Origin of the sequence: Streptomyces sp. NBC_00878, assembly GCF_026341515.1 — a bacterium.
In the GTDB taxonomy this organism is placed as follows: Bacteria; Actinomycetota; Actinomycetes; order Streptomycetales; family Streptomycetaceae; genus Streptomyces.
In genome coordinates, this window is sequence record NZ_JAPEOK010000001.1 from 802,248 (window position 1) to 859,108 (window position 56,861).

50 protein-coding genes (2 of these 50 cut by a window edge) are annotated in these 56,861 nt (G+C 69.9%); 22 read left to right on the forward strand and 28 right to left on the reverse strand.

Going from position 1 to position 56,861, the window contains the following annotated elements; genetic code table 11:
* From OHA11_RS03205 to OHA11_RS03225, 5 genes are all read right to left on the reverse strand, one after another.
* Positions 1 to 1,726 carry the 5' portion of an endo-beta-N-acetylglucosaminidase gene (locus OHA11_RS03205; RefSeq protein ID WP_266491729.1) on the reverse strand. The gene continues 290 nt to the left of window position 1, outside the view, so only the first 1,726 of its 2,016 coding nucleotides appear in the window; the start codon lies at positions 1,724 to 1,726; its stop codon lies off the left edge, out of view.
* 38 nt (positions 1,727 to 1,764) lie between these two features.
* Positions 1,765 to 2,997: a glycosyl hydrolase gene (locus tag OHA11_RS03210; protein WP_266491731.1), complete on the reverse strand. Its 1,233-nt coding sequence runs from the start codon at positions 2,995 to 2,997 to the stop codon at positions 1,765 to 1,767.
* Positions 2,998 to 3,102: 105 nt separating this feature from the next.
* Positions 3,103 to 3,972: a carbohydrate ABC transporter permease gene (locus tag OHA11_RS03215; RefSeq protein WP_266506903.1), complete on the reverse strand. Its 870-nt coding sequence runs from the start codon at positions 3,970 to 3,972 to the stop codon at positions 3,103 to 3,105.
* Positions 3,973 to 4,007: 35 nt separating this feature from the next.
* Positions 4,008 to 4,979, reverse strand: coding sequence for a carbohydrate ABC transporter permease (locus OHA11_RS03220; protein ID WP_266491733.1), 972 nt, complete (start codon positions 4,977 to 4,979; stop codon positions 4,008 to 4,010).
* A gap of 5 nt (positions 4,980 to 4,984) precedes the next feature.
* Positions 4,985 to 6,268, reverse strand: coding sequence for an ABC transporter substrate-binding protein (locus tag OHA11_RS03225; RefSeq protein ID WP_266506904.1), 1,284 nt, complete (start codon positions 6,266 to 6,268; stop codon positions 4,985 to 4,987).
* Between the two features lie 273 nt (positions 6,269 to 6,541).
* On the opposite strand from OHA11_RS03225, the gene OHA11_RS03230 reads away from it, so the two are divergent.
* Positions 6,542 to 7,600: a LacI family DNA-binding transcriptional regulator gene (locus OHA11_RS03230; protein WP_266491735.1), complete on the forward strand. Its 1,059-nt coding sequence runs from the start codon at positions 6,542 to 6,544 to the stop codon at positions 7,598 to 7,600.
* Positions 7,601 to 7,730: 130 nt separating this feature from the next.
* Here the strand turns inward: OHA11_RS03230 and OHA11_RS03235 are convergent, their stop codons facing one another.
* The 4 genes from OHA11_RS03235 to OHA11_RS03250 all read right to left on the reverse strand — a co-directional run bounded on the left by OHA11_RS03235 (position 7,731) and on the right by OHA11_RS03250 (position 12,343).
* Positions 7,731 to 9,326 carry an alpha-L-fucosidase gene (locus OHA11_RS03235; protein ID WP_266491736.1) on the reverse strand — a complete coding sequence of 532 codons (1,596 nt, stop codon included), beginning with the start codon at positions 9,324 to 9,326 and terminating at the stop codon, positions 7,731 to 7,733.
* An 88-nt stretch (positions 9,327 to 9,414) separates the two neighbouring features.
* Complete coding sequence (locus tag OHA11_RS03240; protein WP_266491737.1) at positions 9,415 to 11,343, reverse strand: family 20 glycosylhydrolase; 1,929 nt, start codon at positions 11,341 to 11,343, stop codon at positions 9,415 to 9,417.
* A 281-nt stretch (positions 11,344 to 11,624) separates the two neighbouring features.
* Positions 11,625 to 12,107, reverse strand: a complete 483-nt coding sequence (locus tag OHA11_RS03245; protein WP_266491739.1) for a GNAT family N-acetyltransferase — start codon at positions 12,105 to 12,107, stop codon at positions 11,625 to 11,627.
* A gap of 62 nt (positions 12,108 to 12,169) precedes the next feature.
* A complete protein-coding gene (locus tag OHA11_RS03250; RefSeq protein ID WP_266491741.1) occupies positions 12,170 to 12,343 on the reverse strand; it encodes a hypothetical protein in 174 nt (57 codons plus the stop codon).
* Positions 12,344 to 12,735: 392 nt separating this feature from the next.
* Here OHA11_RS03250 and OHA11_RS03255 point away from each other — a divergent pair, with 392 nt between their 5' ends.
* From OHA11_RS03255 to OHA11_RS03270, 4 genes are all read left to right on the forward strand, one after another.
* The gene (locus OHA11_RS03255) at positions 12,736 to 13,824 is read left to right on the forward strand and encodes an S-(hydroxymethyl)mycothiol dehydrogenase (RefSeq protein WP_266491743.1); all 1,089 of its coding nucleotides are present in this window, start codon (positions 12,736 to 12,738) and stop codon (positions 13,822 to 13,824) included.
* Entirely contained in the window at positions 13,824 to 14,453 is a 630-nt protein-coding gene (locus OHA11_RS03260) for an MBL fold metallo-hydrolase (protein ID WP_266491744.1), read from the forward strand. The genes OHA11_RS03255 and OHA11_RS03260 overlap by 1 nt, the downstream gene beginning before the upstream one ends.
* Before the next feature lie 201 nt (positions 14,454 to 14,654).
* Positions 14,655 to 15,110, forward strand: a complete 456-nt coding sequence (locus OHA11_RS03265) for a hypothetical protein (protein WP_266506905.1) — start codon at positions 14,655 to 14,657, stop codon at positions 15,108 to 15,110.
* A 75-nt stretch (positions 15,111 to 15,185) separates the two neighbouring features.
* On the forward strand, positions 15,186 to 15,998 hold the full coding sequence (locus OHA11_RS03270) for an SDR family oxidoreductase (RefSeq protein WP_266491745.1): 813 nt from the start codon (positions 15,186 to 15,188) through the stop codon (positions 15,996 to 15,998).
* Positions 15,999 to 16,107: 109 nt separating this feature from the next.
* Here the strand turns inward: OHA11_RS03270 and OHA11_RS03275 are convergent, their stop codons facing one another.
* From OHA11_RS03275 to OHA11_RS03300, 6 genes are all read right to left on the reverse strand, one after another.
* On the reverse strand, positions 16,108 to 17,604 hold the full coding sequence (locus OHA11_RS03275; RefSeq protein WP_266491747.1) for an SDR family NAD(P)-dependent oxidoreductase: 1,497 nt from the start codon (positions 17,602 to 17,604) through the stop codon (positions 16,108 to 16,110).
* A 180-nt stretch (positions 17,605 to 17,784) separates the two neighbouring features.
* Entirely contained in the window at positions 17,785 to 19,128 is a 1,344-nt protein-coding gene (locus OHA11_RS03280) for a wax ester/triacylglycerol synthase family O-acyltransferase (RefSeq protein ID WP_266491749.1), read from the reverse strand.
* A gap of 164 nt (positions 19,129 to 19,292) precedes the next feature.
* Positions 19,293 to 21,656 (reverse strand): GH92 family glycosyl hydrolase, encoded by a 2,364-nt coding sequence (locus OHA11_RS03285; RefSeq protein ID WP_266506906.1) that lies wholly within the window; start codon positions 21,654 to 21,656, stop codon positions 19,293 to 19,295.
* A 132-nt stretch (positions 21,657 to 21,788) separates the two neighbouring features.
* Positions 21,789 to 23,009, reverse strand: coding sequence for a glucose-1-phosphate adenylyltransferase (gene glgC, locus OHA11_RS03290; RefSeq protein WP_266491751.1), 1,221 nt, complete (start codon positions 23,007 to 23,009; stop codon positions 21,789 to 21,791).
* 92 nt (positions 23,010 to 23,101) lie between these two features.
* Positions 23,102 to 24,262, reverse strand: coding sequence for a glycogen synthase (glgA, locus tag OHA11_RS03295; RefSeq protein WP_266491753.1), 1,161 nt, complete (start codon positions 24,260 to 24,262; stop codon positions 23,102 to 23,104).
* Positions 24,263 to 24,368: 106 nt separating this feature from the next.
* On the reverse strand, positions 24,369 to 25,082 hold the full coding sequence (locus OHA11_RS03300) for a (2Fe-2S)-binding protein (RefSeq protein WP_266491755.1): 714 nt from the start codon (positions 25,080 to 25,082) through the stop codon (positions 24,369 to 24,371).
* A gap of 242 nt (positions 25,083 to 25,324) precedes the next feature.
* On the opposite strand from OHA11_RS03300, the gene OHA11_RS03305 reads away from it, so the two are divergent.
* On the forward strand, positions 25,325 to 26,623 hold the full coding sequence (locus tag OHA11_RS03305; protein WP_266491757.1) for a DMT family transporter: 1,299 nt from the start codon (positions 25,325 to 25,327) through the stop codon (positions 26,621 to 26,623).
* Here the strand turns inward: OHA11_RS03305 and OHA11_RS03310 are convergent.
* Positions 26,613 to 27,818: a transglycosylase family protein gene (locus OHA11_RS03310; RefSeq protein WP_266491760.1), complete on the reverse strand. Its 1,206-nt coding sequence runs from the start codon at positions 27,816 to 27,818 to the stop codon at positions 26,613 to 26,615. The two genes, OHA11_RS03305 and OHA11_RS03310, sit on opposite strands and share 11 nt — an antisense overlap.
* A gap of 317 nt (positions 27,819 to 28,135) precedes the next feature.
* On the opposite strand from OHA11_RS03310, the gene gndA reads away from it, so the two are divergent.
* On the forward strand, positions 28,136 to 29,575 hold the full coding sequence (gene gndA / locus OHA11_RS03315; RefSeq protein WP_266491762.1) for an NADP-dependent phosphogluconate dehydrogenase: 1,440 nt from the start codon (positions 28,136 to 28,138) through the stop codon (positions 29,573 to 29,575).
* Between the two features lie 492 nt (positions 29,576 to 30,067).
* On the opposite strand, the gene OHA11_RS03325 is transcribed toward gndA, so the two are convergent.
* Positions 30,068 to 30,772, reverse strand: coding sequence for an aspartate/glutamate racemase family protein (locus tag OHA11_RS03325; protein ID WP_266491767.1), 705 nt, complete (start codon positions 30,770 to 30,772; stop codon positions 30,068 to 30,070).
* Entirely contained in the window at positions 30,742 to 31,086 is a 345-nt protein-coding gene (locus OHA11_RS03330) for a GNAT family N-acetyltransferase (RefSeq protein WP_266491770.1), read from the reverse strand. The genes OHA11_RS03325 and OHA11_RS03330 overlap by 31 nt, the downstream gene beginning before the upstream one ends.
* 218 nt (positions 31,087 to 31,304) lie before the next feature.
* Here OHA11_RS03330 and OHA11_RS03335 point away from each other — a divergent pair, with 218 nt between their 5' ends.
* Entirely contained in the window at positions 31,305 to 32,000 is a 696-nt protein-coding gene (locus OHA11_RS03335; RefSeq protein ID WP_266491773.1) for an alpha/beta fold hydrolase, read from the forward strand.
* A 15-nt stretch (positions 32,001 to 32,015) separates the two neighbouring features.
* Here the strand turns inward: OHA11_RS03335 and OHA11_RS03340 are convergent, their stop codons facing one another.
* Complete coding sequence (locus OHA11_RS03340) at positions 32,016 to 32,606, reverse strand: helix-turn-helix domain-containing protein (RefSeq protein WP_266491781.1); 591 nt, start codon at positions 32,604 to 32,606, stop codon at positions 32,016 to 32,018.
* Between the two features lie 103 nt (positions 32,607 to 32,709).
* Positions 32,710 to 33,321: a TetR/AcrR family transcriptional regulator C-terminal domain-containing protein gene (locus OHA11_RS03345; protein WP_266491783.1), complete on the reverse strand. Its 612-nt coding sequence runs from the start codon at positions 33,319 to 33,321 to the stop codon at positions 32,710 to 32,712.
* A gap of 96 nt (positions 33,322 to 33,417) precedes the next feature.
* On the opposite strand from OHA11_RS03345, the gene OHA11_RS03350 reads away from it, so the two are divergent.
* Positions 33,418 to 34,896, forward strand: coding sequence for an FAD-dependent monooxygenase (locus OHA11_RS03350; protein ID WP_266491786.1), 1,479 nt, complete (start codon positions 33,418 to 33,420; stop codon positions 34,894 to 34,896).
* Positions 34,897 to 34,910: 14 nt separating this feature from the next.
* Positions 34,911 to 35,666: an SDR family oxidoreductase gene (locus OHA11_RS03355; protein WP_266491789.1), complete on the forward strand. Its 756-nt coding sequence runs from the start codon at positions 34,911 to 34,913 to the stop codon at positions 35,664 to 35,666.
* Positions 35,667 to 35,794: 128 nt separating this feature from the next.
* Here the strand turns inward: OHA11_RS03355 and OHA11_RS03360 are convergent, their stop codons facing one another.
* The 5 genes from OHA11_RS03360 to OHA11_RS03380 all read right to left on the reverse strand — a co-directional run bounded on the left by OHA11_RS03360 (position 35,795) and on the right by OHA11_RS03380 (position 39,437).
* Positions 35,795 to 36,277: a hypothetical protein gene (locus OHA11_RS03360; protein WP_266491792.1), complete on the reverse strand. Its 483-nt coding sequence runs from the start codon at positions 36,275 to 36,277 to the stop codon at positions 35,795 to 35,797.
* Between the two features lie 244 nt (positions 36,278 to 36,521).
* On the reverse strand, positions 36,522 to 37,466 hold the full coding sequence (locus tag OHA11_RS03365; protein ID WP_266491794.1) for an alpha/beta hydrolase: 945 nt from the start codon (positions 37,464 to 37,466) through the stop codon (positions 36,522 to 36,524).
* A gap of 75 nt (positions 37,467 to 37,541) precedes the next feature.
* On the reverse strand, positions 37,542 to 37,949 hold the full coding sequence (locus tag OHA11_RS03370; RefSeq protein ID WP_266491797.1) for a RidA family protein: 408 nt from the start codon (positions 37,947 to 37,949) through the stop codon (positions 37,542 to 37,544).
* 50 nt (positions 37,950 to 37,999) lie between these two features.
* Complete coding sequence (locus OHA11_RS03375) at positions 38,000 to 38,809, reverse strand: class II aldolase/adducin family protein (protein WP_266491799.1); 810 nt, start codon at positions 38,807 to 38,809, stop codon at positions 38,000 to 38,002.
* A gap of 172 nt (positions 38,810 to 38,981) precedes the next feature.
* The gene (locus tag OHA11_RS03380; protein WP_266491800.1) at positions 38,982 to 39,437 is read right to left on the reverse strand and encodes an Lrp/AsnC family transcriptional regulator; all 456 of its coding nucleotides are present in this window, start codon (positions 39,435 to 39,437) and stop codon (positions 38,982 to 38,984) included.
* A 169-nt stretch (positions 39,438 to 39,606) separates the two neighbouring features.
* Between OHA11_RS03380 and OHA11_RS03385 the strand changes: the two genes are divergently transcribed.
* From OHA11_RS03385 to OHA11_RS03405, 5 genes are all read left to right on the forward strand, one after another.
* Positions 39,607 to 40,758: an acyl-CoA dehydrogenase family protein gene (locus tag OHA11_RS03385; RefSeq protein WP_266491801.1), complete on the forward strand. Its 1,152-nt coding sequence runs from the start codon at positions 39,607 to 39,609 to the stop codon at positions 40,756 to 40,758.
* A 130-nt stretch (positions 40,759 to 40,888) separates the two neighbouring features.
* Positions 40,889 to 41,650 carry an SDR family NAD(P)-dependent oxidoreductase gene (locus tag OHA11_RS03390; protein WP_266491806.1) on the forward strand — a complete coding sequence of 254 codons (762 nt, stop codon included), beginning with the start codon at positions 40,889 to 40,891 and terminating at the stop codon, positions 41,648 to 41,650.
* A 103-nt stretch (positions 41,651 to 41,753) separates the two neighbouring features.
* Entirely contained in the window at positions 41,754 to 42,911 is a 1,158-nt protein-coding gene (locus OHA11_RS03395; protein WP_266491808.1) for a thiamine pyrophosphate-dependent dehydrogenase E1 component subunit alpha, read from the forward strand.
* Positions 42,908 to 43,876 carry an alpha-ketoacid dehydrogenase subunit beta gene (locus OHA11_RS03400; protein ID WP_266491810.1) on the forward strand — a complete coding sequence of 323 codons (969 nt, stop codon included), beginning with the start codon at positions 42,908 to 42,910 and terminating at the stop codon, positions 43,874 to 43,876. The genes OHA11_RS03395 and OHA11_RS03400 overlap by 4 nt, the downstream gene beginning before the upstream one ends.
* 19 nt (positions 43,877 to 43,895) lie before the next feature.
* Positions 43,896 to 45,242, forward strand: a complete 1,347-nt coding sequence (locus OHA11_RS03405; protein WP_266491811.1) for a dihydrolipoamide acetyltransferase family protein — start codon at positions 43,896 to 43,898, stop codon at positions 45,240 to 45,242.
* Positions 45,243 to 45,305: 63 nt separating this feature from the next.
* Here the strand turns inward: OHA11_RS03405 and OHA11_RS03410 are convergent, their stop codons facing one another.
* Positions 45,306 to 47,192 (reverse strand): ABC transporter ATP-binding protein, encoded by a 1,887-nt coding sequence (locus tag OHA11_RS03410; RefSeq protein WP_266506907.1) that lies wholly within the window; start codon positions 47,190 to 47,192, stop codon positions 45,306 to 45,308.
* Positions 47,193 to 47,366: 174 nt separating this feature from the next.
* Between OHA11_RS03410 and OHA11_RS03415 the strand changes: the two genes are divergently transcribed.
* Entirely contained in the window at positions 47,367 to 48,329 is a 963-nt protein-coding gene (locus OHA11_RS03415) for a lysylphosphatidylglycerol synthase transmembrane domain-containing protein (RefSeq protein ID WP_266491813.1), read from the forward strand.
* Between the two features lie 708 nt (positions 48,330 to 49,037).
* Here the strand turns inward: OHA11_RS03415 and OHA11_RS03420 are convergent.
* Positions 49,038 to 49,661 (reverse strand): hypothetical protein, encoded by a 624-nt coding sequence (locus OHA11_RS03420; RefSeq protein ID WP_266491814.1) that lies wholly within the window; start codon positions 49,659 to 49,661, stop codon positions 49,038 to 49,040.
* A 342-nt stretch (positions 49,662 to 50,003) separates the two neighbouring features.
* Here OHA11_RS03420 and OHA11_RS03425 point away from each other — a divergent pair, with 342 nt between their 5' ends.
* The 4 genes from OHA11_RS03425 (at position 50,004) to fahA (ending at position 54,537) form a co-directional block, all read left to right on the forward strand.
* A complete protein-coding gene (locus OHA11_RS03425; protein ID WP_266491815.1) occupies positions 50,004 to 50,756 on the forward strand; it encodes an IclR family transcriptional regulator in 753 nt (250 codons plus the stop codon).
* Between the two features lie 495 nt (positions 50,757 to 51,251).
* Positions 51,252 to 52,469, forward strand: a complete 1,218-nt coding sequence (locus tag OHA11_RS03430; protein WP_266491817.1) for a homogentisate 1,2-dioxygenase — start codon at positions 51,252 to 51,254, stop codon at positions 52,467 to 52,469.
* Positions 52,466 to 53,341 carry a hypothetical protein gene (locus tag OHA11_RS03435; RefSeq protein WP_266491818.1) on the forward strand — a complete coding sequence of 292 codons (876 nt, stop codon included), beginning with the start codon at positions 52,466 to 52,468 and terminating at the stop codon, positions 53,339 to 53,341. Before OHA11_RS03430 ends, OHA11_RS03435 begins: the two co-directional genes overlap by 4 nt.
* Positions 53,338 to 54,537, forward strand: coding sequence for a fumarylacetoacetase (gene fahA / locus OHA11_RS03440; RefSeq protein WP_266491820.1), 1,200 nt, complete (start codon positions 53,338 to 53,340; stop codon positions 54,535 to 54,537). Before OHA11_RS03435 ends, fahA begins: the two co-directional genes overlap by 4 nt.
* Positions 54,538 to 54,557: 20 nt before the next feature.
* Here fahA and OHA11_RS03445 read toward each other — a convergent pair whose 3' ends face one another.
* The gene (locus OHA11_RS03445; protein WP_266491822.1) at positions 54,558 to 55,052 is read right to left on the reverse strand and encodes a hypothetical protein; all 495 of its coding nucleotides are present in this window, start codon (positions 55,050 to 55,052) and stop codon (positions 54,558 to 54,560) included.
* Between the two features lie 228 nt (positions 55,053 to 55,280).
* On the opposite strand from OHA11_RS03445, the gene OHA11_RS03450 reads away from it, so the two are divergent.
* Complete coding sequence (locus OHA11_RS03450) at positions 55,281 to 56,045, forward strand: crotonase/enoyl-CoA hydratase family protein (protein WP_266491824.1); 765 nt, start codon at positions 55,281 to 55,283, stop codon at positions 56,043 to 56,045.
* Positions 56,046 to 56,398: 353 nt separating this feature from the next.
* On the forward strand, positions 56,399 to 56,861 hold the start of the coding sequence (locus OHA11_RS03455; RefSeq protein WP_266491826.1) for a mechanosensitive ion channel family protein. It continues 611 nt past the right edge of the window; only the first 463 of its 1,074 coding nucleotides appear in the window; it begins with the start codon at positions 56,399 to 56,401; its stop codon lies off the right edge, out of view.

Genomic DNA, 56,861 nt, shown 5'->3' on the forward strand with positions numbered 1-56,861 from the left:
CCCGTACGGCGATTCCGCCGAGCCGCCATTCGACGGCACCGCCGGCCCCGGTGAGCCGGACACCGAGGGCGTGCACCGTGCCGCCCGCGGGCAGACCGGTCAGCCGTACGGTCGAGGTCCCCCAGCCGGTGCCGGCGGTGACCGGGAAGTACGTGTACGCGTACGGCTGGCCGGGGCCCGACGGTTCGGCGGTGGCGACGGCCAGCTCGACCGTCACGTTTCCGGAGTCGACGCGGTGGGTCAGCTCGACGACGGTGTCCGCGCCGAGCGGAAGCCTGGTCGCGTACAGGTCCAGTGTGGCGGGCGCGTCGAGAGCGCCGGAGACCAGGACGCTGCTGCCGCCGCGCCACGCGTCCGCGAAGTCGAAGGTGACGGCCGGGCGCGCGCCCGTCGTGCGTACGACCCAGCGCCGGGACGGCAGCCGGTCCTGGAGGCCGAGGTGGTTCCAGGGGGCCGTCGACGTGATCTTGCCGTCCTCGTACCAGCGCAGTCCGTGCCCGGTGTTGAAGCCGCTCGCGAAGGGGACCGAGGCCACCGTCGAGCGGTCGGCGACGGCGACGGCGGGCGCCCGCCAGGTGTCGGTGGCGTCGGGCTTCGCCGGATCGAGCGAGCGTCCGGTCCAGAAGCGGTCGTCGGCGGCGTGGAAGTCGCCGGGGGTGCGCCCGGCGGGCAGGTGGTTGCGGGTCCACTCGGGCCGGTAGAAGCCCACCGAGACGACGTGCGCGGAGCCGCTGGGCACCATCGCGTCCCAGTTCACGGAGCGGTTCCAGCCGCTGGCCTCCACGTCGACGCCCGCCCACAACTCGTAGCGGCTGCGGCCGAGTTGCTGGGCCGTCGTGCCCGAGGAGGCCAGCGTGCTCGACGACCAGCGGAAGTCGACGAACATGGAGTCGGCGGTCTGGAAGAACACCCTGTTCTGGTTGTTGAGCGCGCCCTGCCAGCTCACTGAGCCGCCGACGGTCATGGAGTCGTACCAGGTGACGCGCTGTCCCTTCGCCGCGCTGAGCGACTTGAGCTCGGTGAGGAAGCCGAGCATGTCGGTGGGGAGGGCGGCGTTCCCGCCGCTGGTCTCGGCGTTGACGAACCAGCCGTCGAACCCGTACGCCTCGGCGACCGCGACGAGTTGGGCGGCCAGCGGGTAGCGCCCGGCCGCGTCCTTCTGCACCAGGTCGCGGGTCCACTGGAGCTGTCCGCCGTACGCGACGGGCGGCAGGAAGATGTTGCCGAGGACGGGCACGCCGTGCCGGTGGGCGGCGTCCACGATCGGCGCGTTCGGGGCGAGGATCAGGCCCTCGCCGGAGGAGCCGCCCCAGAAGACCAGCTCGTCGACGTACGACCAGTGGGTGAGGGCGTAGTAGTCGGCGTTGGCCGAGCCCTGCGAGGGGTTGCTCGCGGTCGGCCCGAAGGAGACGAGGGACTGGATACGGGCCTGGCCCGAGCGGGCCGTCGTGTTGGCCGGGGTCGGGGTGAAGCGGGCGGCGAGGGGCACGGACGCCGCGTTGAACGCCAGGTCGGTGTCGTCGGCGGCGCGCCAGGCCTTCAGGCTGCGCCAGGTGATGCCCGCGCCCGGGGAGCCCGAGGGGAACGAGTCCGGGTACCAGTAGGAGGCGTACGGCTGGAGTGTGGCGGCGGCCTTCGGTTCGGCGGTGGCGGGTGAGGCCGGGAGAAGGGCGGCCGCGGCTCCGGTGCCGGCGACGAGCAGAACCGTGCGTCTGGTGGGGTTCACGAGCAAGTGCCTCCTTGTGGGGAGCCCTTGATGGGGGGTTACGGAACCTGGTCGGGAGTGACGACTTCGGTGATGCCGCGGGCTGCGAGGTGTTCCTCGTCGTCCGCGCGAGTGGCGAGCACGGTGGTCGGGCGGGCGCCGTCGGCGGTGAGCCGGAAGAACGCCTCGTAGACGGGTCCGCCGGGCGCGCAGAGCGAGCGGCCGGCGGGGACGACGAGCGCGGTGGTGCGGGTCTTCGGCGGGTGCGGGTGCTCGCGGGTCGAGCGGGCCATGCGGGCGAGCACGCGCGCACTGTCCTTGGGGTGACGGTCGTTGGTCAACAGGCCTAGACCATATTCGAGTTCGGGAAAGTCGGCGAGATCACGGGACACGTCGTGGGAGCACCACCAGGTGATGCCCCACAGGTCGGCGCAGTCGAGCGCGTTCGCCACGGTCGCCTCGGTGAAGGCGGCGGCGTGTTCGGCGGGGACCAGCGGTGCCGGGGCGCCGACCTCCTGGAGCCAGACCGGACGGGACGGGTCGTCGGCCCAGGCCTTGGACAGCTCGATCAGATAGGCGGCGTGGTGCTCGGTCGCGACTCCGGTACGTCCGTGCCGCTGGGCCGTGCCGTTGAAGACCCACGAGTGCACGGCGGTCACCGCGCCGCGCCGGGCGGCCTGGGCCGGGGTGAACGGCATGTCGTCCTGGTACCAGGCCGCGTCGTACTCCGCGTGCAGATGCAGTTTGCCCGGCGCGCCCTTCTCACAGGCCGCGAGCATCCGCTCCAGCCAGGCGTCGATCTGGCCGGGCTCCGCGCGGTCGGGGTCCGGATGGGGGCCCGCCGAGAACTGGTTGACCTCGTTACCGACAGTCATGCCGATGAAGTTGGGCCGGTCGGCGAGGGCCGCCGCGAGGGTCCGCAGGTACTCCGCCTGCCCCTGGACCACCTCGGGATCGGTGAACAGACTCCGCCGGTGCCAGGTCTGCGTCCACGCCGGCAGGAAGTCGAAGCTGGACAAGTGCCCTTGCAGACCGTCGACGTTGACGTCGAGGCCGCGCTCGGCGGCCGCGTCCGCCAGGTCGACGAGCTGCGCCACGGCCCGCGGGCGGATCAGCCAGCGGTTCGGCTGGAAGTAGGGCCAGATCGGGAAGACCCGGATGTGGTCCATGCCGAGTGCGGCGATGGAGTCGAGATCGGCCCGTACGGAGTCGAGGTCGAAGTCCAGCCAGTGGTGGAACCACCCTTCGCTCGGGGTGTAGTTGACGCCGAAGCGCACGGCAGAAGGCGGCATGCGGGAGTCCTGGTTCTGGGGTGCGTACGTGGGGGCGTGGGGCCTTGTGAGCAGGTGAGCCCGTGTCGTGGTGTGGGCGGGTGAGCCGCCCGTGGTTGCCGGGGCTCACCCCTTGACCGCGCCCTCGCCGACTCCGCGGAAGAAGTACCGCTGGAGGCAGGCGAAGAGGGCGATCAGCGGTGCTACGGCGATGATCGTGCCCGCGGCGACGAGCCGTTCGTCGTTGGCGAAGGTGCCGTGCAGGTAGTTGAGGCCGATGGTCAGGGTGAACTTGTCCGGATCACTGAGCACGATGAGCGGCCACAGGAAGTCGTCCCAGGCGCCCATGAAGGCGAAGATCGCGACGACGGCGAGGGTGCCCTTCACCGAGGGCAGGGCGATCCGCAGGAACCGCTGCCAGACGTTCGCGCCGTCCACGTAGGCCGCCTCCTCCATCTCGTACGGGAGGTTGAGGAACGCGTTGCGCATCAGCAGGACGTTCATCGCGCCGATGCAGCCGGGCAGGACGACCCCGACGAGGGTGTTGTTCAGACCGAGCTCACGCATCGTCGTGAACTGGGCGATGATGATGCCCTCCAGAGGCACGAGCATCGCGAAGATGAACACGAGCGTGGCCACTTTGCGTCCGCGGTAGCGCAGCCGGGCCAGCGCATAGCCCGCGAGCGCCGAACCGACGCAGTTCGTCACGACGTTGGCGGTGGCGACCTTCAGCGAGTTGAGGGCGTAGTCCCATACGGGGATGGTCTCGGCGACGCGCTCGTAGTTGTGGAGGGTCGGGTCTCTCGGCAGGAACTTGGGCGGCGAGCTGAAGATGTCCTCGGTCGGGCCCTTCAGCGAGGTGGACAGCTGCCACACGAACGGCCCGACGGTGAGGGCGAGGACGGCGATCAACAGCAGGTAGCGCAGGGCGAGTTCCCACACCCGGATGCTTCGGCCGTGCTCGTCGGTGACACTCTTGCGGCGGGGTGCCTCCATGGGGGCCGGCGCCTCGCGCACCTTCTCGGCGACGCTCACGCGTCCTCCTTCCGGTCGGCGCGCAGCACGAGCAGCATCAGCGCGACGGTGACGACGAAGACGACGACCGAGATGGCGGAGGCGTAGCCGACCCGGCCGGTGAGGCCGGTGCCGGTGCGCTGCACGAGCATCACGAGAGTGGTGTCCTCGCCCGCCGGGCCGCCGTCCGGGCCCGCCATCAGATACACCTCGGAGAACACCTTGAAGGCGAAGACCGAGGAGAGCGCGCCGACCAGCACCATCGTGGAACGGACGGCGGGCACGGTGACCGTGAGGAAGCGGCGGATCGCGCCCGCGCCGTCCACCGACGCTGCCTCGTGCAATTCGCGCGGCACGTTGGCGAGCGCGGCCAGATAAATGATCATGTAGTAGCCGAGGCCCTTCCAGACCGTGACGGCCATGGCGCTCAGCAGAATCAGCCACTGGTCGCTGAGGAAGCCGACCCTGCCGATGCCGATCGTCTCCAACAGCGAGTTCACCAGGCCGCGTTCGTCGAGCAGCCACACCCAGATGAGTCCCACCACGACGATGGACGCGACGACCGGGGTGTAGAAGGCCGACCGGAAGAAGGCGATGCCGGGGATGTTCTTCTGGACCAGGAGCGCGAGCAGCAGGGGCAGCAGGACGAGCGCGGGGACCACCCCGAGGACGTACAGCGTGCTGTTGCGCAGGCCGATCCAGAACATCTCGTCGTGCAGCAGCTCCCGGAAGTTGGCCAGGCCCACGAACTCGCCGGGGATCAGGGTCCGGCGGTCGGTGAAGGCGTTGACCAGCGTCGACACGAACGGGTAGAGGATGAAGATGCCCACGACCAGCAGCCCCGGGGCGGCGAACAGCCAGGGACTGGTGGGGAGTTGGCGCCGCACCCGCGCGGTCCTCGGGGAAGCCGTACCGGAGGAAGTGGTACCAGAGGAACCAGTGCCGGGGGCGGCGGCGCCGGAGGACGCGGTGCTGGAGGAACTCGCCATGTCGGTCAGCCCTGCTGCTTGAGCAGCCGGTCGCACGCCTTGACAGCGTTGTCGAGAGCCACCTTGGGGCTCTCCTTGCCCTGCAGCGCCTTGGCGACGGAGTTCCGCAGCTCGGTCTTCATCTGCTCGCTGAACAGGACCGGCGTGTAATTGACCGCGTTCTTCAGGGACTTGGCGGCGGCGATCCGGACGCGGGTCTCGTCCGTGCCGTCCTCCGTGGTGAAGTACGGGTCGTCCAGCGAACCGGCGGTGCTCGGGAAGATCGCGACCTTCTTGGCGAACGACATCTGGTTCTGCGCGTCGGTGACGTAGTGCGCGAAGGCGACCGCCGCGGGCGTCCGCTTGGTCCGGGCGTTGACCATCACACCCATCACGTACATGTTGACCTTGCCGGTGCTGGTGATCTGGTCGGTGATACCGATGTTCTTGTAGAGGTTCGGCGCCTGCTTCTTGAAGTTGCCGAGGTCCAGGGCGCTGCCGGGGTTCATGGCGACGGCCTCGGTCAGGAACTTCTTGCCGGACGACTCGGGGGTCGCGGTCAGCGCCTGCGAGTCGAGCGCCTTGGCGTCGTACAACTCCTTGTACTTGGTGAGGAGTTCGACTCCCTTGGCATCATTGAAGGCAAAGCCGGTGCCTTCCTTGTTCATCAGCTCGACGCCGTACCGCCCGAAGTCCTCGATGGTGGGCACATTGGCGAGGGTGGCGACCTTGCCGTCACTCTTCTCCGCCAACTCCAGGGCGTCGGCGAACAGTTCGTCGTACGTCTTCGGGGGCTTCGAGGCGTCCAGACCCGCCTCCTTGAACAGCGACTTGTTGTAGAAGAGCGGGCCGGTGTTCAGATACCAGGGGAAGGCGTACGTACCCTCCATGCCCGGTATCTCGTGGCTCGCCCAGGCGCCCGGCAGGTACTCCTTCCTGTACTTCGCGGCGGCCTTGTCGAGGTCGAGCGCGAGGCCCGCCTTGGCGAGCGGGGCGACGAGGTCGGGCGAGACGTTCACGACGTCGGGCAGGGTGCCGCCGGCCGCGTCCGCGCTGATCTTGTCGGCGTAGCCCTCGGCGGGCTGGTCGACCCACTTCACCTTCGTGCCGGGGTACTTCTTCTCGAAGTCGGCGATCAGGCCCTCGAAGTACGGCTTGAAGTTGGCCCTCAGGTTCCAGGTCTGGAAGGTGATGTCGCCCTCGACCTTGCCGGAGGCGTCCGTGGAACCGCTGTCGTCACCTCCGGAGCCGCAGGCGCTGAGCGGCAGGACCAGGGCGACGACAGCGGCGGCGAGTGCTCTGCGAGGCATGCGCACGGTGACCGGGCTCCTTTGCGACGGTTGCGAGAGGTTGCGAGGGGTTGCGACGGCGTGGGTCGGGGTGACGGGCAGACCTTGCATCCATCCCGGCGGGGAAGTCAATGGATTCCACCCCGCTAAATTCATTAGCTGAGCATTAGCCCTGCTCAAAGGATTGCGAGTCGACTCTTGCAGCCGATCACTAATGCGCTTTAGAGTGATCTGGCTCAAGCGCATTAGTGCAGAGCTCCATTGAGCAGGCCTTCAGGGAAATGGGGAGCAAGGTTGCCAGCCAAGCGGTCTCCCGCGCGCCGGCCGACGATGAAGGACATCGCGCAGCGCGCCGGGGTCTCCGAGAGCGCGGTCTCCTTCGCGCTCAACGACCGGCCCGGGGTCTCCGAGATCACCCGGGACCGGGTGCGCCGGGTCGCCGAGCAACTGGGCTGGCGGCCCAGCACGGCCGCGCGCCAGCTGTCCGGCGAGGGCGCGGCGACGGTCGGTCTCGTCGTGGCCAGGCCCGCCGACACCCTGGGCGTGGACTCGTTCTTCCTTCAGCTCATCTCCGGCATCCAGGAAGTCCTGGCGGAGCGTCATCTCGGCCTGCTCTTCCAGGTGGTCGAGGACGTCGACGACGAGTGCGTGGTGTACCGGCGCTGGTGGGCGGAGCACCGGGTGGACGGGGTGATGGTCGTCGACCCCCGGACCGACGACGTACGCCCGGACCTGCTGGACGAGCTGGGCCTGCCCGCTGTGGTCATCGGCGGGGCGCCGGACGCGCGGCACCCGGGTCTGTCGACCGTCTGGGCGGACGACGCGGGCGCGATGGCCTCGGTCGTGGACCGGCTGTCCGCGCTGGGGCACCGCCGGATCGTGCATATCGCGGGGCTGCCCGGCCTCGCGCACACCGAGCGCCGGATCCGTACGCTGCGCGCCGAGGCCGAGCGGCGCGGGCTCGCCGAGGTGCGCTCGGTGACCACGGACTACTCGGACGCGGAGGGGGCCGCCGTGACGCGCCGGGTCCTCGAAGGCGGGGTTCTGGAGGGCGGGTCACCGCCTACCGCGCTGGTCTACGACAACGACGTGATGGCCGTCGCCGGAGTCGCCGCGGCGACCGAGCTGGGCTTCTCGGTGCCGGGTGACGTCTCGGTCGTGGCCTGGGAGGACTCGGCGCTGTGCCGCATGGTCAAGCCGTGGCTGTCGGCGCTGTCCCGCGACACGGTGGAGTTCGGCCGGACGGCCGCGAAGGAATTGACCTCGCTGGTGGACGGGGGGCCCGCGCGGACTGTGCGGGTGCCGGTGCCGCGGTTGATCGAGCGGGAGAGTACGGGGCCCTGCGGGGCTTGAGCGGGAAGGGGCGGGGGGGAGTGGGGGGCTGTGTTGCGTCTGCGGGTCCGTTGTGGCTGGTCGCGCCCACGCGGCGGAGCCGCAGATGTCACAGCCCCGCACCCCTGAGGGTGCAACGGTGGCCGCTCCCTCAGAGGCGCGAGCGGTACAGGGCGAACTGGGTCAGGTGTGGCGGTTGGCGTGACTGTGTTACTCGTACGCGCCAGTGCCTTGCCCGTACGGGAGTTGGCAGGAGCAGGATGCGGCTGGCGCCGAGTGTGCCCGCCTCAGCCACCCGCGCCCAGGCACCGCCGGCGCCGGGCTGGGCCTCGACCACGAAGCTCTCCACCTGTTGCCCGTGTCGGATGTCCTCGGCGAGGCGGATACGGTTCACCTCGCGGGCGCGGCCGAGGTCGACCGTGATCGTGCCCGGGGAAGTGGTGCCCCGGGCTCCGCCCGCCAGGTCCTCCGGCAACTCCCGGTCGATTCGTTCGCGGAACTCCCGTAGGCGGGTGACGTCGGCGGCCGGGAGGAGGCCCTGCTCGTCCGGCGGGATGTTGAGCAGGAGTACCGCGTTGCGGCCCACCGAGCCGAAGTAGATGTCCGTCAACTGCTGTACGGACTTGGGCTGTTGGTCGGCGTGGTAGAACCATCCGTCCCGGATGGACACGTCGGCCTCGGCCGGCCACCACTGCAGGTAGTCGGCCACGGGCCGCGCGGCGACCAGGGCGTCCCGGCCGCCCATGTCGGGCGCGTCGTACGAGAGGGCGAAGTCCATGCGCCCGTTGTCCTTCTCCTGGACGGGTACGACGCTCCACTCGTTCTCGCGGGCGAACCCGCCCTCGTTGCCGACCCAGCGCACGTCGGGTCCGGACACGGCGACCGTGGCGTCCGGCACGAGTGTCCGGATCAGCATGTACCAGCTGTCCCAGTCGTACGTCTCGACCTGGTCCGGCGGGATCCGGCCCTGGGCACCGTCGAACCAGACCTCGTCGACAGGCCCGTACTCGGTGAGAACCTCGTAGAGCTGGTCGAGCATATGGGCGCCGTAGTCGGTGGCCGGGAGCCTGAAGGTGGGCCCGTCCGGGCGGTCGTCGCCGGGGACCGGGGTGGGGATGGTGCGCTCGGAGCGGGCACTGCCGTTGGCGTACACGCCGTGCAGGTACTGGTTCTCGTCGGCCGGTGAGATGTAGACGCCGACCTTGATGCCATGGCGGCGCATCGAGTCGGCGAAGGAACGCAGGACGTCACCCTGTCCGCCCTGCCAACTGCTCGACGCCACCGAGTGGTTGGTGTACCGCGACCGGTAGAGCACGAAGCCGTCGTGGTGCTTGACGGTGAGGATGGCGAGCTTGAAGCCGCCGTCGCGCAGGGCGCGGGCCCACTGGTCGGTGTCGAGGCCGACCGGCTGGAAGACGTCGGGGTCCTCGTCCCCGGTACCCCATTCGAGGCCGGTGAAGGTATTCACGCCGAAGTGCAGGAAGGCGGTGCGTTCGAGGGCCTGCCAGGCGATCTGCCGTTCCGTGGGCCGTACTTGGGAAGCCTTGCTGACCAGCTCCTCCGCGGTGTCGTCCGGGCTGACGGGAATCCGGTACCACGGCTCCTCGGCAGAGGCGGCGGAAGCGGAGGCAGCGGAGGCGGACGCGGACGCGGAGGTGGTGGCGGAGGACGCGCGGGCCAGTGACGTACCGCTGGACGCGGCGAGAGCGGCGGCTGCCGTGACGAAGAGACGTCTGGAGACTTCCATGCGGGTCGGACTCCTCAGGTCAGGGATGATCAACCAACGGGTCGACGGAGCTAGGGACCTACGGGGCTACGGGTCTACGGGTCTACGGTCATCCGGCAGCCAACTGCCATACGGCAGGGCTCTGTTGGTCAGGCGGGTACTGCACGAGCCGACCGTCATCGGTCACATGCACGGCCATCTGTGTGATCGCGTTGACGAGCCGGTAGCCGTCCTGCGCGGGCACCAACTGCCAGCGCTGCAAGGTGTTCGCGGCGTCGCAGGTCTGCCGGGACACCTCGATGCCGGGCTGGAGCGGCACGTTGAGGGTGAGCCTGCCGCCGCGTATGTCGAGACAGCCGTTCGCGGTCTTCAAGGTCACGTAGCCGTCCGGGGTGCGCTTCACCTCGGCCGTGACGGACACGGTCCCCGCCCGGAAGGTGTACGTCCCGTCCGCGACCGGTACGCGGGTGAGGTCCCGCCATCCGGGCGCGTGGCCCACGGCAGCCGCGCGAGCGGTGAACTGCGCGTACGTGGCGTCCGGGTGGGGGCTGCCCCAGGTGGCCTGGGCGACGTGGCGCAGGGCCGGGTCGGTGTCTTGCGCGACCTCGTTCTCGGTCTCGCCGCGCCCGTTGTCGGGCCAGAGGCTGATCTTGGCTCCGGTGATGCCCTCGCGCGAGGTGAGCTTCTCGCCCTCGAAGCTGCGCGGGTCCCAACTCTGCTCGTACAGGCCCTTGGTGTCCGAGTGGAAGCCGCCGCGTACGAGATAGAGGGCGTAGGCCGCGTTCATCAACGGGTAGCCCTGGGCTCGGAGTTGGCTGGGCTTCGTCGCCACGTTCAGCCAGTGCTCGACCGTCGTCGCGGCCGTGACGGGCACGGTGTTGGCGCCGGTGAGACCGTCGTTCCAGATGCGCAGCTTCTTGCCCTTGTCCGCCGCGTGGGCGTGGACGCGGTTGACGAAGTCGATGAACGCGTCCTGCGGGGTGGCGTTCGCGCCGTACTTCGCCCGGGCGTACTCCAGGACCTGTGGGTACTTGGCGAAGTCGGAGCCGAGCATGTACTCGTCGGCGCCCATGTGCCAGGAGTCGGACGTGAACACCTCGGCGTACTCGTCCATCAGGCTCGTGTAGTAGGCGAAGGCCTCGGGGCGCGTGATGTCGAGCCGGGACGGCTGCTTGTTGCCGTCGGAGTCGGCGAGCTGGAGGTCCGGGCGGTTCTCGATCCACGGGTCCATGTGTCCCGGGGAGTTGATCTCCGGGACGATCGTGACGTGGTACTTCTCGCCGAGGGCGACGAGGCTTCGTATCTCGTCCTTGGTGTAGTAGCCCCAGGTGTTGGCTTCGGGGTGCGCGTCGCTCTTCACCTTGAGTTCGAGCAGCAGCTGGTTGAGCCTGTGGTACGCCATGTCGCGTACGAGGTTCTCCAGCCAGGCCGTCGTGATGTGGATGTAGCAGGCGCAGACGCCGACACCGCGCTCCTCGTACTGCGGCACGTCGACCGTGCGTCCGGCGGGCAACCGGTCGCTCTGGGCGAGGAGTTGGAGGAGGGTCCGGGTGCCGTAGAAGGCGCCGGTCTCGGTGGCGCCCGTCACCGACAGGCGTTCGCCCGCGCGGAGTTCGTACCCCTCCTTCCCGAGCGCGGTTCTGGCGGGCGCGACGTCGATGACGATGTCTCCCGTACGTGCTCCCCCGCCGACGACGGGGACGGTGCCGTGGCCCGCCGCGCGCAGGTCCTCGGCGAGGGTGTCGGCGACGCGGCGCTCGGCCGTTCCGTCCGCGACGAGGCGCGCGCCGCGGCCGTAGACGTATTGTCCGGAATCCGGCGCCCAGTCGGACAGCGCGGGAACGGTGACAGGGGTCGCGGGGCCTGCCTTCTCGGCCCCTCCGGCCGTTCCGGATGCCCCTCCGGCCGCCTGAGCCGCCGGGGCCGGGACCGCGAGCAGCAGCAGCGCCGCCACGACGCCGACCAGCCGGGATCGTCTTGGACCCCTGCTCTTGCCTTCAGCGCTCCTGGCTTCCGCACGCACGGGCACCCCTCCCATTCATCGGAGGTGTGATGATTGAGCTGGCTCCAGGGCCTGTCAATGGGGTCTGAAGTCAGACGGGTTGAGCCAGTGGTCGGATGACCTGCCACTCCTTGGGAACATCCGTACGCTCGCGGCGCGAAAAGTCCAAGAGGACCGCAGCGAATGTCCAAGCGCGGCGGCTCAGCTCCGCGGGGGGCTTCGCGGGGAGGGTCGTAGGTCGACTGCGGGCTGTGTGTGGCTGGTCGCGCAGTTCCCCGCGCCCCTGAAAGAAGGCAGTTACCCCTGGCCCCTATCGGTCAGAGAGCGCGGTGCATGACGTGCAGGCCCACTCTGCCGTGGGTCGGGTGGTCGTAGGCGTCCGGGATCGTGCCCAGGATCGTGAAGCCCAGGGACGTCCACAGTTTCACCGCGGGGTTGGTTTCGACCACCGCGTTGAAGACCATCGCTCGGTAGCCGTCGGCCTTGGCCGTTTCCAGGATGTGGTTGGCGAGGGCTCGGCCGATGCCCTGGCCCGAGCGGTCCGGGTCGACCATGAAGGCGGCGTTGGCGATGCGGGCGGCGGGGCCGCCGTAGTTGGGGGTGACGTAGGCGGAGCCGACCACGGCTCCCGTGGCGTCCTCGGCCACGTACACCCGCTTGCCCCGGGCCATCCACAGGGCGCGGGCGTCCTCTTCGGAGGTGTCCGGGTCCCAGGTGTAGGTCTCGGCGGCGGCGACGATGCGGTGCCAGAAAGGCCAGATCCGCGGCCAGTCGTCGGCCGCGGCTTCTCTGATCAGCATGGGCGTGAGTCTGGCACGCCCATGCTGATCAGCGATCGCGAGGGTGCTGGTGGACCTGGCGGTCAGTCCACGCTGGGCAGGATGTGGGGCTCGGCGAGGTCGTCCTCGTAGCCCGCCAGACGGATGGGGGCGGACCTGGCCCACACCTCGAGGCTGCCGAGCTCGTCGGGCCGGCGGCTCCCGCCCTCCGTAGGTTCCTTGGGGCGCTTCTCGCGATTCGTCGTCTCTGGTGTCACCGCGCACTCCTTATGTGTCGGTCACCCGCGGGGCGTGCAGGACCACTCTGCTGTCGGTCGCCTGACTCCCGCTCGGGTCTGAATAGAGGCACTTCGGACGCGGTGGCGCCAGTCAACTCATATGAGAGCAGGCCGTGGTGAACCGGCTTGTCCCGGGACGGACCGTGGGTGTGGGTGGGACCCAAATAGGCTGTCCGTCGCGTACAGGGTAACCAAATGAGCGGGCGCCCGCTCGATGGGGCCGAAAACAAGGTGTAACCATCTGAAGTCTTTGGGGTCCGTTCGGCCGCCGGTCGGGCGAGTTTCACCCGGTTGTCCACAGGCGCGGATACACCCGACTGGCCCTGTGCCAACATGATCGACGTCCCATTGTCCACGCGAAGGAGCCCGACATGGCCGCCCAGCAGGTACGCGGTGTCATCGCCCCCGGCAAGAACGAGCCGGTGCAGATCCGGACCATTCTCATCCCGGACCCGGGTCCCGGCGAGGCCGTGGTGCAAGTGCAGGCCTGCGGGGTCTGCCACACCGACCTGCACTACAAGCAGGGCGGCATCAGCGACGACTACCCCTTCCTCCTCGGCCACGAGGCGGCCGGTGTGGTGGAAGCGGTCGGCGAGGGCGTCACCGACGTGGCACCCGGCGACTTCGTCGTCCTCAACTGGCGTGCGGTGTGCGGCCAGTGCCGCGCCTGTCTGCGCGGCCGCCCCTGGTACTGCTTCAACACGCACAACGCCAAGCAGAAGATGACCCTGGAGGACGGCACGGAGCTCTCCCCCGCCCTGGGCATCGGCGCCTTCGCCGAGAAGACCCTGGTCGCCGCCGGCCAGTGCACCAAGGTCGACCCGTCCGTGTCCCCCGCGGTCGCGGGCCTGCTCGGCTGCGGCGTGATGGCCGGCATCGGCGCGGCCATCAACACCGGCAACGTGGGCCGTGGCGACTCGGTGGCCGTCATCGGCTGCGGGGGCGTCGGAGACGCGGCCATCGCCGGCGCGAACCTCGCCGGCGCCGCGCGGATCATCGCGGTCGACATCGACGACCGGAAGCTGGAGAAGGCCCGCACGATGGGCGCCACCCACACGGTCAACTCCAAGGAGACGGACCCCGTCGAGGCGATCCGCGAGCTGACCGGCGGCCATGGCGCCGATGTCGTCATCGAGGCCGTCGGCCGCCCCGAGACGTACAAGCAGGCGTTCTACGCCCGGGATCTCGCGGGCACGGTGGTCCTGGTCGGTGTGCCGACACCGGAGATGAAGCTGGAGCTGCCGCTGCTGGACGTCTTCGGCCGCGGCGGCGCGCTCAAGTCGTCCTGGTACGGCGACTGTCTTCCCTCGCGCGACTTCCCGATGCTGATCGACCTCCACCAGCAGGGACGCCTGGACCTGGCGGCCTTCGTGACCGAGACGATCGAGCTGGACGCGGTGGAGCAGGCCTTCGACCGCATGCACCAGGGCGACGTACTGCGCTCGGTGGTGATGCTGTGATGGCCGCCCGTATCGAGCATCTGGTCACGTCGGGCACGTTCAGCCTCGACGGCGGCACCTGGGACGTCGACAACAACGTCTGGATCGTGGGTGACGACTCCGAGGCGGTGGTCATCGACGCGGCGCACGACGCCGACGCCATCGCCGAGGCCCTCGGCGACCGCACACTGCGGGCCGTCGTCTGCACCCACGCCCACAACGACCACATCGACGCGGCCCCCGCCCTCGCGGCCCGCACCGGCGCTCCGATCCTGCTCCACCCGGACGACCTCCCCCTGTGGAAGCAGACCCACCCGGACCGCCTGCCGGACGGAGAACTCTCCGACGGACAGCAGCTGTCCGTGGCGGGCGTGGAGCTGACCGTCCTGCACACGCCGGGGCACGCACCGGGCGCCGTGTGCCTGTACGCCCCGGAGCTGGGCACGGTCTTCACCGGGGACACCCTGTTCCAGGGCGGCCCGGGCGCGACGGGCCGGTCGTTCTCCCACTTCCCGACGATCGTCGAGTCGATCCGGACCCGGCTGCTCGCCCTGCCCGCGGAGACCGTGGTCCGTACGGGCCACGGCGACTCGACGACGATCGGCGCCGAGGCACCACACCTTCAGGAGTGGATCGACCGGGGCCACTGAGCCGAGAGCACTGAGTCGAGGGCACTCCACCGAGGCTGCTGAGACAGGCCTGCCCTGCCCCGGGAATCCTGCCCGGGGCAGGGCAGCGCTCCCACGGCACTCCACGGCTCGTAGTTCAGTTCCCGTTGGTTCGGTTGAAAGCTGGCCATGATCTGCTGACGCGTGGCAACGGCCTTTCTCGCCCGCAGGGAGGACTGGCGCATGGAGCTGCGCAGTGTCGAAGAGCTGATGGATCTGCTGCACGCCTGTCGAGGTTCCCGGAACACCGCGGACCACGGCGGCGCTCCGGTCGATCTCCACGACCACGCGCTGCAGACCGCGGCGCTGCTGCGTCGAAGTCGCCCCGCCGACAAGGAACTCCAGGTGGCGGGCCTGGTGCACGTCATCGGGCAGCTGTTGCGGCCGGGCGACGTCGCGCGTCACCCGGACCACGCGGCCGACACGGTACGGCCACTGCTCGGCGCGCGGGTCTCCGTTCTCGTACGCCTCCACAGGGACGGCTGGGAGGACGACCCGGTCATGGACGATGTCCTGCTTCTGCGGCAGGCGGACGAGGCCTCCTGGGCGTCCGGGCTGGACGCCGGGGTCCTTGAGGACTGGCGCACGGTGCTGGAGCTGGTCGCGGCACGTCACGCCCGGCCGAGGACCGTCGGCTGACACCCACCCGCCCCCGCACAAGTACGGCCCGGCAAGGACCTGTTGACTGACGGTCCGTCATGAGACGGTACGCGGATGACGTCGCCGTACGGACTTCAGGGCAGGGCCGCCGTCGTCACCGGGGCCTCGCGTGGCATCGGGCTGGCGGTCGCCGAGGCCCTCGTGGCGGCGGGCGCGCGCGTCTGCGTCACGGGTCGCGACGCCGACGGGGTGCGGCGGGCCGCCGCGGATCTGGGTGCCGTGGGGATCGCGGGTACCGTCGCCGATCCGGCCCATCTGCGGGAGCTGACCGAGCTGGCGATGGACGCGTTCGGCCGTATCGACATCGTGGTGAACAACGCCGCGACCAACCAGCCCTACGGCCCGCTCATGGACGCCGACCCGGACCTCTGGCGCGAGGCGTTCACGGTCAACGTCGAGGCACCACTGCGGCTGGTGCGGTACGCGTGGCGGGCGTGGATGGCCGAGCACGGCGGCTCGGTGGTCAACATCTGCACCGAGGGCGCGACACACGTGGGCCCGAACGTGGGCGCGTACGGCACGAGCAAGGCGGCCCTCCTCCACCTCACCCAACAACTCGCGGGCGAACTGGCCCCGAGGGTCCGCGTCAACTCCGTCTCCCCCGGCCTCGTACGCACCGAGATGGCCCGCTTCGTCTGGGAGTCGGCGGAGGAGGAACTCGCGGCCGGACTCCCACTGGGCGGCATCGGTGAGCCCGAGGACGTGGCCCGGGCCGTGGCGTGGCTGGCCTCCGACGAGGCGGGCTGGGTCACAGGGACGGACCTACTGGTGGACGGCGGAACGAGGGTGCGCGCAGCGCACACGGCGACCCCGTACGCCGTGCACGACCGCCTACGCTCACAAGCCCCGGGTCGGACCGCCTCCTGAGGGGCGCGGGGCTGTGACATGGTGCGGCTCCGCCGCGTGGGCGCGACCAGCCCCCACCAACCCGCAGCTTCCGAACGGCGCCCAAGCACCCTTCCGAAGCCCCCTTCATCTACCACTTACCAGGCGCGTAATCCTTCAAGAAGACCCCGTACAGGTCCTCGCCCTGTTCCCCCCGCACGATCGGGTCGTACACCCGGGCCGCCCCGTCGATCAGATCGAGCGGCGCGTGGAACCCGGCATCCGCGAGCCGCATCTTGTCCGGATGCGGCCGCTCGTCGGTGATCCACCCCGTGTCGACCGCGGTCATCAGGATGCCGTCCTTCTCGAACATCTCCTGGGCGCTGGTGCGCGTGAGCATGTTGAGCGCGGCCTTGGCCATGTTGGTGTGCGGGTGGCCCGCGCCCTTGTAGCCGCGGTTGAAGACACCCTCCATGGCGGAGACGTTCACGATGTACGTGCGCTTCGCCCCGGCGGCCGCCATCGCCGCGCGCAACCGGCTGATCAGGATGAACGGCGCGGTGGAGTTGCAGAGCTGGACCTCCAGGAGCTCGACCGGCGTGACCTCCTCGACGGCCTGGATCCAGCTGTTGGTGTCGTGCAGATCGGGCACGAGGCCGCCCGCGTCGATCGCCGTACCGGCCGCGATCCGTTCGAGGGACGCCGAGCCGGACACGAGAGCCAGGCCGGTGACGTCCTGCGCGGTGAGCGCGCCGCCCCCGGCAACCGGAAGCGCGGACACCGCTCCGGAGCCGAACGTGCCGATCACCTCGGCGGGTGGCAGTTCACCGGCGGGCAGCGGCCCCGACTCCGCGGCGAGCAGCTCGCTGTAGGCGCCCGGGGAGCGGCGTACGGTCTGGGCGGCGTTGTTGATCAGGATGTCGAGCGGGCCCTCGGCGGCTACCGAGTCGGCGAGCGCGACGACCTGGGCGGGGTCGCGCAGGTCGATGCCGACGATCTTCAGGCGGCCGATCCACTCGTCGCTGTCGGGCATGGCCTTGAAGCGGCGGATCGCGTCGTTCGGGAAACGCGTGGTGATCGTGGTGTGCGCGCCGTCCCGCAGCAGCCTCAGCGCGATGTACATGCCGATCTTGGCTCGGCCGCCCGTGAGCAGCGCCCGCTTGCCGGTGAGGTCGGTGCGCGCGTCGCGGCGGGCGCGGTTCTCGGCGGCGCAGTTCTGGCAGAGCTGGTGGTAGAAGTAGTCGACCTCGACGTACCGGGTCTTGCAGGTGTAGCAGGAGCGGGGGCGCTCCAGTATCCCGGCGATCTGGCCCTCGTCCGTCACCGACGACGGCAGGATGCCCTCGGTCTCGTCGTCGATGCGCTGGGCGGAGCCGGTGGCCGTGGCCTCGGTGACCGCCTTGTCGTGGGCGGTCTTGGCGGCCCGGCGCTCCTGGCGGCGGCGCTGCTTGACCGTGCGGTAGACGCCCGCGGTGGCGCGGCGCACGGCGATGGCGTCGGGGTGGTCGACCTCGATCTTCTCGAGTTCGTCGAGCACGCTGAGGCAGACGGCCAGCCTCTCCGGGTCGATTCCGCGACCGTACGAGCCTTCCGGGGCCTGAGCCGTGTCCACGGCGGGTGCCGCCTGGCTGTCCTCTGTCACCGTCATCGCCGTTGCCGTTCCTAGGGTTCCGCGCCGCGCTCGAACCGCGCTCGCTTTCGAAGGCGGAATTTTACGGAGCGCAGGGCAAAGGCACCAAACCCGCGGTGATCACCGGTCTTTTCCGGGCCCCTGACAGGCGGTCCACGGGCCCCGGAGAGAGCCGTTCAGGGGACCGGAGGGGGCGGTTCAGGGCACGCAGGCGGTGATCAGCTCCTCCACCTCGGCGGTCAGCGCCTTGGCGAACCGGTCGAGGTCGGGCACGGCCTCCGCGTCGGCGACGAGCCCGTAGTGGACGCGTCCGCGGAACGTGGAGACCGCGACCGCGAGGGACTGGCCGCGGGCCAGCGGGGCGAGCGGATAGACCTCGGTGAGCGGGCAGCCGCCGAGCTTCATGCCGAGGCTGGGCAGCGGCACGCTGGTGACCAGGATGTCGAAGAGCAGCCGGGCGGCCTGTCCGACGACGGGCCCGCCGAGCCGGTGGCCGAGCGCGGGAACGTGGTCGGCGAGCAGCGCGACGGCGCCCGCGCCCCGGTGGGGGCCCAAGTCCTTGTTGCGGTTCATGGCCGTACGGACCGTGTCGAGCCGGCCGAGCGGGTCCGGGTCGTCGACGGGAAGCCGCATCAGGTAGCCGGAGAGCCGGTTGCCCTGCGGGTGGGCGGTGCGCGGGCGGCGCCGCGAAACGGGGATCAGGGCCCGGGGCGACACGCCCTCGCTGCCGTCACCGCGCTCGTCCAGCCAGCGCCGCAGGGCGCCGGCGACGACGGCGATCAGTACGTCGTTGACGGTGCCGCCGGCGCTCTTGCGGATCGTGTGGATGTCGTCGAGGTCCACGTTCACGCCCGCGACGCGACGAGTGCCGGTCGGCTCCGAGACCAGGGCGGCGGAGGACCGTACGCCCCAGGTGGCGCGGGCCACGGAGGCACCGATGTCGAGGGCCTGGCCCACGCCGGAGAGCGTGCCGCGGAGGAGGCCGGGCAGCTTGCGCACGTCGGGGAGGAAGCCGCGCGTGGGCGCCTCGGGGCGCGGGCGGGGCGTCGGCATGTCGATGGGGTCCATGAGCGCCGCCGCGAGCGTCAGTGCCCGCAGTCCGTCGGCCAGGGCGTGATGGAACTTGAACAGCACGGCGAACGAGGTGCCGTCCACGCCGGGCAGCACATGGGCCTCCCACGGGGGCCTTTCGCGCTCCAGGGGGCGTTGCATGATCGCGCCCGCGGCGCTGTGGAAGTCCACGACGGGTGCGTGCAGCCGGATGTGGTCGAAGGGTTCGAAGTCGGCGACGGGTTCGCGGGCGGCTCCGCCGAAGGCGAAGGCCAGCGGCTGCCGCAGGTCGAGCGGCTGCCAGATGTCGCGGATCCGCATCCGCAGTCCGGGGACACCGGCCGCGCGGGCCGCGAGCAGGTCGGCCGCGTGCGGGGCCGCGGCGGGCGAGTTGGCCGCGAAGATCCCGAGTGCCCCGAGGTGCATCGGGTGCTCGGCGGACTCGATGTTCCAGAACGCCAGGTCGAGTGGTGCGAGAAGGTCAGAGGTCAAGGGCTTGGCTCTCGCGTCGACGACGGGTGAGCAAGAAGTCAACCCGGCTGGGCGATTACGGTCAAGCGCGATCAAGCTACGCACAGTTAACAGCGTATTAAGTCCCGCCACTTGTGACAGTGGCGGGACTCGTGTGGCCTAAGAGGTCAGGCCAGTGGGCGATGTCACTTCAGCGCGGGCGGCGCCGCGTCCGCGGCCGTGCCCCAGTCGGACGGCGCTCCGCCCACCGTGAAGGCCAGCTCGCGGATGCCGCGCAGCTCACCGGTCGTCAGGTACGTACGGTCGTGTGCGGCCCCGTCGCCCCGTACCGACTGGATGTACCGGCGCCCGTCCGAGGCGTCCGGCGTGGCCGTCACGGTCAGTGCGCCGAGTGGGTGGTAGCGGCGGTCGAGGGTCACGTCGACCCGCTCGAAGACCGGTGTGGACAGGCCCCAGGTGTCGAATCCGGGCTGCACCGGGAAGATCCCGATCGACGACAGGACGTGCCAGGCGGACATGGTCCCCAGGTCGTCGTTTCCGGTCATGCCCGTCGGCGTGTCCGTGAAGAGGGTCAGCGCTGCATGCACCACGTCGGTGGTCTGCCAGGGCCGGCCGGTCGAGAGATAGGTGTAGGGGGCGATCAGGTCGGGCTCGTTCTGGGGGTTGTACTTGTCGGCGTTGTAGTAGGCGTACGGTCCGTTGACCCACACCTCGCGGGCCGTCTTCGCGGGGTCCTTCATCAGCTGGTCGTACGCGAAGAACGCGTCGAGCCGGTCGTTCGTGGCCTGCCTGCCGCCGATCAGGTCGATCATCCCCGGCAGGTCCTGCGGGACCAGCCACTGGTACTGCCAGGACGTGCCCTCGTGGAATCCCTCGCTCCTGGCCGGATCGGCCGATCCGATGAAGGCGCCCGAGGCGTCCCGTGCCCGGAAGAATCCGGTCGAGGGGTCGAGGATCCGGCGGTAGTTCTGCGAACGGGCGGCGTACCGCGCGGCGTCCGCCTCGTGCCCCAGATCGCGGGCCATCTGGGCGAGCATCGCGTCGGACAGGGCGTACTCGAGCGTCGCGGACGCGCCGAAGTCGTAGTCGGAGTTGCCGAGCTTGGCATGCGGGCGGCCCTTGATGAGGGGCACGAATCCGTCGGCGATGTACTCCTTGTTGCCCTCGCGCCCCGCCGCGGGCGAGTCGGCGGGCGGCACGCCGTCGGCGTTTCTCTTCAGCGCGCGGTAGGTCCGCTCCTCGTGCCCGTCCAGCAGCCCCTGCTGGTAGGCGTTGGTGAGGAACGGGGTGACCGGATCGCCGGTCATGATGTTCGTCTCGACCGTCCCGTAGCCCCACTTGGGCAGCCAGCCGCCCTCTTCGCCGACCCTGAGGACGGACAGCGCCATGTCACGCGACTCACGCGGCGCGAGCAGGGCGAGGAGCTGTGCCTGGGTGCGGTACGTGTCCCACAGTGACCAGTTCTGGTAGTAGGTGAAGCCCATCTCTCGGTGAGCCTTCCCGTCCCAGCCGGTGTAGCGGCCGTCCGCGTCGCTGCCGATGTTGGGGGCGAGGAAGGACCGGTAGAGGGAGGAGTAGAAGGTGCGCCGGAGTGTGCCGTCGCCGCCTCGCACCCGTACGTCGTCGAGCCGCTCCTCCCAGGCCCGCCGTGCCGCGTCCCGGACGCTGTCGAAGGAACGGCCTCCTTCGGAGCGGAGGTTCACGGCCGCGCCGCGCGCGTCCACGTACGACAGCGCGGTGGTCGCCTCGACCGTGCGGTCCTTCGTCGTGTCGAAGCGGACGTACGCGCCGTTGCGGCCGGTGCCGGTCGAGCGCGCGGAGCCCTTGGTGACCGTGTCGCCGTGCCACGTGCCCGACGTGGTGAACGGCCGGTCGAAGCGGGTGAGGGTGTGGACGGTGTACGGCCGGGTGGCGCGGCAGAAGCCGCTGCCGGTGATCGTGGTGCGTACGGTGCGGTCGTCGAGGATCTCGACCGTGGTGGAGACCGTCTTGTGCAGCGACTGGCCGGCGTTCAGGAGGACGTTCGCCTTGTCCGTGGCCGGGAAGGTGTAGCGCTGCACACCGGTGCGTGCGGTGGCCGTCAGCTCGGCGTCGATGACGGTGTCGCCGCTGCCGCTCTTCAGGCCGACCCGGTAGTGGCCGGGGCTCGCCTTCTCCGTGTCGTGGCCGAACTCCGCGGCGTACTTCGCGTAGTCGGTCTCGGTGACGTCACCCGTGGTGGGCAGGACCGGCAGGTCTCCGCCGATGCGGCAGCCGACACCGGACAGGTGGACGAGCGAGAAGCCGCGGACGCGGTTCTGCGAGTAGTCGTAGCCGGTGTTGTGACCAGTGTCCGGGGACAGCTGGACCATGCCGAAGGGCACAGCGGCGCCCGGGAAGGTGTTGCCCTCGGCCTCGGTGCCGATGAACGGGTTGACCAGGTCGGTGAGCCGGCCCGCCCCCGGTTCGGCGGCCGACACGGCGGGAGCGGCGAGCCCGCCGCCCAGCCCGAGCAGGGCGGCAGCGATCACCACGGCCGTACGCGGGCGCGGGCGTCCGGTCCATCTCATACGCGGGTCCTCCGTGTCGGGCTCGATCACCGTGCGGTCGTACGTCATGAGACCGCTCGGCCCGCCCGTCACCCCGGACCTGCCGTGGTGGGCCGCGCCATTGCCACCCCGGCAGCCCAACGCGCCCGGCGGCTACGACACGTGCTGGCCCTTTCCGAGCGCGATCACGCCCCCCTTGGAGACCGTGTAGAGCTCCTCGTCCCGCTCCGGGTTGACGCCGATCGTCGCTCCCGGGGGCACCTGTACGTTCTTGTCGAGGACCGCGCCGCGCACGACCGCGCCCCGCCCGATGTGCACGTTGTCGTGCAGCACCGAGCCCTGGACGACGGCGCCCGGGTCGACGACGACCCCCGGCGACAGGACGGAACGGGTGACCTGGCCCCGGATCAGACAGCCCGCGCTGATGATGGACTCGCTCGCCATGCCGCCGGCGTTGAAGCGGGCCGGCGACAGCTGGCCGGAGTGGGTGTAGATGGGCCAGCTGCGGTTGTAGAGGTTGAAGGCGGGCCGCTCGGCGATCAGGTCCATATGGGCGTCGTAGTACGCGTCGAGGGTCCCGACGTCACGCCAGTAGCCCTGGTCGCGGACCGTCTCGCCGGGCACGTGGTTCTGGCTGAAGTCGTACAGCTGGGCCTCGCCGCGATCGGTGAGCGCCGGCAGGATCGAGCCGCCCATGTCGTGCACGGAGTTCTCGTCCTCGGCGTCCCGCTGCAACACCTCCACCAGGGCCTTCGTGGTGAAGATGTAGTTGCCCATGGAGGCGAAGACGCTCTCCGGGTCGTCCGGGAGGCCCGGCGGATCGGCGGGCTTCTCCAGGAAGCCGCGGACGCTCTGGCCGTCCGTCCCGGGCGAGATGACGCCGAAGGCCGACGACTCGTTCCGGGGCACGCGGATGCCCGCGACGGTCACGCCCGCACCGCTCTCGATGTGCTGGTTCAGCATCTGCCGCGGGTCCATGCGGTAGACGTGGTCGGCGCCGAAGACCGCGATGTAGTCGGGCTGCTCGTCGTGTACGAGGTTCAGCGACTGCAGGATCGCGTCGGCGCTGCCCAGGTACCAGCGCGGGCCGAGCCGCTGCTGCGCAGGGACCGGCGTCACGTAGTTGCCGAGCAGGCTGGACATCCGCCAGGTCGTGGTGATGTGCCGGTCGAGCGAGTGCGACTTGTACTGCGTCAGGACGCAGATGCGCAGGATGTCGGCGTTGACGAGATTGGAGAGTACGAAATCCACCAGGCGATACGTTCCGCCGAAAGTCACAGCGGGTTTCGCACGGTCGGCTGTCAAAGGCATCAACCGCTTGCCCTCGCCACCCGCCAGTACGATTCCCAGCACCGAAGGTCCACCGCGTCGCATGCCGCACCCCTCTACCGCCCGGTTTGAGCCATGTTCTCGAACTACACCTGCCAGAGGACTATCCCCGTCGAAGGGTTGTTCTAGCCCGCGAGCTAGACCTGTTTGAGGATTTCCTCGTACAGCTGGACCGTCTGCCGGGCCACCGCGTCCCAGCCGAACGCCCGCACCGCCCGTTCGCGGCCCGCCTCGCCCATGCGCCGGGCGGCCTCCGGGTCGGCCAGCAGCGAGTCCAGGGCGCGCGCCAGCCGCGCCGCGTCCTCCTCGGCGGACCCCTCGACGGAGACGAGCAGCCCGGTCTCGCCGTCCGCGACGACCTCGGGAATCCCGCCCACCCGCGAGGCCACCACGGCCGTGCCGCAGGCCATCGCCTCCAGGTTGACGATGCCCAGGGGCTCGTACACCGAGGGGCAGACGAACACGGTTGCATGCGTGAGGAGTTGGATCACGTCCGGTCGCGGCAGCATCTGCGGGATCCAGTGCACGCCCTCGCGGACGCGGCTGAGCTCCTGGAACAGGTCGCGGAACTCCTGGTCGATCTCCGGTGTGTCGGGCGCTCCCGCGCACAGCACGACCTGCGCGGCCGGATCGATGTCCCGCACCGCGCGCAGCAGATGGGGCACGCCCTTCTGGCGGGTGATACGGCCGACGAACAGGACGTACGGGCGGGCGAGGTCGAGGCCGATGCGGTCGATCACGTCCGTGCCGTGGTCCGGCTCGTAGAGAGAGGTGTCGATGCCGTTGTGCACGACGCGTACCTTCGCCGGGTCCAGGGAGGGGTAGCAGCCGAGGATGTCCTCGCGCATGGCTCCGGAGACGGCGATCACGGCGTCGGCAGCCTCGATGGCGGTCCGCTCGGCCCAGCTGGAGAGGGCGTAGCCGCCGCCGAGCTGCTCGGCCTTCCAGGGGCGCAGCGGCTCCAGGGAGTGGGCGGTCATGACGTGCGGGATGCCGTACAGCAGCTTCGCCATGTGGCCCGCGAGGTTCGCGTACCAGGTGTGCGAGTGGACGAGTTCGCGGCCTTCGAGGGCGGCGGCGATGGAAAGGTCCACGGAGAAGGTGCGCAGCGCGTCGTTCGCGCCGTCGAGCGCGGGCCAGGGCCGGTGGCGGACGACGCCGCCCGCGGCGCCCTCGCCCCAGCAGTGCACGTCCAGGTCGGTGAGTGGCCTCAACTCCCGGGCGAGGAACTCGACGTGGACCCCCGCACCGCCGTACACATCCGGCGGGTACTCCCGGGAAAGTAGTCCCACTCGCACCCGGAACCCCCTGTCTCAGCGGTTGGTTCCCACATGGTCACCCAGAAGTGTGTCTTGGGGAAGACCGCGAAGGAAGGCAGGCCCCCATCGTGCCGCACGACCGTGCTCAGAGTCGGCGCGGGGGGCGTACGAAGCAGCAGTCGCCGCATACGCCTCCGCCGGGGACCCGGTAGTAGAGACAGCAGCTGCGCCGCCGGAACGCCGTGCCGGTCAGAGTGCCGGTGTCCCGCAGGTCGGGGTGGTCGAGGAGCTCGGCGGCCAGGGAGCGGGCCAGGTCACCCGTCTCCGGTCGGCCGTTGGCGCGGGCCCAGCGGTCGAGTTCGCGTGCGGCGCCCGCGAGCGCGGAGGCCGCGTTGCCCCACAACAGCCCCGCGGAGACGGGCTGCCGGGCCCGTAGTGCCGTCGCGAGAGGTTCGAGATGGCCGTACTGGACGACCTGCCGGACGGTCGCCGCGTCGCCTGGCAGGGCACGCGTCTCGGACAGCCACAGGTCGTCGGGCGCGCTGCCGTCCGCGTCCCAGCGCAGCAGCCGGGGGTCGAGGTCGGGAACCTGTCCGTAGAGAACGGCCGCGCCCAGCGCCACCGACCACAGCCGGGCGGCGAGTCCCTGCTGCGCCACCGAGACCCCGATCCGCGACTCGGGCGCGCCCAGCAGCCGCACGACCTTGCGGACACGGAAAGTGAGCGGATCCGACTCGACGGTGACATTCCGTGTCTCGTACACCTCCGCGAGCGTCGGCAGCGACGGCCCTCGTCCAGTGCGCAGGGCGAAGAAACCTTCGAGAGAGGCGAGCCGATCGAGGTCCGGATCGAGGTTCACGAACACCAAGTACACCAAGGGGCATAACGGAGCCACTAGGGGGGTTGTACTCGGTGTCACCCGACCTGGGGAGGACTGGGCCCAAGACGTACTCCATCGGCAGTAGGACCCAATGACTGCTCAGGTACGACGACACGGGCCCTTTCACGAGGGATCGTATTAACCATGGAAGCCGACCGATCGCCGTACCGGACTCTCCGCTCCACGAAGAGCGTCCGTCACCCGCAGAGGAGGAGCGACACGTGAACGCACTCGTGCTGTCTGTGCTGCTCTCTCTCATCTCCGCCGTCGCGTACGCCGGCGGGGCGATCGTGCAGGAACGGGTCGCGGCGAACACACCGGACACGACGTACGCACCGATGCGCCAGTACGCCTGGTGGATCGCGGTCGGCCTCAACGGCCTCGGCGGGCTGCTGCACGTCGTGGCACTCGCCTACGGCCCGCTCAGCCTGGTCCAGCCACTCGGCGCGCTGACCATCGTCTTCGCGCTTCCCATGGCCGCGATCTTCGTGCGCCGCAAGGCCGGGGCGACCGCCTGGCGCGGCGCGATCATGGCGACGGTCGGCCTGGCCGGTCTGCTCGCCCTGGTCGGCACGGCCGACTCGCAGTCCCTGAACAGCACCCAGCGCGTCATGGTGGCCCTGGTCACCGGCGGCGCCGTGGTGGCCCTGATGACGGCGGCCCGCGCGGCGCACCGGAACCCGGCCGTGCGCAGTGTGCTGCTCGCGACGGCGGCTGGTGTCGCCTTCGGCATGTCGTCGGTGTTCACGAAGACGGTCGCGGTCGACTGGGCGGGCGGCGTCTCGCTCGCCGACGTGCCGAGCCTCGCCGTGATCGGCGTCCTGGCGACCGCCGGAATGCTCCTGTCGCAGGCCTCCTACCGGGGCGCCGGACTCGCGGCGCCCCTGGCCACGCTGACCGTCGTGAACCCCATAGTGGCCGCCGCGGTCGGTATCACGATGTTCGGCGAGACGTTCCGGTACGGCGAGACGGGCACCGTCCTCGCGCTGAGCTGCGGGGTCGTCGCCGCGGGCGGCCTGATCCTGCTCACCACGGAGCGGATCAGCGGCACGGAGCGCACGGCGCCAGTACCGGTGCCGGTGCCCGCTCCGGCCATGGCCGGAGCGGTGGCCGACGCGACCACGGGGACCGAGTCGTCGAGCGTCCCGGGTGCCGAGCCGAGGCGCATCGGCATCGGGATCGGCATCGAGGAGACCGCCGTTCCGTACGAGCGCGTGCTGCCCGAGCAGCCCGTCCCGGCGGAGCGGGTGGTGGTCTCCGCCGGAGTCCGGGACCAGCCGCGCATACGGGAGGAGATACTCGCCCCCGCCGGGGTGCTCGCCTCCGCCTCGGCGCGGGAGGACGCCCTCCTGCCGCCGCCCGGGTCCAACGGGCCCCCGCGACTCGACGAGGCCCCGGACACGATCGACGGCATTGAGGGCATCGACGAGGCAGCGTGGCCCCGCGGGAGCTACTACGGAATACCGTTCATGCCGTTGCTCCCGGCCCCGATGGTGATCCGCTCCAGCGTCAAATCGTGACGCCACCTGCGCGCAGATAGGCGACCGGATCGATGTCGCTGCCGAAACCGGGCCCCGTCCGCACCTCGAAGTGCAGATGCGGGCCCGTGCTGTTGCCCGTGGAGCCCGAGCGGCCGATGCGCTGGCCGCTTCCCACGCTCTGTCCCGCCTTCACGGAGATCGCCGACAGGTGGGCGTACTGGGTGTAGTGGCCGTCACCGTGCCGGATCACCACCTGGTAGCCGAAGGAACCGCCCCAGCCCGCGGTCACGACGCTGCCCGCGCCGACCGACTTGACCGACGTGCCGGTGGGCACCGGGAAGTCGACGCCCGTGTGGTAACCCTTCGACCAGGAGGAGCCCGAGGCGCGGTAGGGCGTTCCGGTACCGGCGCCGACCGGCGCGGTGAAGCTGCGCGTCGCGGAGGCGGCCTGCTGCCCGGTCTTCTCGCGCTTCTCGGTCTTCTCGGCCTTCTCCTTCTTCCCGCTCTTCTCAGCCGAGGACTTGTCCGTGGCGGACTTGCCGGGCGACGTGGACGTGCCGCCGTTGCCCGGGGTCGCCTTCGGCTTCAGGTTCAGCCGCTGACCGGGAATTATCACGTCGGGGTCGGCGCCGACCGTCCCGCGGTTGGCGTCGTACAACCGCTGCCAGCCGCCAGGGACCTCGCGTGCGCCCGCGATGCCGGAGAGCGTGTCGCCGCGCACGACGGTGTACATCTCGGCGGTGCCGGCCCGGGACTGGGGCGTGGTCTGCGGCTGTACGTCACGGACGGTGCGCTTGGCGGTCTTGGCGGACGCCTGGGCGGAGGTGCCCGACGGATTGATGTCGGGGGTGTCGCCGCCGCGGGTGAGGCCCGCCCGTACCGAGCAGGTCGGCCAGGCGCCGGGGCCCTGGCCCTTGAGGACCTTCTCGGCCACGGCGATCTGCTGGTCCTGGGTGGCGAGGTCGGCGCGTGCCGCGTAGGCCCTGCCGCCGTACGCCTCCCAGGTGGACTGGCTGAACTGCAGCCCGCCGTAGTAGCCGTTGCCGGTGTTGATCTTCCAGTTGCTGGTGGACTCGCAGGCGGCGACCTTGTTCCAGGTGTCCACATCAGCCGCGTGCGCGACGCCCGTACCGATGAGCGGTATCGCCATTCCGGCGCCGCCCACCGTGACGGTGAGTGAGGCGCGGTTGATCCTGTTCGGCTGATACCGGCGGTGCCGGCCGCGTACGGCCATGAAGGAGCCCCCTCGACATGCGTCAGGAGCGACAAAAGTAAAGGCTGCTAACAGGCCACGACAAGAGGGCAATCGGTCGCCCCATCCCGCCAAGTGACCAGGAATCGCCCCTCGTTCGCGGGTGTCGGCACGTATGCCCGGGGCAGGTGTGACGGCGAAGTTCGGCGAGGCGCTGAGGCGAGGGCGGCTCCGCTGCGTAAACACCAGAGGAAAGTCAGGATGTGCGGTCGGCGAACCTGCAAGTCAGGATGGTCGGCGGGGCGATACTGGCAGGCATGACCGGCACTACCGATTCAGGAAATCTAGGAGCCAACCGTATGAGCACTTCAGCCCAGATCGGCGTCACGGGACTCGCGGTCATGGGGCGCAATCTCGCCCGTAACTTCGCGCGGAACGGGTATGCGGTCGCCCTGCACAACCGGACGGCCGCGCGTACGCACGCGCTGGTGGAGGAGTTCGGCAGCGAAGGCACCTTCGTCGCGACGGACACCGCCAAGGAGTTCGTCGCCGCGCTGGAACGCCCCCGCCGCCTGGTCATCATGGTGAAGGCCGGCGAGCCGACCGACGCGGTGATCCAGGAGTTCGCCCCGCTCCTGGAGCCCGGCGACATGATCATCGACGGCGGCAACGCCCACTTCGCCGACACCCGGCGCCGGGAGCGCGAACTGCGCGAGCAGGGCATCCACTTCGTCGGCGCGGGCATCTCCGGCGGCGAGGAGGGCGCGCTGCACGGGCCGAGCATCATGCCGGGCGGTCCGGCCGAGTCCTACGAGTCGCTCGGCCCGATGCTGGAGAAGATCTCCGCGAAGGCCGAAGACGGCGCGCCCTGCGTCACGCACGTCGGCCCCGACGGCGCCGGACACTTCGTGAAGATGGTGCACAACGGCATCGAGTACGCCGACATGCAGCTGATCGGCGAGGCGTACCAGCTGCTGCGTGACGTGGCGGGCTACTCCCCCGCGCAGATCGCGGACATCTTCCGCACCTGGAACACCGGACGGCTCGACTCCTACCTGATCGAGATCACCGCCGAGGTCCTCTCCCACGTGGACGCGGCGACCGGCAAGCCCTTCGTCGACGTGGTGCAGGACCAGGCGGAGCAGAAGGGCACGGGTCGGTGGACCGTGCAGATCGCTCTCGACCTGGGCGTTCCCGTGTCGGGTATCGCCGAGGCCGTCTTCGCGCGGTCCCTGTCCGGTCACACCGAGCTGCGTGAGGCCTCGCGCGGGCTCGCCGGCCCGAAGGCCACGGCGCTGGGCGAGGCCGAGGCCTCGGCATTCGCCGACCGGGTGGAGCAGGCGCTGTACGCGTCGAAGATCGTGTCCTACACGCAGGGCTTCCACAAGATCGCGGCCGGCAGCGCCGAGTACGACTGGAACATCGACCTGGGTGCGGTCGCCTCGATCTGGCGCGGGGGCTGCATCATCCGGGCGGCGTTCCTGGACCGGATCCGGGCCGCGTACGACACGCGGGCCGATCTGCCGAGCCTGCTGTCCGACGAGACGTTCGCGCAGGAGATCGCGGCGGCTCAGGGCGACTGGCGGGCCGTGCTCGTCTCCGCCGTGCAGCAGGGGGTGCCCACGCCCGGGTTCGCGGCGGCGCTCTCGTACTACGACGCGTTGCGTGCGGAGCGGTTGCCTGCGGCTCTCACCCAGGGGCAGCGGGACTTCTTCGGTGCGCACACGTATCGGCGGACCGACCGGGAGGGGTCGTTCCACACGCTGTGGGGCGGGGACCGGTCCGAGGTGGCCGGCTAGGCGCTCCGCGCAGGGGTCGGTTCTCGGAGTGCGGGTCCGTGGGGGCTTGTCGCGCCCACGATGGGGGTCCCCCCGCTCGAGCGAAGCCGAGAGTGGGGGAGGAGCCGCATATCGATACAGCCCCGCGTCCCTAAAAGATGCGGTGGCCCGGCGCGGATTCTCCGCGCCGGGCCACCGCATCTTTTGTGGCGTCCTTAACCCATCGGGTCCGGCTGTGGTTCCGGGGGCGGGGTCGGGGCCGGGCCCGGGGGTTGCGGGACCGGGGACGGGGACGGCTCCGGGACCGGGTGGGGTTTCGGGGAAGGTTCCGGGAAGGGTTGGGGGTGGTCGGGGCCCGGGCCGGGCGTGGGCCCCGGCTTCACGGGGTCGGGGTACGGGTGCGTCATGGCGTCCTCCAACCAGTCGGTGTCTCGGCCCTGGACTTGTCCCACGCGTACCCGTGCCCCGCGCGCCCACTCACCCCGTCGCGGGACGAACGGGGACCAGGTGGGCCTACGCCGCCCCCGCCGCGCCGACCACGCCAGCCACATCCCCACCGACCGCCGCGGCCGCTCCCGCCGCGAGGCCGGGGCGCGGGCTGGACAGCACCGGTACGGCGGTCGTGGTGAGGTGCTGGGCAGGGGTCATCGAGGCCTGGGCGAGGACGATCACGTCGGCGTCCATGACGCGGTCGGCGGCGGACGCGACGGCGCGGGCGTAGGCGTCGGTGTCGCCCGCCACGAAGTGGTCCCAGGCGTCGGTCGCCAGCAGGGTGCGTACGACGGCCGGGGATCCCGCGCGGGCGGCCTCCTCCTGGACGAGGGCCACAGTCGGCTCCAGAGTGCTCTCCACCGTGGCGAGTACGACGATGCGCGGGCCCGCAGCCACCGCGGCAACGGCCATCGGACGGTCCACCCGGAGTACCGGTACGCCGGGGTCGGCCGCCTCGGCGACCGCGCCGATGGTGGAGCAGGTGCAGAGCACCGCCGCCGCCCCGTCGGCGACGGCCCGGTCCAGCATCGCGCGCACCTCGTCGGCCACCGCCTCCGGCCCTTCCTCCCGTGCCCGCTTCAGGAGTTCCTCGGACACGAAGTGCCGCAGTTCCAGGGCCGGGTGGTCCTCGTCGCGGAGCGCGTCGAAGACGGGGACGTGGGCGGGCGAGGTGTGCAGGAGGGCGAGCGGTCCCATCAGAACCGGCCGGGGTGGGCCGCCAGCCATGCCTCCGCCGCGCTCAGCAGTTCGGGGTCGGCCACCGGGGCCTCGTCGGGGTGGCGTGCGGCCCACTTGACGACGTACGGGCAGAGCGGGGCGACCGGGACGCCCTCGCGGGCCGACATGGCGTACAGCTCGCGGGCGAGGGAGCCCGCGATGCCCTTGCCCTCATGGGCGGGCTCCACGATCGTGTGGACCGGGACCAGCGCGCGCCCCGGGCTTTCGAGGACGAAGTACGCGATGTGGCCGACGACTTCGTCACCGGCGTACGCCTCCAGGCGGCCGGCCGCCCGGTCGTCACGGATCGCGATCTCGCTCATGGTCTCTCCTCGTGGTGAGGGTCAGGCCGGGACGGCCTGGGCGACCGGGCCTCGACACAGGGGACCTGAGCGTAACCGATGGTGATCACCGTGACTGCAGGTCGGGCAGAGTTTGCCTACTAGGCAAATGAAATCGCCCTGCGGGTTGACCTCGGGTGCCGCTCGGTCGATCCTGGGTGCATCCGTAGGGACCCGCGACTCGCAGGAGGAAGAGCGCAATGGCGACGTTCGTACTGATTCATGGTTCCTGGGGTGGAGGCTGGGTCTGGGACCGTATGCGGCCCGTCCTGGAAGAGGCCGGCCACCGTGTTCTGACTCCCACGCTCACCGGGTTCGCCGAGAAACACGATCTGTCCCGGCCGGAGGTGGGGCTCTCCGTGAATGTCCGGGAGGTCGCCGATCTGCTCGTCGGAGAGCAGGTCGAGGACGTGATTCTCGTGGGCCACAGCTACGGCGGCATGGTCATCACCGGGGTGGCCGCCCTCGTCCCGGATCGCATCGGACAGATCGTGTACGTGGACGGCTTCGTCCCCACCACCGGCGAGTCGGCCTTCACCATGCTTCCCTGGCTGGAAGACGCGTTCGTGGCCCCCGAGGGCGGCCCGGACTGGGAGGCCGCCCCGCTGGACCCACGCGCGCTCGGCGCCGACGAGGACGGCGCCACCTGGCTGGAGAGCCGCCTGACCCCCATGCCTCGCCTCACCCATGCCGAACCGCTGGGACCGGGCAGCGAGGAAGTCCTGGACGGCAAGCAGGTGACCTACATTCACTGCGCGGCCCAGGAGTTCTTCAACGACACCGCCGCCGCCGTGGTCAAGCGCGGGTTCCGTCTTGTCACCCTCACCGAGGTCACTCACGTCGAGGTGCTGGTGCAACCGCGGGTCCTGGCCCGCGAACTGCTCGGACTTCTCTGACCGGTCGGCGAACGGTCAGCGCCGGGGTTTCGGTGAGGGAACCGGGTGATGCATCGGCATGGTCGCGGCCGTCGACGCGACCAGCACGGTGGCGGGCTGCTCGCTCCTGTTGGTCAAGCGGTGGACCTTCGACGAGTCGAAGTGAAGGGAATCACCGGCGCCCAGCGAGATGTCCTTGCCGTCCAGGCGGAAAAGCACGTCGCCCGACAGGACGTGCAGCCACTCTTCGCCCGCGTGCTTGGCGTCCTTGGTCGACTTTCCGGGCTCCACCTCCACGCGAATGACAGCGATCGTGGACCCCGGGCCGCTCAGGACGGTGTAGTGCCCGTCCTGCCCGGGATGCTCGACCACCTCGCCGCCTCGTACGAGGTGGTAGTCCTCCGGCTCCTGCTCCTGGATCAGCTCACTCACCGAGATCCCGTACACCCGGGCGATCTGGAGGAGGCTGCCGATGGACGGCTGCCGATGCCCCTTCTCCAGACGGGAGAGGTGTGTGACGGAGATACCGGTCTGCTCGGACAAGGTCACCAGCGTGATGCCGCGTTCGCTGCGCAGGTCCTTCAGCCGATGACCTACCCAAGCGTCCAGCTCGTTCTCGTGCGCCATGTTCGTAACCTACACACCTCATAGACAAAGCATGTTGCCGAGTTGGCAAATATCGCGGGGCGAGTGTGCCGGGAAGGTCGATGCCCGCGGCTCAACCTCCCCCTCACCGCCCGGCGAGGATCGCGGCCACCCCGGATTCGAACCGCTCGTCGAAGGACGTCGGCGCGAGATGTCCGGCCACGCGATGGAGCGAGGGGTAGGCCGTCTCGGAGATCGCGCCCGCCAGGATGTCGCCCAGTGGGCGCTCGTTGACCGCCTGCTCCTCCTGCGTGAGGCCCAGGGTGAAGTAGGTGACCGCCCACGCCGTCCACGCGGCCTCGCGGTCACCCGGGCCGCACTTCAGCAGCGCCTCCACCAGGGCCTCCGCGAAGCGCAGGGTGTGCGGCTCGGCGGCATAGGTGCCTACCACCAGCGCGGCACCGTCGCGATGGGACAGCAGGGCGCGGCGGTAGCGGCGGGCCAGCTCGCGGGCGCGTTCGTCGGGGGCGGCCGACAGGTCGGTCAGCGGGATTTCGCCGAGTACGGCGTCCGCCATGAGCTCCAGCATTCGGGCCTTGGTCTTCACGTGCCACTGCACGGTGTTCATCCGTACACCGAGGCGGTCGGCGACCGCTCTCGTGGACACCGCGTCCAGGCCCTTGTCGTCCAGGAGGCTCAGCGCCGCACGGATCACCGTGGCCGGATCCAGCCGGTCGCTCTGTTGCTTATTGGTCACCGACCTAGTTTACTGCATGACCAACCCCTAGGTCACCGACCTAGAGCTGTCACGGCATCAGGCGTCTGGTCGCCGACCAAGAGAAGGGTGATTTTCATGGAGACACAGCAGGTCGTCATCGCCGGAGGCGGCCCCGTCGGGCTCTGGCTCGCCGCCGAACTGCGGCTGAACGGCATCTCCGTCACCGTCCTTGAAGCACGCACCGAGATCGACCAGCGCTCCAAGGCGCTCACCGTGCACCCGCGCGGAATCGAGGTACTGGCCTCACGCGGGATCCACCAGCGGTTCCTCGACGAGAGCCTGAAGATCTCCACCGGCCACTTCGCCAACCTCGCCAACCGGCTCGACTTCTCCGTCCTGGACACGCCGTTCCCCTACACCCTCTTCATCCCCCAGGCCCGCACCGAGGCGCTCTTCGAGGAGTACGCCCTCGGGCTCGGCGCCACCATCCGGCGCGGGCATCGCGTCACCGGCTTGACCGAGCACGCGGACTCGGTGACCGTGCGGGTGGAGGGGCCGGAAGGACCGTACGAGATCCAGGCCGAGTACATCGCCGGCTGTGACGGCACCAAGAGCACCGTGCGCGAGGCCGCCCGCATCGACTTCCCCGGTACGCCCTCCACCTACCTCGGCTGGCTCGGCGATGTCCTCTTCGACAACCCGCCCCCGCCCGGTTTCAACCGCTTCGACGAGCGTGGCGGGCTGATGATCATTCCGCTGCCCGACAACCAGTGGCGCATCGCAGGCACCAGCCCCGACAGCGCGACCACCGAGTGGCCCGGCGACCTCACGCTGGACGAACTGCGGCAGAAGGTCATCGACATCGCCGGTGACGACTTCGGCATGCGCGCCCCGTCCTGGCTCTCCCGCTTCGGCAACGCCACCCGGCTGGCCACCCACTACCGGCGCGGACGCGTCGTGCTCGCGGGCGACGCCGCCCACCAGCACTACCCCACCGGCGGCGTCGGCATGAACGTCGGCTTCCAGGACGCCTTCAACCTGGGCTGGAAGCTGGCCGCGACGATCGACGGCTGGGCCTCGGACGGGCTACTGGACAGCTACCACAGCGACCGGTACCCGGTCGGCGAGCAGCTGATGGAGCACAGCCGCGCGCAGACGTACCTGTTCCACGCCTTCTCGCCCGAGGGGCTCGCCCTGCGCGACCTGCTCAGCCGGATGGTCCCCGAGTCACGGGAGTTCAGCGACTTTCTGGCCGGTCGGCTCACCGCGCTCGACGTCGCCTACTCGAGCACCGACCCGACGGCCCACCCGGTGACCGGCACCCGCGCCCCCGACCTCCCGCTCACCGGCACGGACAGCACCTTGTTCGGCACGCTGCGGGCGGACTCGTACGTGCTGCTCGACCTCACGGCAGACGGCGCGCTCACCGACCGCGCCCAGGAGCGGATCACCGTGCACGGCGGGGTGCCCGACCGGACGCGGGACGCCTGGCAGGACGTACGCGCCGCCCTGATCCGGCCCGACGGGCATGTGACGTGGGCCTGGACGGAGCAGGACGACACCAAGCTGGGGGCGCACGTGGACGCGGTCATCGCCACCGCCCTCGGCCGCTAGAAGGGACCGGAATCATGGATCTCGGACTCAAGGACAGGGTGTACGTCCTCACCGGTGCCACGCGCGGGCTGGGTTACGCCGTCGCGCGCGAACTGGTCGCCGACGGGGCCAAGGTGGTCGTCACCGGCCGCGACGAGAAGCGCGCCGCCGAGGCGGCGGCCGAACTGGGCCCGAACGCGGCCGGAGTCGCCGTGGACAACTCCGCCCCCCAGGCACCACAGCAACTGATCGCCACCGCACGGGAGTTGTTCGGCGGCTTCGACGGCATCCTCGTCAGCGTCGGCGGACCGCCCGCGGGCAACGTGGCGGACAACACCGACGAGCAGTGGCAGGCGGCCTTCGAGTCGGTGTTCCTGGGCGCGGTACGGCTCGCCCGAGCGGCCGCCGCCGAACTGAAGGACGGGGGCTCCATCGGGTTCGTCCTGTCCATCACGGCGCACGAACCGGCCCCCGGAATGGTCATCTCCAACGGGCTGCGGCCCGGACTCGCCGGGTTCGCCAAGTCACTCGCGGACGAGCTGGGCCCGCGCGGCATCCGCGTATTCGGCCTGCTGCCGGGGCGGATCGGTACGGATCGCATGCGCGAGCTGGACGGGCTGTCCCCCGATCCCGAGACCAGGCGGGCCGCCAACGAGTCCGGGATTCCGCTGCGGCGGTACGGAGCGCCGGAGGAGTTCGGACGCGCGGGCGCGTTCATGCTCTCGCCGGCGGCCTCCTACGTGACCGGGGTGATGCTGTCGGTGGACGGCGGGGCCCGGCGCGGCTTCTGACGTCGTTCGGCCAAGGCACACAGCCAAGGCACACAGCAGCGGCCATCGCGGGAGCTCGCGATGGCCGCTCTGTACTGAGCACTGTGCACGGATCGGGCCGTTTGAACAGGTCGCGGGGTTGAGCGAGGTCACTTCGGACGATCATCCTCATCGAGCGGCCACAGCTGCAGCAACCACTCTTCGACACCCTCGTAGTACAGCTCGTCGCCGATGAGGGCTTCCGCCTCGGCACGGCCCCGGCAGTGGGCCTTCAGCCGGTAGGAGCCGAGACGCTCGATCGGCAGAGGATCGCCAACAGGGCCGCCGTCCCATTCGCGCAGAAGCAGGCTTCCACTGTCGGACCGAAGATCGGCCTCTTCCACGACCTCCCACAGCGAGGGGTCTTGAGGGTCCGGTTGCGCCGACCAGACTTCAACCTTCACCAGCGGGTAGAAGTCGTTCCCGCCTGTTCGAAGGATGGCCCCGTGCCCCGCAGCCACCACCATGTGGGGCGATCGCGCCCATCCGTCCGGGGCTTCCACACTGGCCCCGTCGTCGACCAGCTGGAAATGCCGGTACTCAATGCGTGGCATCGCATCATCGACAACAGCAAGCAGTTGGCGATCAGCCATGAGCGATCCTTTCTGGGCGGCCCCTCAAGTTGGCTTGGCCGGCCTGGCCGAGGGGGCGTTGCAGCTGAGGCGCGGCCACGCTACCGGGGGATTGTGAAACTGGATGCGCTGCCCGAGTCTCGTAGCGGGCGATCTTGTGTGTTTCAGGCGGCGTTCGAAGTGGCCAAGCCCTGGCTGCGCGGCCTTGGGGTACTTCCGTTGCACAGGCATCGGCCCCGTGTTCTCACAGTGCTCACTGGGGAAATCAGGCGGTGTTCACGCCAGGCACGCCTGCGAGCAGCGCGCGCCAGCGATCGACGATGCCGTCGACCGCCGCGTCGCCCTCGGGAATGAGATCGCCCAGCACCGGGAAGTCGTGGACCTGCCCGGCGACGCGGAGCAGGGATACGTCGACTCCGGCCGCCCGCAGAGCGCGGGCGTACTCCTCCCCGGCGTCACGGAGCGGGTCGTACTCGGCCGTGACGACCAAGGCCGCGGGTGTGCCCGCCAGTTCGGTGGCGGCGCCCGGGGACAGCCGGGGGTCCGACAGGTCCTGTCCAGGCGCGTAGAGGCTGATCCAGTGCTCGAACTCGCTCGTCGACACGAAGTAGCCCTTGGCGAACTCGACGTAGGAGCCATGGCGATGGACAAGGTTCACCGCCGCGCAGATGAGCAGTTGAGCGCGGACGGTGAAGTCGTCCGTGGACCGCGAGGCCTGTGCGACGACCGCGGCGAGATTGCCCCCGGCGCTGTCACCACCGACGAGGATGCCCGGTCCGCCGGCCTTGAGGTCGGCGGCGTTCCGGCTGAGCCAGGCCGCCGCGGCGAGCGCGTCCTCGACGGCGGCGGGGTACGGGTTCTCGGGTGCCAGCCGGTAGTCGACGTTCACCACCACTCCCCCGCTGCGTGCGGTGAGCTTGCGGCACAAGGCGTCGGAGGTCTTGAGCCCACCTACCGACCATCCGCCGCCGTGGAAGTACAGCAAGGGCGGCAGGCCGGAATCGCGCTCCGGGTGATACACCCTCGCGGGGACGGCTCCTGACGGCGTCGGTATGTCGACATCGGAGGTGGAGCCGACCTGGTCTCCCGGGCCGAAGCTCGCCGCCAACGTGTCGAGCTGAAGCCGGGCCTGCTGGATGGGAAGGTCCGCCAGCGACGGACCGTCCGAGGCCATCTCGATGAGGCGCTGCACGCCCGGGACAAGCGGCATCAGGGCTCCTTTGTCATGGATGCGTGGACACGTTGAAAGCGGGCGTACATGAATGGTGAGGTCGCTCGGCGAGGCTCACCGCAGAACCGCGAACCCATCGACCTCGATGAGCCACTCGGGCAGGCCGAGCGTCTGCACACCGAGGAAAGTGCTCGCCGATACCGGCCACGTGCCGTCGAAGGCACGCTGGCCCGCGGCGAAGATGGGACCGATCAACTCGGGTTTGTGACCGACGACGTGAATCGTGTTCTTGATCAGATCGTCCGGGGTGGCGCCTGCGGCTTCCAGGGCGGCCCTGAAGTTACGAAAGGCCTGTTCGGCCTGGGCTTCATGGTCTCCGGGTCCGACGAGGTTGCCCTCGGAGTCGAGCGCGATCTGCCCCGCGATCGCGATGAAGCGGGTGCCCGTGCCGATCGCCGCGTGGGTGTAGAGGCCCTGGATCGGGGGCGCGACAGTGTCCGGGTCCACTCGTTGAATTGACATTGCGTCTCCAGTCTCATTTCAGGGTCGGCGCACGCACCTCGGCGCCTCCGTCAGTCCAGGACGTCGGGTTCCTCGTCCACGACGAGTCCGGCGAGGAGGTTGAAGTTGTGCCGGGCCATGTTGGCGTTGCTGAACTGCCGGTGAGCCAGCGTTACTTCCTCGTCGGTCATGATCCGCGGCTTGCCCGCCGCGTCGGCCAGCAGTTGCATCTGGCAGGCCCGGTCCATCGTGATGAACCACCAGGCCGCCTCTTCGACGGACCGACCCACGGTGAGCAGTCCGTGATGGCGCAGGATCGCCGCCCTGCTGTCTCCCAGCCGCTCGGCGATGCGCTCGCCCTCCGCCTTCTCCAGCACGAGGCCCTTGTACTCGTCGAAGAGCACATGGTCCCCGGCGAAGGCGCACGATTCCTGGACGATCGGGTCGAGAAGCTTGTTCAGCGACGCGAACGCACGGCCGTGGATCGTGTGAGCGTGTGCGACGGCGACCGCGTCGGGGCGCGCGTGGTGAATCGAGGAGTGGATCCAGAAGGCGGCCTTGTTGGTGCGGCGATCGCCCTCGATCACCTGCCCCCGCTCGTCGATGAGCAGCAGATCACTGACCCGGATCTTCGAGAAGTGCACGGCGTACGGGTTGACCCAGAACCGGTCGGGGAACTCCGGGTCGCGTGCCGTGATGTGTCCTGCGATGCCTTCGTCGAACCCGTACCTCGCGAAGATCCGGAAGGCGGTCGCCAGCTGTTCCTTGCGGTGCCGGCGCTCGGCCTCGACCGAACCCTTCGCGTCCGACAGTTGGGGTATGTCGAGCTCGCCGATGCTGTCCAGTTCTTCTGCGCCGGCGCTCTCAGTCGACACGGACATGAGCTCATGCCTCCCTGTTCGCTGCTGGTGGGACTCCTTCAGCGTGCGCCCGGCCAAGCAGGGAAGTCAACCCTGGTGGCAAATTCATGTGCCCCCAGGGCAAATGTCATCTCGCGCTTCCACCTGAGCTGTCAGAGCTGTCGGAGCTGTCGGAGCTGTCAGAGCTCTCGGATCAGGCTCGGCCGTCTCGCCGCCACGCGCCCAGCACCATCAACGTCTTCGTCCCGATCACCGGCCCCGCTCGCCGCAGCCGGTCGATGACATCCCGCAGATGCTGGACGCCCGACACGCGGACCCGGACCAGCGCGTCGGGATCCCCGGCCACCGTGAAGACCTCCAGGACCTCCGTGACACTGGTGGCCGCCATGGTGATCATCTCGACCTTCACGTCCCCTGCGAACCTCAGCTCGACGAACGCCTCGAAGCTGGACCCGAGCTTGCCGTGATCCAGAACGACCGTGTAGCCCGCGATCACCCCGACGCGTTCGAGGCGGTCGATGCGCCTCTTCACGGCGGAGGGAGACAGGCTGACCTGCTCCGCGATCTCCGTGACCGACCGTCGGCCGTCCTGCACCAACAGGTCGATGATCGTGCTGTCGACACTGTCGACGTGCTCGGTGTCCGGCATGGTCACTCCTCGCTCGCGAGCAGGTTCTTTGCGTAGAACCTTGATCGGACTTCATGAAGTTTGCGCGCACGACAAGATCTCAGCAGGTTAATTGCCTCATGGGCGGCGCGCTGTCGACTGTAGTCATCCACGAGTCCACCGGGACGAGACCGCAGGAGAGGGCCCAGCAGTGAAAGTAGAACGCGAACTGCCATCCCGCGAGGCCTATGACCTGCTGGAACTGGTCATAGGCCTCGCGGACAAGGAGCTGGCACCACGGGCCGCCGACTTCGAGGACCAGGGCCGGTTCCCCCGCGAGATCTTCGGGCTGCTGGGCGAGGTCGGGCTGCTGACACTGCCGTTCAGCGAGGATCTCGGCGGCGGGGGCCAGCCCTACACGGTCTACCTCCAGGTGCTGGAAGAGATCGCCGCACGGTGGGCCGCGGTGGCCGTCGGCATGAGTGTGCACACGCTGTCCTGTCACCCGGTGACCACGTTCGGCACCGAGGCGCAGCGGGCCGAACTCCTGCCGTGGATGCTGAGCGGCGAGGCCCTGGGCGCGTACTCCCTGTCCGAAGCCCACGCCGGTTCCGATCCCGGGGCGCTGCGCGCGTCCGCCGCACAGGCGCCGCACGGCTGGACCGCGCGGGGCACGAAGGCCTGGGTCACACACGGTGGCCAGGCCGACTTCTACACCGTGTTCCTGCGGACCTCCCCCGACGCGAGCCGGGGCATCTCCTGCTTCCACGTCGACGCCGACACGGCGGGGCTTGTCGCGGGAACACCGGAACGCAAGATGGGTCTGCGCAGCTCGACCACCGCCGAGATGCACTTCGAGGACGCGGCAATTCCCGAGGACAGACTCGTGGGCGCTCCTGGCCAGGGACTCCAGATCGCCCTGTCGGCGCTCGACGCGGGCCGGCTCGGTATCGCCGCGGTCGCCGTCGGCATCGCGCAGGCCGCGCTGAACTACGCGGTCGACTATGCCCGGGAGCGGCAGACGTTCGGGCGGCCGGTCATCGAGCACCAGGGCGTCGGATTCCTGCTGGCCGACATGGCCGCCAGGACCGAGGCCGCCCGGGCGACCTACCTGGTCGCCGCACGCCGCAAGGACAGCGGCCAGTCGTACACCCGGCAGGCCAGTGTGGCCAAGCTGATCGCGACCGATACGGCGATGGCGGTCACGACCGATGCGGTGCAGGTGCTCGGCGGCGCGGGATACGTGCTCGACCACCCGGTCGAACGGTTCATGCGGGAAGCGAAGATCACGCAGATCTTCGAAGGCACCAACCAGATCCAGCGCCTGGTGATCAGCCGTCAACTCGCGGGTCCCGCACGCTGACCGGCGCCACGACGCCAACCCTTCGCGTCTGGACACCAACCCTCGTGTCCGGACGCCGACCTCCACGTCTGGACACCAACTCCCGTGTCCGGACGCCAACCCTTCATGCCTACACGTGAGGAGAGCTGTCGTGCAGTATCGCGATGCCGTAGCCGTCGTCTCCGGCGGCGCTTCCGGCCTCGGGCGTGCCGTGGCCGAGAGGTTGCACTGGCAGGGAGCCACCGTGGTGGTTCTGGACCTGCCCACCGGCGCGGGCCGCGAGTTCGCCGACCATCTCGGCAAGCCCGCGCACTTCATAGCGGCCGATGTCACGGACGAGTCCGCGGTGCGGGCGGCGTTCGCCGAGGCCGCTGAACTCGGCCCGCTGCGTGTGGCCGTCAACTGCGCCGGGGTGGCCACACCCGGACGGATCATCGGCAGCCGGGGGGTGCTCCCGCTCGACCAGTTCCGCCGCGTGGTGGACATCAACCTCGTGGGGACCTTCAACGTCCTCAGCAACGCCGCGGCGGTGATGGCCGGCAACGACCCCGTCGACGGTGACCGCGGGATCATCGTCTGCACCGCCTCCATCGCCGCGTACGACGGACAGATCGGGCAGGCCGCGTACGCCGCCAGCAAGGGCGGAGTCGTCTCGCTGACGTTGTCCGCCGCCCGGGACCTGGCGGACAAGGGCATCCGAGTGGTCACCGTCGCGCCCGGACTGTTCGACACCCCACTGATGGCGGGACTTCCGGAGAAGGCGCGTGCGGCGCTGGAGGTCTCCGTGCCCCACCCCTCCAGGCTGGGTGTGCCGGACGAGTACGGCGCACTGGTCGAGCACATCATCGACAACCCCATGGTCAACGGCTGCGTGATCCGCCTCGACGGAGCACTCCGTATGGCACCGCGCTGACGCGCCGAGGCACGTGCTGTCCAGTCATCCGCCGGCGCCCCCGATCGGCGGCGCAGCCGAAACGCGAACATCCGAAACGCGAGCATTCGAATCGAGATCCGCCATGCCACGTAAGCAAGCCAAGTCGACCGCGGACGCCGAACCCGCCGACGGTCCGATCCAGTTCCTCTCGCCCGAGGGCGTGCTTGAGCCCGACAGCAGGCTCGAACTCCCTTCCAGGATCGACGGGATCGATCTGCTCGCGCTCTACCGGGACATGGCGCTGGTACGCCGCCTGGATTCCGAGGCGATCGCGCTCCAGCGTCAGGGGGAACTGGGGCTGTGGCCTTCACTGCGTGGTCAGGAGGCGGCCCAGGTCGGTGCGGCCTACGCGCTGGCCGAGCAGGACATGGTGTTCCCCACCTACCGTGAACACGGCGTGGCCTGGTGCCGCGGACTCGATCCGGTGTCGCTCCTCGGTCTCTTCCGCGGTTCGACCCTGGGCGGCTGGAACCCGTACGAGCGTCGCTTCGGCCTCTACAACCTGGTCATCGGCGCACAGACCCTGCACGCAGTCGGCTACGGCATGGGCCTGGTCCGGGACGACGCGATCGGCTCCGGGGACGACACACGTGACACCGCGGTGCTGGTCTTCCTCGGTGACGGAGCCCTGAGCGAGGGCGAGACCAACGAGGCGTTCCTCTGGGCCGCCGCCCAGAACCTCCCCGTGGTCTTCTTCTGCCAGAACAACCAGTGGGCCATCTCCGCTCCTTACAGCGTGCAGAGCCGAGTTCCCGTCGCTCAGCGCGCGACCGGCTTCGGCTTTCCCGGCGTGTCCGTGGACGGCAATGACGTACTGGCTTGTCTCGGGGCGACCAGTGAGGCGCTGACCCGCGCCCGGTCCGGCGGCGGGCCGACCCTGATCGAGGCGGTGACCTACCGGATCAATGCGCACACCACCGCCGACGACGCGACGCGTTACCGCCCGTCCGCCGAGACCGAGGAGTGGACGGCGAAGGATCCGCTGGAGCGGCTGCGCCTGCACCTCACAGCGAGCGGCGGAGCCGACGAGGCGTTCTTCGCCGACATCGAGCGACGGGAACAGGAACTGGCCGAACACCTGAGGGCGGGGTGCCGGGCGCTGCCCGCGCCTGACGATGCCTCGTCGTTCGAGAACACCTACACCGAAATGCCGGCGGAGCTCAGGCGCCAACTGGCCGAGCACACGGAGTTCCTCGCCGCCGGGTTCCTCGCCGACCAGGAGATCGGAGCCACTCGATGAGCATCTCCATGGTCAAGGCCCTCAACAACGGGCTGCGCAAAGCCCTTCAGGACGATCCCAAAGTCCTGCTGATGGGTGAGGACATCGGGCGCCTCGGCGGGGTGTTCCGCGTCACCGATGGTCTACAGAAGGAATTCGGCAGCCTGAGAGTCATCGACACCCCCCTCGGTGAGGCGGGCATCGTCGGCTCCGCCGTCGGACTCGCCCTGCGCGGTTACCGCCCGGTCTGCGAGATCCAGTTCGACGGCTTCGTCTACCCGGCCGTCAACCAGATCATCAGCCAGCTCGCGAAGCTCCGGCACCGCTCGGGCGGTGTGATCACCCTGCCCGTGGTCATCCGCATCCCGTTCGGCGGCGGCATCGGCTCCATCGAGCACCACTCGGAATCGCCCGAGGTCTACTTCGCCCACACCGCCGGGCTCAAGGTCGTCACCTGCTCCAACCCGCAGGACGCATACGACATGATCCGCCAGGCCGTGGACGACGACGATCCGGTGATCTTCCTCGAACCCAAGCGGCACTACTGGACCAAGGGAGAGGTCACCGACGGGACGCCGGCACCGTTCGCCCGGGCCCGCGTGCTGCGTTCGGGCACCGACGCGACCCTCATCGCGTACGGCCCCATGGTCCCGGCGGCTCTCGAAGCGGCCGAGTCCGCCGCCGATGAAGGCCGCAGCGTCGAGGTCATCGACCTGCGCAGCCTGTCACCGCTGGACCTGGACACCGTACGGGAGTCCGTCCACCGCACCGGACGGGCCCTGGTCACCCACGAGGCCTCCCTGTCCCACGGGTTCGGGGCGGAGCTGGCCGCGAGGATCCAGCAGGAGGAGTTCCACTTCCTCGAAGCGCCGGTTCTCCGGATCACCGGATATGACACCCCGTACCCGCCGAGCCGCCTTGAGTCGGACTGGCTTCCGGGGGTCGACCGGATCCTCGATGCCCTCGACCGCAGCATGAGCTACTAGAGAGGAGGTGCGGGTCACCGTGTCGAAAGAGCAAGTTTTCCTGCTGCCCGATGTCGGCGAGGGCCTCACCGAGGCCGAGATTCTGCAGTGGGCCGTGCGGGTGGGCGACTCCGTGGAGATCAACCAGGTCATCGTCGAGGTGGAAACGGCCAAGGCCGCCGTCGAACTGCCCTCTCCGTATGCGGGTGTTGTCGGGACGCTGCACGCGCAGGACGGGGAGACCCTGCCCGTGGGCAAACCCCTCATCACCATCCTCAGTGACGTCAGCGGCGCTCCCGACGCGACGGAACCTCCGGCCGCGGACGCGGCAGCGGCTTCCGACAGGGAGGCGCTGCTGGTGGGGTACGGCCCGCAGGAGGGCAGCGGTCGCCGCAGACGCCGTCGGTCCGGGGCCCCGCCATCGCCGCCCGCGACCCGGCCAACAGCGCCGGCCCCCGTCCAGGCAGCGGACACGGCACCGGCCACCGAGCGGACGGCGGCCAAGCCCCCCGTCCGCAAACTCGCCAAGGACCTGGGCGTCGACATCACCACCGTCACCCCCACAGGCCCTGTGGGCACCGTCACCCGCGACGACGTACGGCGGGCGGCGGAGGCCGGTGCAGCGGCGGCCGAACCCGTGGCGGCGGAAGCTCCGAAGGTCGGGGCCCCGGAGGGCGCGGCCGAGACCCGCGTCCCGATTCGCGGCGTACGCAAGCACACCGCGGCCGCCATGGTCGCGTCCGCGTTCACGGCACCGCACGTCACCGAGTTCATGACGGTCGACATCACGGCGACCATGCGGCTGCGCGACACGGTGGCCGCCCGCCGCGAGTTCCGCGATCTGCGCGTCACGCCGCTGCTGTTCGTGGCCCGGGCACTCCTGCTGGCCCTGCGCAACACCCCTGAGGCGAACGCCAGTTGGGACGAGCCGGCGCAGGAGATCGTGCTCAAGCACTACGTCAACCTGGGCATCGCCGCCGCGACCGGGCGAGGGCTCATCGTCCCCAACATCAAGCACGCCGACCGGATGTCGCTGCGGGAACTCGCCGAAGCACTCGCCGCGCTCACCAGCACCGCCCGCGACGGCAGGACAACGCCCCAGTCGATGATGGACGGAACCATCACCATCACGAACGTCGGCGTGTTCGGCGTGGACACGGGAACGCCGATCCTCAACCCGGGCGAGGCGGCCATCCTCGCCATGGGTGCCATCCGCCGTACCCCCTGGGTCGTGACCGACGCGTCGGGGACCGAGACCATCGAGCCACGGTGGGTCACCCAGCTGGCACTGTCCTTCGACCATCGCCTCGTCGACGGCCAGCAGGGCTCCCAGCTGCTGGCCGACCTGGCCGCCTTCCTGCACGACCCCGGGCTGGCGATGCTCTGAGGCGGAGGTGCGGCGACGGATCGTGTAGGGATACGGGCCCGTGCACGGTGCCTACACCACCACCTACACCACCACCTGCTCCGCCACAGCGATGGCCGGCTTCTTGAACTGTGTCCGGTACAGCTCCGCGTACCGCCCGTCCGCCGCGAGCAGTTGCTCGTGGGTGCCGCGTTCCACGATGCGGCCCGCCTCGACGACGAGGATCAGGTCCGCGGTCCGTACCGTCGAGAGCCGGTGGGCGATGACGAGGGCCGTGCGGCCTTCCAGGGCCTCGGCGAGTGCCTCCTGCACGGCGGCCTCGGAGGTGTTGTCCAGGTGGGCCGTCGCCTCGTCGAGGACCACCACCCGCTGGCGGGCCAGGAGCAGCCGGGCGATGGTCATGCGCTGGCGTTCGCCGCCGGAGAGGCGGTAGCCGCGCTCGCCCACGACCGTGTCGAGGCCGTCGGGCAGGGCGCGCACGAGGTCATCGAGGCGCGCCCGGCGCAGGACGTCCCACAGGTCGTCCTCGTGGGCGTCGGGCCGGGCGAGCAGCAGGTTGGCGCGGACCGAGTCGTGGAAGAGGTGGCCGTCCTGGGTGACCATGCCGAGGGTGGCCCGCATCGATTCGGCGCTCAGGTCGCGGACGTCGACGCCGCCGATGCGTACGGAGCCCTCGTCGGTGTCGTACAGCCGTGGCAGCAGTGCGGCGACGGTCGACTTGCCTGCGCCGGACGAGCCGACGAGGGCGACGGTCTGGCCGGGTTCGGCGCGGAAGGAGATGCCGTGCAGGACTTCGGCGCCGCCGCGGGTGTCGAGTGCGGCGACCTCTTCCAGGGAGGCGAGGGAGACTTTGTCGGCGGAGGGGTAGGCGAAGCGGACGTCGGTGAACTCGACGGAGGCCGGGCCGTCGGGGACCGCTCGGGCGTCCGGTTTCTCGTCGATCAGCGGCTTCAGGTCGAGGACTTCGAAGACCCGCTCGAAGCTGACGAGGGCGGTCATGACCTCGACCCGGGCGCCCGCCAGGGAGGTGAGCGGCGCGTACAGGCGGGTCAGGAGCAGGGCGAGCGAGACGACGGCGCCCGGTTCCAGGCTGCCGCGCAGGGCGAACCAGCCGCCGAGGCCGTAAACGAGGGCGAGCGCGAGCGCGGAGACGAGGGTCAGGGCCGTGATGAACGCGGTCTGGGCCATCGCCGTGCGCACCCCGATGTCCCGCACGCGCCGGGCGCGCGCCGCGAACTGCGCGGACTCCTCACCGGGCCGGCCGAAGAGCTTGATCAGTGTGGCACCGGGCGCGGAAAAGCGTTCGGTCATCCGGGTACCCATGGACGCGTTCAGGTCGGCGGCCTCGCGCTGGAGCTTGGCCATCCTGCTGCCCATCCGGCGGGCGGGCACCACGAACACCGGGAGCAGGACGAGCGCGAGCAGCGTGATCTGCCAGGACAGGGTGAGCATCACGGCGAGGGTGAGCAGCAGGGTCACGAGGTTGCTGACGACTCCGGAGAGGGTGTTGCTGAACGCCCGCTGGGCGCCGATCACGTCGTTGTTGAGACGACTGACGAGTGCACCCGTACGAGTGCGTGTGAAGAACGCGACCGGCATGCGCTGTACATGATCGAAGACCGCTGTCCGCAGATCGAGGATCAGTCCTTCGCCGAGGGTCGCCGAGAGCCAGCGGCCCACCAGCCCGAACGCCGCCTCGGCGAACGCGATGAGGGCGATGAGCAGGGCGAGTCGTACGACCGTGCTCTCGTCGCCGCCGGACACGATCGCGTCCACGACGCGTCCGGCGAGGACCGGTGTGGCCACGGCGAGCAGTGCCGTCACCACACTGAGCACCACGAACCGGACGATTCGGGGGCGGTGCGGGCGGGCGAACCCGGCGATGCGGCGAAGGGTGGCGCGGGCGAAGGGGCGGCGTTCCTGCTGGGCGTTCATGACGCTGTGGAGCTGCATCCAGGCGGTGGTCTCCATACTCATGCGACCGACCGTAGGACCTCAAGCCTTCTTGAGGTCAACAACGACGCGGTCAACAACGGCGCGGTGACGAGTGCGCGGGCGCACGACCCGATGCCGTGCCCGGCGCGTCAGCCGCTGTCCCCATGCCCGCAACCTCACGTTGGTGCGGCGTGGAGAGCCTGTACCGATGTGACGTTCGAACGCTTGCGCCATGGCCTCCCCAGACGTCTTCCGGTCCGGCAGATCCTGTGCCTCCTCCCGCTCGCCCTCGTGGCCGTGGTCGCGGTGCGGCATCGGGACGTGCTCGCCGAGGGCTTCGGACACCTGGCGTCGGCGAAGTGGCCGTGGCTGCTGGCCGCGGTCGCCGCGACCTGTCTGACCTGGGTGGCGGCTGCCGTCACCCGGCAGGGCGCGCTCGTCGAACGGCTGCCCGTACTGCGGTTGCTGGCCACGCAGTTCGCGGCGGGCGCCGCCAACCATCTGCTGCCGACGGGACTTGGCGCCAGCGCCGTGAATCTGCGGTTCATGACGGTGTGCGGGGTACCGCTGGCACGTTCGTCGGCGGCGCTCGCGCTCTATCTGCTCGCGGAGTCCATCGCCCGGGTCGGACTGCTGCTGGCCCTCCTGATCGCCTTCCCCGACGCGCTGCGGGTCGGCTCGCTCCTCCCGGACGGCGCGATCGGCCCGCTGCTGCTCGTCGTCGGAGCGGTGGCGTGTGTCGCGGTGGCGGTCCTGCTGCTCGTACGACGGGTGCGTACCGTCGTGTTCACCTTCCTGCGGACCGCGCTCGGCGAGGCGCGGTCCGTGCACACGCGGCCGGCCCGCGCGCTCGCGCTGTGGGGCGGGTCGCTCTCCTTCCCCATATTCCAGGCGGCCGGACTGGCCGCGGTGGGACAGGCACTCGGGCTGTCGGTGCCGCCGCTGCACATGGCGCTCGCGTATCTGGCGGCCACGGTGGCCGTCGCGCTGGTGCCGACGCCGGGCGGGATCGGCTCGGTGGAGGCCGCGCTGATCGTGGCGCTGGTGGCGGCGGGCGCCCCGGTGGCGGTGGCGACGGGGGTGGTGCTCGCCTACCGCATCATCACGGTGTGGCTGCCGTTGCTGCCGGGGGCGCTGACGTTGGGCGCGCTCGTGCGGCTGAAGATGATCTGAGCCCTAGGTCCTGTCGTCAAATTCCCGTCTGCCTCGCGACGCCATGCACGCACTCTCGCCGCACCGGGCGCAGCCCCAAGTACGTCCAGTACGAGGGTCTACGCCCGGCGCACCGAGAGCACGCACCTGACGCCGCGAGGCCGCCCTTCGGGCGACGACGCGAATTTGACGACAGGACCTAGGCCGGACCGGAAGGTGCCGCCCACGGCTCTGCCCGGCCGCTTCCCGAGGCTGGTCCTCGACATGCCGGAAGGTGAGCGGCGTTGGTGCCCATCGATTCGAGCCCGGGGGCTGCTCGCGATGCCGGTTGACCACCGACTGGCGGCATCCGAGCGGTAGGCCCTCGGGAGCTCCCGCCACGACTCGCTTCCCTGTACGGGCTCGGGCGCGCCCACCGACGTCCCGAGTGATCACCGCGACCTGGCCCGGCGAGAGGGCCTGCCGCAGGAACGCGGCTTGGCCACGGCCTCGTTGTCGTCGTTGGGCGGCCGGTGGCGGAATGACAGCACCGGCCGCCCAACGACGATGACGGCTGATGCCGCCTACGGCGCCAACGCGCCGGTTACTGGCTGCCAACCTGCCCACGGACAGCCCGGTCATCCACCCGGTCCGACCGGTCAAGATCTGCCGACGCATCGACATGACCACCGCGGACTCAAACACGGTGCGGGCCGGCACCAAGATCAAGACGGACCCGCCGAAGTTCGACTAACCGGCGGCCGGGGCCGTCTCGGCATCGCCGGAGGCGGCGACCGCGACCCGGGCTGCCTGCGGCCGGGGGTCGCCGACGGCCGCGGTCCCGGCGGGCAGCGGGTTGTAGATGAGGCTGAGATGCAGACCGAAGATCCAGTGCCAGACGAACACTGACGCGATGTATTTCCAGCCGAGATCAAGGCTCAGGAATCCAGGGTCCGTACCCCGCGCGGGGCCGTAGATGCGCGGCGTCATGAACGCGACGCTGATGACGGAGAGCACCGTGCCGAACACCAGCCCCTTGGTGAGATTGCCGAGGCCGGTGTTGCGCCACGGGAGCGCGGGGTGCATCGCGCAGGCGAAGACCACGGCGAACACGATCCCGTCGAGGTAGTGGAAGGCACCGCCTACCAGGAACTTCTCCAGGGGGGAGGAGGACGGCACGTACACGAAGCCGTTGGCCGTGTTCCAGTCGAGCCTGTTCAGCCCGACACCGGGGAACCAGTAGCCGATTATCGTCGCCACGTGCGTTGCGACGACGCCCGCGAGTAGCGCCGAGGCAACTCGGTGGCGGGTGGCCCACGTACGCCACCAGTGGATGCCGTCGTTCTCCGTGCCGAGTGTGCTGCTTTGTGACATGGAAGGTCCCGATTCGTCATAGGGGGTGCTCTTGTTCGCCGCACCCCGAGGGGGCGGTGAAGGGCGGGGAGCTCGAAGCCGCCGCGTCGAGGCCTCGGACGTGATCGATGCCGGGTACGACGTGGCTGTATCGGCGGGCCTGATCAGTCGAGTGCGACAGACCCTCCGAGTGACTCCGTTCCGATTATCGGAGTCGTGCTACTATTTATCGGTAGGGGCAAGTGTGAGACCGTCGGCCGACCGCGTCAACCAGGTCCATGCAATCCGTTGTCAACACGGTCGTAACCGATCCCCTGGATGGGCTTCGGCGGAGGCCGCCGGATACGGGCGCGCCATGGCGCGGTGGACGAGGGGGTCGCATTGCCCGAGATTTCGAAGACCGCGGATCAGGCGCTCGCGCTGCTGCTGAGCATCGGCGAGGACGGTCCGGACACAGCGGCCGCACTGGCTGATCGGCTCGGGATGCACCGCACGGTTGCCCACCGGCTCCTGGCCACCTTGGAGGGGCGCGGCTTCGTGCGCCGCGGGCACGGGGGTTACGAGCTAGGCATGGTGCTGCGGCGCCTGGCGGCCGACGTGGAACCGGAGCTGCTGCAGGTGGCGCGTCCGATCATGGAAGAGCTGAGCCAAGTCACCGGGGAAGCCACGGTGCTCAGCGTCCTTGAGGGGAAAGACCTGGTCACGGCCGAGTTGGTACCTGGCACACGTCACCTGGTGCGCGTCACCCTGGACCCGGGTTACCGGCATCCGCTGCACGTGGGCGCGGCCGGCCGCGCGATCCTGGCCCACCTGCCGGATCGGATTCGCCGGGCGGCCGCCGATTCCAGCCCAACGCCCGAGGCGCTCCAGGCGCAACTGGAGGAGATCCGCCGGGCAGGCTACGCATACTCCCACGACGAGTTGCAGGAGGGGGTGAGCGGTATCGCCGTCCCGGTCTTCCAGGGAGGCACCGTCAGCGCCGGCCTGAGTCTGGTGGTTCCCATCAGCCGGGACACGGATCTGAAGTCGTGGCTGGGCGAGATCGTCGGGGCGGCCACCCGAATGAGCGACGCGCTGGAGGCGGCGCGCGAGAACGCCGAAGGGCAAGGCGCATGACGCCTTGGAGACCGTCCGGCCCGTGATCCGGCACCGCCGCCCCACGTGAGGCCCGCTGTCGCATCCCGGTCCGGCCTGAGGCCGCAGCGGACAGGGGGCCGCCGACAGGCAAGAAGACCGGCCCGAAGACGGTGACAGCCAAGACGGACACTCCTGGCGACCGCACGGCATCCGCGCACGGTCCGGGCACGACAAAGGCATTCTGAACACCGATTATCGGTGACGCTTGTACTATTAACGGAATCTGCTTAGCATCCCTGCCATGTCACGGACTGTGTCGACGCAGGGATTGCCGACTGCAGCCTTTCCTCGCCACCCGCACACCGCTCGCCACACACGGGCAACAGGCCGGTGCGTACGGCCCGTTCAGGCCGCAGCCCGGCGGTTCCTTCACCAGGGCCTCGCGGTCCTCGTGCGAGGAGTCGCACCCCGGCGGGCGAATGCCGAGCACCGCGGACCAGACCCCGACCACCGCTTTGCCCCAAGGAATCAGCTATGGCTTTCTACCGCCGCACCGGAGACATCCCGCGCAAGCGGCACACCCAGCACCGCCGCCCCGATGGCGGCCTGTACTACGAGGAACTGGTCGGGGAGGAAGGTTTCTCCACCGACTCCTCGCTGCTCTACCACCACCACATCCCCTCGGCGATCACTGGCAGCAGGTCCTGGGAAATCCCGGGCCTGACCACGCTCTCCAACCACCCCCTCAAACCCCGCCACCTGCGGACGCACCGGCTCTTCCCCGGCGAGGAGTACAAGACACACGACGTGGTCACCGGGCGGCGACTCCTGCTGGCCAACGAGGACGTGCGCATCTCCTACGTGATGGCCGGCGGCCCGTCGCCGCTGTACCGCAACGCCGTCGGCGACGAGTGCGTGTACGTGGAGAGCGGCAGCGCCCGTGTGGAGACCACGTTCGGCACCCTGGACGTCAGCCGTGGTGACTACGTCGTCGTGCCGCGGGCCACCACGCACCGCTGGCTGCCCACCGGAACCGAGCCACTGCGCGCCTACTGCATCGAGGCCAACAGTCACATCGCGCCGCCGAAGCGATACCTGTCCAGGTACGGGCAGTTGCTGGAGCACTCCCCGTACTGCGAGCGGGACCTGCGCGGCCCCGACGGGCCACTGGTCGTCCCCGACGACGGCGAGGCCGATGTCCACGTCAAGCATCGTGGATCCGGCGCGAGCGGCATTGTCGGAAGCGTCCTCACCAGTTCCCGGCATCCGTTCGACGTAGTGGGATGGGACGGCTGCCTGTACCCGTACGCCTTCAATGTCGCGGACTTCGAGCCGATAACCGGCCGGATTCACCAACCCCCGCCGGCCCACCAGGTCTTCGAGGGCCAGGGCTTCGTCATCTGCAACTTCGTACCGCGCAAGGTCGACTACCACCCGCTGTCGATCCCGGTTCCCTACCACCACTCCAACGTGGACTCCGATGAGGTGATGTTCTACTGCGGCGGGGACTACGAGGCCCGCAAGGGAACAGGGATCGGGCAGGGCTCTGTCTCGCTCCACCCGGGCGGGCTCCCGCACGGGCCGCAGCCGGGCGCCATGGAACGCAGCATCGGAATGGAGTTCTTCGACGAGCTGGCCGTCATGGTCGACACCTTCCGGCCGCTGAGGCTGGGCGAGGCCGCAGCCGCCTGCGAGGATCCCGGATACGCCTGGTCCTGGAGCGGCCGCGGCCCCGATGGTGAACAGCGATGACGACGCATGCGGCTGCCTCCCCGCTGTTCAGCGCACTCGTGGACGATGCCGGACTGTTCCCGCCCGAGGCCCTCACCATGACCGCGGCGACAACCCGGCATCGCCGGGACAGTGCGGCGGCGCACCCCCTGCTGACCCACCGGTTCTTGTGCACGACCGGGCAGCTGCCCGAACTGCTCGCCGCCCTCGGCCCCGAGGACCGTTTCCGCCTCGGGCTGATCACGCAGCTGGACACGTCCACCGTCCCAAGCACGCCGGCACTTACAGCCGCCGACCCCCGCATCGAACTCGCGGCGGTCGAGGGACCGCTGCCGCCCGGGCCCGATCCCGTCGCGGCGGCACGGCAGGCGCTTGCCGCGCTGGGGGGCCTACCGGAGCACGTGCCGGGGTATGTCGAGATACCGCTCACCGGGGACCGTCCCACCATGACGTCCGTGCTCCACGTGCTCACCGAGGGCGGGCGAGGGGCGAAAGTTCGCTGTGGCGGCCTGCGAGCGGAGCTCTTTCCGAGCTGCGGACAGCTGGCGGCATTCGTACATGCCTGTGTGAGGGGCGGCGTCCCGTTCAAGGCGACCGCCGGACTGCACCATGCGGTCCGCCACCGCGACGAACGCACCGGCTTCACCCACCACGGATTTCTCAACCTGCTCCTCGCGGTGTGCCGCGCCGTCGACGGTGGCACCGCGCACGACGTGATGGCGGTGCTGGGCACTGTCGATGCCGAATCGCTCGCGGACGAGGCGCGCCACGTGCCCCGGCACACCGCGGTCGCGGCCCGGGCGCTGTTCACCGCGTACGGCTCATGCAGCACCAGCGAGCCGCTCGAAGACCTGCAGGCCCTTGGTCTGGACGCGAAGGAGACCACCGTATGACCCGCCCCTGGGCACCCGTGCCCGACAACAGCGACTTCCCCGTGCAGAACCTGCCCTACGGGGTGTTCTCCCTCACCGGTCAGGATCCCCGCGTGGGAGTGGCCATCGGGGACGCCGTGCTGGACCTCTCCCAACTGGACCTGCCCCACCGGGCCGACTTCGCCACGGCCTCCCTCAACGCGTTCATGAGCCGAGGGCGCCAGGCATGGGGTGCGGTGCGCGCCCGTCTCACCGAGCTGCTGACTGATCAGGCCCACCGCCCCGCAGTGCAGCCGCACTTGATACCGCGTTCGGACATCAGGCTCCATCTGCCGTTCCAAGTGGCCGACTACGCCGACTTCTACGCCTCTGAGCACCACGCCACCAACCTCGGGAAGATCTTCCGGCCCGGGCAGCCGCCGCTGACCCCCAACTGGAAGCACCTGCCCATCGGCTATCACGGCCGAGCCGGCACCGTCGTGGTGTCCGGGACACCGGTGACGCGCCCCAAGGGGCAGTACATGGTGGCGGACGCCGCGGTCCCCGCCTTCGGGCCGTCACGACGCCTGGACATCGAGGCCGAGGTCGGATTCGTGGTGGGCGCGCCCTCGGCTTTGGGCACTTCCGTGCCCACGACGGCCTTCGCCGACCACGTGTTCGGCGTGGTGTTGGTCAACGACTGGAGCGCCCGGGACATCCAGGCCTGGGAGTACGCCCCGCTCGGGCCCTTTCTCGGCAAGTCGTTCGCCACCTCGGTGTCGCCCTGGGTGGTTCCGCTCGACGCGCTGAGCGGCGCACGGGTCCAGCCGCACCAGGAGCCGGCGCCGTTGCCGTACCTGAGCCAGGGGCCGAGATGGGGCCTGGACATCACCCTGGAGGTCCGGCTCAACGGCCACCTGGTCTCAACTCCCCCCTTCGGCAGCGTGTACTGGACCGCCGACCAGCAACTGGCCCACATGACGAGCAACGGTGCCTCGCTGCGTACCGGTGACCTGTACGCCTCGGGCACCGTGTCCGGTCCCCGCCGTGACCAACGCGGTTCACTGATCGAACTGACCTGGAACGGTGCGGAACCGCTGGAACTGCCCGACGGCTCCAGCCGCGCCTATCTCACGGACGGCGACACGGTCACCATCAGTGCCTCTGCCCGTTGCGCGGACGGCACCCGGCTCGGCTTCGGCGAAGTGACCGGAACCATCGAAGCGGCTGATGCCTGAGCCGACCAGGCACGCACGTGCTAGGTCAGCGGCGCGTCGGAGGGCAGGGCGGCCAGCACCCAGGGGTAGGTCGTGCGGACCTTTTGCCGGTCGAAGTTGAACTTGTCCATGGCCGCGGAGGTGATCTCGCGCTTGCTGACGTTCGTGACGAGGTAGATGGTGGGGTCGTCGGTGCTCCGGGCGAGGTACGCGTAAGCCATGAGCGGACCACCGTCGGTGATGTTCTCGGTGGTCAGCACGAGCCGTTCGCCGTCGGTGTTGCGGAAAAGGGCGTTGTACGTCACGGAGCTGGGTATCAGGTGCCGCTTGCCGTCCAGGACGAGGTAGACGTCCGCGGAGTCGACCGCCCTGATCCGCAGTCCGTCGAGCTCGGGGTGGAGTTCGTCCTGGCTGTCCGCCGCGACGGTTGCGGTCCGTTCTCGCGCGGGCGTGGCGTGTGCCGCGGACGGGAGTGCGACGACGCCCAGGGTCGCGATGGCCACGGCGGCTGCCGACAGCAGTGAACGCTTGAACATGGTGATCCTCCAGTCAGCCTCGGGGAACGCACGTGGGGGCTGTTGCCCCCGGTAACTTCCGCACCCGGAGTGGTAGTTGAACATTAACCCACACTTGTTGATGTATCAACAACCTTGCTTGACGGAGAGGTTGAACGACGGCAGCGCGGGGCGGTACGGGACGGCCTGAACTCGTCGGTACAACCCGGGAGTAACCTGCTGGCGTCGCCACACGAAGGGGTTCGCGCGATGCCGGTCCGGATCGAACGCCAGGAACACGTCACCACCGTCGTCCTCTCCCGTCCCGAGGTCCGCAACGCGGTGGACGGGCCCACGGCGGCCGACCTCGCGGACGCGTTCCGCGCGTTCGAGAACGACGAGACGGCCCGGGTGGCGGTGCTGTGGGGCGAGGGCGGCACGTTCTGCGCGGGCGCGGACCTCAAGGCGCTCGGCACGGAACGCGGCAACCATGTCACGGAGGACGGCGACGGCCCGATGGGCCCCACCCGGATACGGCTGTCGAAGCCCGTGATCGCCGCGGTCGCGGGCCATGCCGTGGCGGGTGGTCTGGAACTGGCCCTCTGGTGCGATCTGCGGGTCGCCGAGGAGGACGCGGTCTTCGGCGTCTTCTGCCGCCGCTGGGGCGTGCCTCTCATCGACGGCGGCACGGTACGACTCCCCCGCCTCATCGGCACCAGCCGAGCGATGGACATGATCCTGACCGGCCGCCCGGTGACGGCCCCGGAGGCGTACGAGATGGGCCTCGCGAACCGGGTCGTCCCGCCGGGGCGGGCGCGCGCGGAGGCGGAGGCGCTGGCCGCGGAGATCGCCCGGTTCCCGCAGGCCTGCCTCCGGGGCGACCGCGGTTCCGTCCTCGACCAGGAGGGTCTGACCGAGCGCGCCGCCATGCGGGGTGAGTTCCGGCACGGGACGAGCGTGTTGGAGGAGAGCCTGGAGGGGGTGGCGCGGTTCTCGGCGGGGGCGGGGCGGCACGGGTCGTTCGGCGAGATCTGAGCGTCCCGGACGGCGTATCCAGGCCAAGTTGGGGCACGATCCGCCAGGGGCCGGGACACGTCCACCCGGCCGGACGGCCGGAGTGCCTCGGTGCCCGTCCGAGCAGGGGAGGGCGTCAACATGCCTGCGGGCATGGGGAGTTGGCGGCGGTGCTCGTGGGAGATGGCCTGACCCGAGCGGTCCTGGCACGGAACACCTGTGCGCATGTAGCAAGATGAGCGAATCCGCCGGTCAACGACTCGTCGTTCCCGGCCGGGTCGTACATCACGTAATCGAGCAGCAGGTGGCAACAAGGTGACGACACATCACATAGTGGGCGCGAGCGCCCTTCGCGGCACGACGGGAGGCAATCGGTGAACCGGGATCTCACTGTGCACGACTGGATCGTCGCGGGTGTCTGGCTGGCCGTCGGGCTCGCGGCGGGCGTTCTGCTCCGCCTCCTCCTGCGCTGGCTGGGCAAGCACGCGACCCGCACCCGGTGGAGCGGCGACGACGTCCTCGTCGACGCGCTGCGCGCGCTGATACCGGTCGCGGCCCTCACGGGCGGGATCGCCGCCGCCGCGGCGGCGCTGCCGCTGACCGGCAAGGTCAACCACACCGTCAACCAGGTCCTGACGGTCCTGCTGATCCTGGCCGCCACCATCACCGCGGCGCGCGTGATCACCGGTCTGGTGCAGGCCGTCACCCATTCCCGCTCCGGGGTCGCCGGATCGGCCTCGATCTTCGTCAACATCACCCGGGTCGTCGTCCTGGCCATGGGCTGCCTGATCGTCCTGCAGACCCTGGGCATCTCCATCGCCCCGCTGCTCACGGCCC

Excerpts from the sequence above, each read along its gene's own strand:
- OHA11_RS03340 (WP_266491781.1), bottom strand. The coding sequence starts at position 32,606 with ATGGCGCACGAGAACGAGCTGGACGCTTGGGTAGGTCATCGGCTGAAG.
- OHA11_RS03330 (WP_266491770.1), bottom strand. The coding sequence starts at position 31,086 with ATGAGCGAGATCGCGATCCGTGACGACCGGGCGGCCGGCCGCCTGGAG.
- OHA11_RS03240 (WP_266491737.1), bottom strand. The coding sequence starts at position 11,343 with ATGGGAGGGGTGCCCGTGCGTGCGGAAGCCAGGAGCGCTGAAGGCAAG.
- OHA11_RS03270 (WP_266491745.1), top strand. The coding sequence starts at position 15,186 with ATGACGTCGCCGTACGGACTTCAGGGCAGGGCCGCCGTCGTCACCGGG.
- OHA11_RS03445 (WP_266491822.1), bottom strand. The coding sequence starts at position 55,052 with ATGTTCAAGCGTTCACTGCTGTCGGCAGCCGCCGTGGCCATCGCGACC.
- OHA11_RS03400 (WP_266491810.1), top strand. The coding sequence starts at position 42,908 with ATGAGCATCTCCATGGTCAAGGCCCTCAACAACGGGCTGCGCAAAGCC.
- OHA11_RS03355 (WP_266491789.1), top strand. The coding sequence starts at position 34,911 with ATGGATCTCGGACTCAAGGACAGGGTGTACGTCCTCACCGGTGCCACG.
- OHA11_RS03365 (WP_266491794.1), bottom strand. The coding sequence starts at position 37,466 with ATGCCGCTTGTCCCGGGCGTGCAGCGCCTCATCGAGATGGCCTCGGAC.
- OHA11_RS03245 (WP_266491739.1), bottom strand. The coding sequence starts at position 12,107 with ATGCTGATCAGAGAAGCCGCGGCCGACGACTGGCCGCGGATCTGGCCT.
- OHA11_RS03265 (WP_266506905.1), top strand. The coding sequence starts at position 14,655 with ATGGAGCTGCGCAGTGTCGAAGAGCTGATGGATCTGCTGCACGCCTGT.
- OHA11_RS03435 (WP_266491818.1), top strand. The coding sequence starts at position 52,466 with ATGACGACGCATGCGGCTGCCTCCCCGCTGTTCAGCGCACTCGTGGAC.
- OHA11_RS03375 (WP_266491799.1), bottom strand. The coding sequence starts at position 38,809 with ATGTCCGTGTCGACTGAGAGCGCCGGCGCAGAAGAACTGGACAGCATC.
- OHA11_RS03335 (WP_266491773.1), top strand. The coding sequence starts at position 31,305 with ATGGCGACGTTCGTACTGATTCATGGTTCCTGGGGTGGAGGCTGGGTC.
- OHA11_RS03310 (WP_266491760.1), bottom strand. The coding sequence starts at position 27,818 with ATGGCCGTACGCGGCCGGCACCGCCGGTATCAGCCGAACAGGATCAAC.
- OHA11_RS03450 (WP_266491824.1), top strand. The coding sequence starts at position 55,281 with ATGCCGGTCCGGATCGAACGCCAGGAACACGTCACCACCGTCGTCCTC.
- OHA11_RS03370 (WP_266491797.1), bottom strand. The coding sequence starts at position 37,949 with ATGTCAATTCAACGAGTGGACCCGGACACTGTCGCGCCCCCGATCCAG.
- OHA11_RS03380 (WP_266491800.1), bottom strand. The coding sequence starts at position 39,437 with ATGCCGGACACCGAGCACGTCGACAGTGTCGACAGCACGATCATCGAC.
- glgC (WP_266491751.1), bottom strand. The coding sequence starts at position 23,009 with ATGCGACGCGGTGGACCTTCGGTGCTGGGAATCGTACTGGCGGGTGGC.
- OHA11_RS03210 (WP_266491731.1), bottom strand. The coding sequence starts at position 2,997 with ATGCCGCCTTCTGCCGTGCGCTTCGGCGTCAACTACACCCCGAGCGAA.
- OHA11_RS03235 (WP_266491736.1), bottom strand. The coding sequence starts at position 9,326 with ATGGAAGTCTCCAGACGTCTCTTCGTCACGGCAGCCGCCGCTCTCGCC.
- OHA11_RS03220 (WP_266491733.1), bottom strand. The coding sequence starts at position 4,979 with ATGGCGAGTTCCTCCAGCACCGCGTCCTCCGGCGCCGCCGCCCCCGGC.
- OHA11_RS03360 (WP_266491792.1), bottom strand. The coding sequence starts at position 36,277 with ATGGCTGATCGCCAACTGCTTGCTGTTGTCGATGATGCGATGCCACGC.
- OHA11_RS03255 (WP_266491743.1), top strand. The coding sequence starts at position 12,736 with ATGGCCGCCCAGCAGGTACGCGGTGTCATCGCCCCCGGCAAGAACGAG.
- OHA11_RS03430 (WP_266491817.1), top strand. The coding sequence starts at position 51,252 with ATGGCTTTCTACCGCCGCACCGGAGACATCCCGCGCAAGCGGCACACC.
- OHA11_RS03215 (WP_266506903.1), bottom strand. The coding sequence starts at position 3,972 with ATGGAGGCACCCCGCCGCAAGAGTGTCACCGACGAGCACGGCCGAAGC.
- OHA11_RS03285 (WP_266506906.1), bottom strand. The coding sequence starts at position 21,656 with ATGAGATGGACCGGACGCCCGCGCCCGCGTACGGCCGTGGTGATCGCT.
- OHA11_RS03275 (WP_266491747.1), bottom strand. The coding sequence starts at position 17,604 with ATGACGGTGACAGAGGACAGCCAGGCGGCACCCGCCGTGGACACGGCT.
- gndA (WP_266491762.1), top strand. The coding sequence starts at position 28,136 with ATGAGCACTTCAGCCCAGATCGGCGTCACGGGACTCGCGGTCATGGGG.
- OHA11_RS03350 (WP_266491786.1), top strand. The coding sequence starts at position 33,418 with ATGGAGACACAGCAGGTCGTCATCGCCGGAGGCGGCCCCGTCGGGCTC.
- OHA11_RS03225 (WP_266506904.1), bottom strand. The coding sequence starts at position 6,268 with ATGCCTCGCAGAGCACTCGCCGCCGCTGTCGTCGCCCTGGTCCTGCCG.
- fahA (WP_266491820.1), top strand. The coding sequence starts at position 53,338 with ATGACCCGCCCCTGGGCACCCGTGCCCGACAACAGCGACTTCCCCGTG.
- OHA11_RS03260 (WP_266491744.1), top strand. The coding sequence starts at position 13,824 with ATGGCCGCCCGTATCGAGCATCTGGTCACGTCGGGCACGTTCAGCCTC.
- OHA11_RS03420 (WP_266491814.1), bottom strand. The coding sequence starts at position 49,661 with ATGTCACAAAGCAGCACACTCGGCACGGAGAACGACGGCATCCACTGG.
- OHA11_RS03410 (WP_266506907.1), bottom strand. The coding sequence starts at position 47,192 with ATGGAGACCACCGCCTGGATGCAGCTCCACAGCGTCATGAACGCCCAG.
- OHA11_RS03395 (WP_266491808.1), top strand. The coding sequence starts at position 41,754 with ATGCCACGTAAGCAAGCCAAGTCGACCGCGGACGCCGAACCCGCCGAC.
- OHA11_RS03325 (WP_266491767.1), bottom strand. The coding sequence starts at position 30,772 with ATGGCTGGCGGCCCACCCCGGCCGGTTCTGATGGGACCGCTCGCCCTC.